Genomic DNA, 56,237 nt, shown 5'->3' with positions numbered 1-56,237 from the left:
ACCGGAAGTTTCTCTAGCGTGCCGGGGAAGCGGCGTTCGTAATCCAGCACGACTGCACGGCAGGTGAGCCAAAACTCGGTCTCAGCGAGCAATCCCTTCCGGTCGAAGAGCGCGGCGAGGTGGCGCAGCACGCCGTCGAGGACGTCGGTGTGGATAGATAGCGCGCGCTGGGCGCCGGTGAAGTCGCCGTGATCGACCTGCAGGCGCTCCAGTCCCGCAGGCACGTCCACGCGGGCGTCGACGACCGCGGCCTCTTCTCCTAGGTCCTTGAAGAACGCGCCGACGGGCGCGCCGTTGTCGAGCTCGAGGATGACGTTCTCGCTGTGCGGCATGAACACGATTCCGTACTGGGCGAGCGCGTGGAGGACTGGGACAAGGTACACGTCGAGCAGCCGGCGCAGCCATTCTTGCGGCGGCAGACCCGATTGTGCGATCCACTCGGCGGCGAGTGACTCGCCTGCCGGGTCGACGTAGAGGCAGCCCGCCAGAGTCACGGCCACGCTCGTGGCGGATAGCTGCGGCATGGGCGAGTCGCGCCACAGCGCGGAGAGCATTTTCTCACGCTCGCTTGTTGAGCCCGCGGGCAGCGGGTGGCGGTGGTAGGTGTCGCCGCGGTAGCCCACGGCGACGATTTCTTTGAGCAGACGCACGTTGCGGGCCCGGAATTCCGGATCGACATTGAGCTGTTGGGCTAACCAATCGTTGATGGCGGGCGTGGTTTCCATGTACGCCGGCGAGAGCCCGCGGACGAACCCCATGTTGCGAATGCCCACGGCCGTCTTGACATACGGCAGCGCCGGGCGCGAGTGGTTGAAGAACGTCCGCAGCGACTGCTGGGGACGGAATAGGTCGCTGCTGGTGCCGATGTACACCAGATTCCGGGAAATGAGCTGGTCAAAAAAGATCGTGGAGATGCAATTGTCCCACTGCCACGGGTGCAGCGGCAGCGGCACATAGTCATCCGGTGCGTAGCCCAATTCTGCGAGCGCCTGTTCATAGCGCGGACCGAGGTCCCCGAGCTGCTCGGCGAAGAACCCGGCTAGGTCCGCGACGTCTTCTGATGCCGCCACCACGCAGTGCTCCCGCTTGGCGGCGAGCCACACGATGTGTATGTCGGCTCCCGCCTCCGGCGCGTAGGCGCGCAGCTCGGTAAGGCTCATCCCGCCGCGCCCCGAATTCGCGAGGAACCCGGGGTGCCCCTCATACATTGCTGACTCAGCGGTCACGAGATAGTCCGCCTGGGCATTCGCACGCTCCTGGGCGCTGGCGTCGAGCTGCGGTGCGCGCAAGCTTTGCGCGGCGGGGCGCGTCGCGAGGGCGCGGGCACGGCCGACGAGGGTCGCCTGAATCTCCTCGATGTAGGTGTGCAGGAAATCCGGTTCTATGCCCAGCTGTTCTGCGGCCCCGGCGATGAGCTCGGCCAGGTGCAGCGGGGTGGCATCGGCAGCTTCGATGCTTTCGGGGACGACTTCGAGATGCGCCAGCCCATACTGGTGGGCCGAAAAGCTCAGCTCCCGCGGCCCAAAGTGGACCGACCATCGTTCGGAGTCCGGGTGAAAGCTTGGCGTCAGCAGTCTTTCATGGCTAAATTCGCGGATGGCCTTGGCGATGAGCTGGCGCTCAGCGGTCTCGGCCGCGCACAGCGCATTCGCCACCGGCGACAGCGAGGCGCGCGCGGCAGCCGCTGAGGAATAGAAGTCTGAGGCAGTACAACGCTGCACCCGTGCCGTCTTCGTGTGCCCGCCTTGGAGCAGGCGGATCTCATTAAGTCCCGGAACATCGAGGAAGCCGGCCTCGGCGTTCTTGCGGTGAATCGCGCCATTGGCTACGTCGGGCTCCACGAGGAGTTCGCGGAAACCCCGGCAATCGATGAGCCAGCGGATGACCGCGGCGAAAAGGCTACTGGTTAGCCCAGAAACGTGGGCACCGGCCGGCGGGGCGACGAGGAAGTGCAGTCCGCGTAGTGGCTCTTCCAGCGTTAACTCCCTGATACCAGCAGCCTCCGAGCTAGCAGCCTCGGCCAACACCGAGTCCAGCACCACGCGGCGCGGGTCGTAGTCCTCGACGATGCCCATCGGTCTGTGCGGGGCGGCAGGGTGCGGGTGCAGCTCGAGGATCCAGGCTTCTTCGTGTGGGGAGGCGCGGAGCCGGTCGTATTCGACGGCGACGTCGTTGACGCTGGCCTGTTGCATGCCCCAGAATGCGCAGTGAGGATCGGTGAGCCACCCGTGGACAAGCTCGGTGTCGGCGGGGGTGAGCGGGCGAAGGCGCACCGTGCCGTGGGGAGTGAAGATGTCGTCACGTTCGGTATTGAGCATTACTGACCCCCGAAGGTCTGGAAGGCGACGGAGCGCTCGATGGGATAGTACTCGCGGCCGGTGATGGCCTTGAGAATAATGGAGTTCCTCCACGGTCCCATCCCGAGGTCGGGCGCGATGAGCGAATGAAGGTGTTCCTCGGCGTTTTGGACGAAGAGCGACTGGGCGGCGTCGATGGCGAATCCGGGATCGATGGCCAGGCGCCCGGCCGTGTCGAACTGGACTTCTTCGCGTGCGGTCTCCAGGAAGCTGGGGAAGAGCGGGGCCTTGTAGCCGGTGGCGAGCACCAGCGCGTTTGTCGCGTGCGTGCGGGTTTCGCCGGTCTCGCCGTGGGTCAACGTCAGCTGGAACGGGGCGGACGCGTCTGTGTCGCACAGTGCCGCGCTCCAGCCGGCTAGGAGCGTCGAGGCGAATGGGCGCGGCAGGCCCTTCGTGATGGACAACCGGTAGTAGGTGTCGTAGATGTGATTGACGAGCTGGCCGGAGATTCCCTTGTAAAGATTGCGCTGTTCGCGGTTGAGCCGGTCGCGCGTCGCGGCGTCCAGGCCGCGGAAGAACTGCGCGTACTCAGGGCTAGTCATCTCGAGGGTGAGCTTGGTGTATTCCATGGGGAAGAAGCGCCCCGAGCGGGTGACCCAGTCCAGCCGCGTGCCCCGGTACGCGGCAGGTTCCATGAGATCGGCGTAAATCTCGGCCGCGGACTGCCCCGACCCGATGATGGTGACGGACTCCTGGGCGAGCAACTCCTTCTTGTGCTCAAGATAGTCCGCCGAGTGCACGGCGAGCCCGGCTTCCGGCGCAGCCCGCAGCTCGCCGGGGATAAACGGCGTGGTGCCCACTCCGACCACGACGTTGCGGCTGAGCACCGTGCAGGTGCCCCGCGGCCCGTTGACGGTGACCTCCCACAGATCGTCGACGCGGCGCACCGACGTCACCGTGGAGTTCCACTCGAGCGTGCTCAGCTGCTGGGAGACCCAGGCGCAGTAATCGGAGTATTCCTCGCGCAGCGGGTTGAAATCCTCCTTGATGTAGAACTGGTGGATGCGCCCTTGCTGCTTGCAGTAGTTGAGGAAACTGTACGGGCTCGTGGGATCGGCGAGGGTGACCAGATCGGCCATGAACGGAACCTGGATCGTCGTCCCAGGAATCATCATCCCGGGGTGCCAGCAAAATTCCGCGCGCGAATCGAAGAACGCCGCGCGCAGCGCGCCGCCGTCAACCAGCGGCTGGCTCAGCGCCGCCAAGCCCAGGTTGAACGGCCCGATCCCGATGCCCACCAGATCATAGGGCTTAATGCTAGATTCGGCATCAGCGACGGCGGCAGTGCGGGCGGTGGTGGAAGAAGACATGACAAACTCCTGTTTTAAGTTTCTGTGGGTCGTGGTCTAGCGCGCGGGTTGTACCGCGAGAACGCTGGGGCTCGGTTGAGCGTTGGCTTGGTCGACGGCGTTCATCTCGCGCTCGATGAGCCCGAGGATCGCGTCGATATCTGTGCCACGTAGCTGCGGATCGAGAATGGTGAACTTCCAGCACGGCGCGCCTTCGAAGGTGGTGGTCGCGATAATTACGTCGCCCCGCTCGAGCAAGCGCTGGCGGACGATGTGGACGAGGCTGGCGGGGGCATCGGCAGGCGTAAACAGCACCGTGGAAAGCTCCGGTGTGGCGCGCAGTGCAAAGCGTGGATGGGCGTCGACGCGCCGGGCGGCATCGCGGGCCGCGGCGCAGCAGGCGTCGAAGGCCTCCCCAAGGGCGTCGGCGCCGTGGGTGCGCAGCGTCATCCAGAGCTTGAGCGCGTCGAAGCGACGCGTGGTTTGGAGCGAGAAGTCCGCGAGATTGTGGTCGGTGGCGTCTTCGGGGTTGAGGTAGTCCGCGTGCCACGACACGAGGGCGCAGTCAGCGGGATCGCGCAAGAGAATCGCGCTGCAGGCCACCGGCTGGAAGTAGCCCTTGTGGAAGTCGACGGTGACGCTATCGGCCGCGTCGATGCCGCGCAGACGGTGTCGCTGCGTGGGCGAGAGCAGCAGGATACCCCCGTACGCGGCGTCGACATGCAAGTGCACCCCAGCGTGGAGGCAGACCTTGGCGATGGTCTCTAGCGGATCGATGGTGCCGCGGTCGGTTGCCCCAGCGGTGGCCACGACGGCCATCGGCGTGTAGCCGTCCGCCACGTCGGCCGCGATGCGCCGGGCGAGATCAGCCGGGTCGAGTCGGTGTGCGGCATCCGAGTCGATAGTGATGACGGCGGTATCCGCAAGCCCAAGGAGGTGGGCAGCGCGCAGCACGGAGTAGTGGGCGTGGCTGCTGGTGTAGAGGCGCAACTGGGAAAATCCCTGCACGCCCTGGGCGCCCAGCGCCTTTTCGCGCGCGATATAGAGCGCCTGCAGGTTGGATTGCGTACCACCGGAGGTAAAGACCCCGCGGGTGCGGGAATGCGGGTCTTGCGGCCAGCGCAGCTTGCGCGCGAAGAACTCGAGGAGGTGGCCTTCGATTGCGGCGGCACTCGAGGCCTGATCCCAGCTTTCGACCGCGGTGTTAACTGTGGTGGCGAGCAGGTCCGCGCCCACGGCGGTGGCGGTGATCGGACAGTTGAGGTGGGCGATGTAGCGCGGGTGGTGGTACCACACGGCGTGGTCGAGCCAGAGTTCGCGAAGCTCAGCCAACGCGGCGTCAAATGTACCAATTGGGTGCTCGAGGTCAACGCGTGTGACGGCCGCTGCTGTCTCATGGGCGTTGCGACCGGAGCTTGGCGCGTCGCCCTCGGCGAGATACTGCGTGAGGGTGTGCTGGCTGTGGTGGATGATTGTGTTTAATGCAGTCGGATCGGCTCCTACGAAGGAATCGACGAACGGGGCCGGTCTCTCCTGACGAATTTTGTGCATGTTAGGAGACGCTAACATAAGTTAGGCTACAGTAAAATTATCTAATGAAAAGTGGTGCTGCGCGCGGGCATGCTGCTGTTATCCGTGGCCACGGCGGGATGTATTTGCTGCACCGGCTCGGGGAAGGGTGTGAAAGCGCTGGTCTGATGCGCAGTGCGCGGGGTCGACAGCCGAGGTCTCGGGCGTAGCAGGAGTGGCACAGGGGTGAGTGGAAAGAATGGGCGTGCGGTGCATTTTCTACGGGTTAGTTGCGGGCGCAGGGCGGGGCGAGGTCGGGGTGTAAAAACGCGTCTTTCGCTCCGGGCAAGGCTGAGGCGGGATAAATTAATTCTTGTAGACCTTTTGTGTGGCGGTGGCCATACAGCAAACCGTGTGGCCGCGAGCCAAGAGGCTTAGGCTAGAAAACATGAAGACAGCATTGCTTGTAGTGGCGGCCTGATCGGTTTCTCGTTTGCCCAGCGCTTCGTCGACGCGGGGTGGCAGGTGCGCATGACGGACGTGCGCGCAGAACTCGCCGACGCGGCCACAGGCCCGTTCGAGTCCAACCGCTTGGGCGGCGGCCCCGAGGGCATCAAGTCGATTATCGAACATATCGCGGGAGCTTGGGACACCGAGCTTGTCGCCGGAGTGCCCGACATGTCGCATCTCGACGAGGTGTACGCGCAAGTCGATGCCGCCTACGGCAACGACGCCGAGACCTTCGAGTCCGGCACCCGCCGCCGCAATGCGCTGCTGCGCGGGTTCCTCGACGTGCGCGCTGCACACTAGCGCTTACTCGGCGCGCGGAGTTATTCGGGGCGCAGGATGCGCTGGGCGACCTCGACATCAGGGTTCGCCGCGCGCAGGGCGTCGAGGATGTCATCGGCCGCCAGGCGCAAATCGTCGTCCGTGAGCGGATCCAGAGCCTCGAGGATATAGAGCACGCTGGTGATCTCCGGCGTGGGCTGGACTCGGTGCTCGGGCCGGAAGCGCCGCGCGGCACTACCCGCGGCATCGCGCACGGTAGCGGTTCCTACCTCGATGCGCACTGGGCCCTCGAAGCCATCGAGGGCAAACGTCGTGATCGGCAGCTCGAAACGGCGGGCGACGGCGTTGCCGAGGGCAACCACGGGGGCATCGGAAGGCTGGGCGCCCAGCTCAAAAAGCGCGGGATCGAGCCCGGCGTTCTGCCACGCCGCGCGCCACGCGGCGACATGGGGCTGGAACGCTGACGGGGCGGCGGGGGTGTCGGCAGCCGGGGAAGTGACGTTGCGTGCGGTGATGAGCAGCGCGCGGTAGTCGGGGCGCGGAGTGTCCAGCTCGACGTTGACGAGGAAATCGATAAGGTTCATTTCAGGTCTCCCGAGTAAAGGTTGAAGCGGTCGCCGCGTGCGAAGCCGACGAGCGCCATGCCGGTTTTGCGGGCAGTGTCCACGGCGAGCGAGGAGGCTGCCGATACCGCCACGAGCTGGCCGAAGCCCGCCATCGCAGCCTTCTGCACGAGCTCGAAGCTGGCGCGCGAGCTCATCACGAGGATGAGATCGCTGGCCGGAAGCAAGCCCTCCATGAGCAGGTGGCCGATGACCTTGTCCGCGGCGTTGTGGCGGCCGACGTCTTCGCGGAAGACGATGGGCTCGCCACCCAGCGTGAAGGCGCCAGCGGCGTGGATGCCGCCGGTCTTGCGAAACTGCTTCTGGCCCTCGCGCAGCCTATCCGGCAGCTGGGCGATAACGAGCGGGTCGACCGGCACGTGGGGGATGGGGTAACGGGTCTTCTTGGCTAGCTCCTCGATGGACGAGGTACCGCACACGCCGCACGCGGAGTTGGTGAGTGTTAGGCGTAAGTCTTTGAGCGAGATGACGTTGTCGTCGCGCATCTCAATGTCAAGGAGGTTGTAGGTGTTGACACCGTCGCGGGTGGCGCCCTCGCAGTACTTGGCGGACTCGATGTCGCGGGCGGCCTGGATGTGGCCCTCGGAATGGAGGAATCCATGGGCGAGCTCAACGTCGTGGCCGGGGGTGCGCATGGTCGTGGTGAGTGTCTGGCCATCGACGCGGATTTCGAGCGGCTCCTCGCCAGCGACGGTATCGGCGCGGGTATCGACCCGGGTGACCTGCGTGCGCTCCTCGTTGAGGTGGACCTTGGTGACCGCGAACTTGGAGGTGGTGCGGCCCGCCACTACTGCACGGCTTCCTTCAGCTCGGCGATGTTGGCGCGGGCTTCCTCAACGTCTTTGCTGGCCAGACCGACCACGAAGGCGGTGAGCGGGGCGGCCGGGCGGAAGCGATTGTGCGCGACGTCCTTGGTGAGATCGAGCAGCTCGCGCACCAGCGCCGTGGCGTCGTGCGGATCGAGACCCAGCGTCGTTGCGGCCTCTTCAAGCCACTCGTGCGCGGTCTGGATGGGGTCTTTGTCTTCAGTCATGAACTCAACTGTAGTCGCGGCCGTGTCTACAACCGCGAAAGTCCCGCTCGCGGCGGGACTAACGGGGGTTGCGGCGACTTAGAAGTCGTTCGCGTTCTTGTCGGTCGGTTCCAGACGGACAATGAGGGACTTGGAAACGGGAGTCTCGGAGTCCTTAGCCATCTCTTCCACAGGAGCCATCTCTTCCACAGGCACGAGGATGTTGAGCTCAGGGAAGCAGCCGCCCACGCAATCCTTGGCGATGTCGTACTCGACCAGGCGGAAGTTCGGCGCGACGCGGCGGCCCGAGGCGGACTCGGAGACAACGTCGACGATGTCGCCGTCCATGAGCCTGCGCTCGGCCAGGTCCTCCTTGCAGATGAAGATGACACGGCGTCCACCGCGCACACCGCGGTAGCGGTCATCCAGGCCATAGGAGATGGTGTTGTACTGGTCGTGGCTGCGCACCGTGGTCAGCAGCAGCTGGTCGCCCTCAAGCTCGATGGTGTCGGTGGCATTGATGGTCAGCTGGGCCTTGCCGTCCGAGGTGTTGAAGATGCGTTCGCGGACCGCGTGCGGGAGCATGAAGCCGCCGGGGCGCTTGAGGCGCTCGTTGTAGTTCTCAAAACCAGGGATGACGTTCGCGATGTGATCACGGATGACGTCGTAGTTATCCATCATCGGGCGCCAGAAGGCGTCGCCGAATGCACGCTCGCCGATGTTGCAGATGATCTGCATCTCGGAGTAGAGATCCAGGTCGCGGTTGGAGCGGCGCTTCGGGAAGGACGCGGAAACCTTGGAGTCCGATGCCTCGACAGAGACCTTCTGCGGGCCCGAGGCCTGAATGTCGACATCGGTGCGGGAGCGCACCGGCAGGATAAGCGACTTCTCACCCGGCCACGCGCACGTGCCGTTGAGCTTGGTGAGCATGTGGGCCGACAGCTTGGTGGCAGACATGCCGTCATCGAGCGCCGTCGTGTCCGACATCGCGCGGATGTAGTTTCCGCCCAGCGACAGGAAGAAATCGACGTTCTTGTCGCGCAGCTGGATACCCGCGCCGGTGGAAGAAACTCCGTGCTCGCGCGGAACGTCGAAGCCAAATTCTTCTTCCATGTTGGCCAGGAACCACTCCGGTATCTTCTCCGAGATGCCCATCGTGCGGTCACCCTGGACATTGGAGTGGCCACGGAACGGGGCGGAGCCCGCGCCGGGCTTGCCGTAGTTGCCGGTGAGCAGCAGGAAGTTCATCATTTCCTGGATGGTGGCCACCGCGTTGCGGTGCTGGGTTACGCCCAGCGTCCACGCGAGAACAACCGTCTCGGACTTCTCCACGGAGTCGACGATCTTCTTGACCTCGGCCTGGGAGACTCCGGAGCCGCGGGAAAGGGCGGCATTGTCAAGGGAATTAAGGTGCGCGATGGTCTCGTCGACGTTGGAACAGAACTCCTCCAAGAACTTGCGGTCGAGCAAGTCGCGGCGAATGACCTCGCGGTTGAACTGCTGGAACAGCGCGCGGTCGCCGTCGAGGCGAACCTGGACGTACTCGTCGCTAATCTTGTCGGCCACGCCGAGGACGCCCTTGATGGACTGCGGCTCCTTGAACTTCATCAAACCCGTCTCCGGCATGGGATTGATAGTGATGAACTTGTCGCCGTTTTCCTTCTGCTTCTTGAACGCGGTGAGCGAACGCGGGTGGTTGGTGCCCGGGTTCTGGCCGACGGAGATGATGAGATCCGTGTTGTATATATCCGACATGACCACGGAGCCCTTGCCCACGCCCACGGTCTTGGCGAGTGCCACACCCGTCGAGTCGTGTCACAGGTTCGCACAGTCCGGCAGGTTGTTGGAACCGTGGCGGCGGCCCAGCACGCCGAAGATGAAGGCGGACTCGTTGACCGCAGTGCCGGAGGTGTAGAAGATGGCGCGCTCCGGGGCAGTGGCACCCAGCTGCTAGGCGATGAGATCGTAGGCCTCGTCCCAGGAAACAGGGGGGTACTTCTCATCACCGAGCGAGCGGTCGTAGAGCGTCGGCTCCGTGAGGCGGCCGAGCTGGTCAAGCTCGTAGTCGGTCATCTCGCGCATCTGCTGCACGGTGGTGTTTGCGAAGAACTCGCGGGTGACGCACTTGGGCGTGGTCTTCTGGGCAATGGTCTTTGCGCCGTTTTCACACAACTCGACGAAGTTGATGTCGCCCTGCGCCGGCTCCGGCCACGCGCAGCCCGGGCAGTCAACGCCGTCATGCTGGTTCATCTTCAGCAGCGGCACGAGGCCGTGGATCGGGATTGCCTTCTTCATCGCGTGGTACACGCCGCCCACGCCTGCAGCCGCGGTGACGCGGTGGCCGATGCGCGGGTTATCGAAGCGGTTAGCGACGGGATTGGCACGAGAGACTGTAACGCTTGGGGTAATGCCGGCAAGCTTACCGATAAGCAGGGAGAATTTTGGAAAATGCCAGGTCGACGTGTAATGTAGACGCTTGGAATCGTGCCCGCACGCTGTTTATGCAGCTCACATGGGGGATGAGTATCCGCAATTCAAGAATTTCATTTCAACTTTGTTGTAGGCCCACTGCCCCGTTGTGGCGGACCGTGTATGCATCAAAGGGCAGCGAGCGCCGGCGGTATTGACCGTGCGGGGCGATGAGTAGCCCGAAATCACACGGATAACGCACGCCCTTTTGCTGGGGCGCGGGGTGGCGTCGCGTCACCGCGATGCGAAACAACGCGGGAACCGCAACGAGAAAGGTACACGGTCACTCATATGACTATGACTGATCCTATTGCCGACATGCTGTCGCGCGTGCGCAACGCAAGTAATGCGCACCATGACACCGTGTCGATGCCTACCTCCAAGCTGAAGGCAAATATTGCTGACATCTTGAAGCAGGAAGGCTACATCGCTGACTATACCGTCGAGGGCCACACCCTGTCCCTCGAGCTGAAGTACAACAACCGCGAGCGCTCCCTGTCTGGCCTGCGTCGCGTGTCTAAGCCGGGTCTGCGTGTGTACGCAAAGTCCACCGAACTGCCAAAGGTCTTGGGCGGCCTGGGCGTGGCTATCATTTCCACGTCCCACGGTGTGCTGACTGACCGTCAGGCTGAGGAGAAGGGCGTAGGCGGAGAAGTTCTCGCCTACGTCTGGTAAAGGGAGGTTTGACACATGTCTCGAGTTGGTTTAGCACCGATCGCCGTACCAAATGGCGTCGAAATTAACATCAACGGCCAAGATGTTGAGGTCAAGGGCCCTAAGGGTGCCCAGAGCGTCAGCGTTCCGGATCCGATCGCCATCAACCTAGAAGACGGCATCTTGACCGTTTCCCGCCCTGATGATCACCGCAAGAACCGTGCACTGCACGGTCTGTCCCGTTCGCTGCTCAATAACGCCGTCATCGGCGTGACTGAGGGCTTCACCATCAAGATGGAAATCTTTGGTGTCGGTTACCGTGTGCAGCAGAAGGGCCAGGACCTGGAATTCAGCCTGGGTTACTCCCACCCGATCCTCATCAAGGCTCCGGAGGGAATCACCTTCGCAGTGGACGGCAACACTAAGCTGTCCATTACCGGTATTGACAAGCAACTAGTCGGACAGATCGCTGCTAATATCCGTCGCCTGCGTAAGGACGATCCTTACAAGGGCAAAGGTATTCGCTACGAAGGCGAGCAGATCCGTCGCAAGGTCGGAAAGACGGGTAAGTAAGCAATGGCAAACACTGAAAACACGAAGCGCACTCCAGTCGGCAAGGACATTTCTTCTCGACGTCGCGAAGCACGCGCACGCCGCCACTTCCGTATCCGTAAAACCCTCCGTGGCACCCCTGAGTCCCCGCGTTTGGTCCTTCACCGCTCCTCTCGCCACATGCACGTCCAGGTTATCGATGACCTTGCTGGCCATACCCTGGTCTCCGCATCTTCCATGGAAGCGGATGTCCGTGCACTCGAGGGCGATAAGAAGGCAAAGGCTGCCAAGGTAGGCGAACTCATTGCTGAGCGCGCCAAGGCCGCTGGCATTGAGCAGGTCGTCTTTGACCGCGCAGGCTACAAGTACCACGGCCGCGTCGCTGCGCTGGCAGACGCCGCACGTGAAGGTGGTCTGAAGTTCTAATGATCATCGTCAACGGAAACATCAACGGAAGGATCGCGTAATGTCGGACCGTGAACAGCGTGACGGCGGACGCTCCGCCGAGAACAACAAGAACAACCGAGGCGGCAACGGCCGTCGCAATGATCGTCGTAACCAGCAGGATAACGAGCGCGATAAGTACATTGAGCGCGTCGTGACCATCAACCGCGTCTCCAAGACCGTCAAGGGTGGCCGCAATATGTCCTTCACCGCTCTCGTCGTCGTTGGTGACGGCCAGGGCCAGGTAGGTGTCGGCTACGGCAAGGCTAAGGAAGTTCCGGCTGCAATCCAGAAGGGTGCAGAAGAGGCTCGCAAGAACTTCTTCCGTGTACCTATGGTTGCAGGCACCATCACCCACCCGGTAGAGGGACGTGACGCAGCGGGCATCGTCATGATGAAGCCCGCCGCTCCTGGTACTGGTGTCATCGCCGGCGGCGCTGCTCGTCCAGTGCTTGAATGCGCCGGCGTGCAGGACATTCTGTCGAAGTCCCTGGGCTCCGACAATGCACTCAACGTCGTCCGCGCTACCGTGGACGGCCTCAAGCAGCTGGTCCGCCCCGAAGAGGTTGCCGCACGCCGTGGCAAGTCCCTCGAAGAGGTCACCCCGGCCCGTATGCTGCGCAAGCGCGCAGGTCAGGAGGCATAAACAATGGCTCTGAAGATTACACAGGTAAAGGGCCTGGTGGGCACCAAACCGAATCACCGCAAGAATATTGAGGCTCTGGGTCTCAAGCGCATCGGTCAGTCCGTGATTAAGCAGGACACCCCGATTATCCGCGGCATGGTTCACAAGGTTCGCCACCTGGTCACCGTTGAAGAAGTGGCAGGGGAGTAAACCATGGCTGAAATCATCAAGCTACACGACCTGCGCCCAACCGCAGGAGCAAATAAGCCCAAGACCCGCGTTGGACGCGGTGAGGCATCCAAGGGTAAGACCGCTGGTCGCGGCACCAAGGGTACCGGCGCTCGTAAGCAGGTTTCCGCTGCTTTTGAGGGCGGACAGATGCCCATCCACATGCGTCTGCCTAAGTTGAAGGGATTCAAGAACCCGAACCACGTTGAGTACCAGGTTGTTAATGTGGCTGACCTGGCCAAGAAGTTTGCCGATGGCAGCGACGTTACCGCCGCTGACATCGCAGCTGCTGGTCTCGTTCGCGCTAAGAAGCCGGTTAAGGTTCTGGGCAGTGGCGAGATCAACGTTAAGTTGAATGTCACCGCAGACAAGTTCTCCAAGTCCGCTGTAGAAAAGATTGAGGCTGCTGGCGGTTCCGCCAACACCAAGTAATCCGACCTGGAGAGAAGTTACGCCCCCTGTTTCTTGCACCTAATGTGCGAAAAACAGGGGGCGTGGTGGATCTATGCGGCTGGTTGCATAGCAGTAGGTCTTGTCCACGGTCCTTTCATATCGGTTGGAAAGGCGGTGGTCTGGGTCCGTCACTGCTTTAAAGGTAGTTGGGAGCTTCTCACCGTAGCGTCCTTAGAATCTTTCGAGCGAGTTAAAGACCTCGAAGTACGGCGATTTCCTGCTGCCCAAGTCACCGGCAAAGCACGCAGCGTGCCTGCCCAACCAGTTAAGAGCGCTGCTCTCCCAGCTCCACATATGACGACAAAGGCTAGCACTCGATCTGCAGGCGTAGGTTTGCGGTAAAGAGACTATATTGGCGTTTTATACCCGCACGAGCAGGTGAGGATCTCGCCGGTGGGGGTGAGAGTATCCGTTTTGCGCCCGAATTGGAGCGACGGGTCGTCGCGGAAGCTGTGCATTAGGATGCCTCCGCTTTGCCTGTGGGTCGGCCAATCCTTGATGACCTCGATGCGTACGGCGTCGACGGGTAGCGGCTGCAAGGTGCACATACGCACGCGCGAATACTCTGAGGACCAGGGTGAGTGGATGGCTATAAAAGCAAGTCCGCCGAGCCTATTTATGGCGACCTTGTAATCGGCATCATCCGGGCCGGTGACCGAACCACCGACGGCTTCCTGGTGGCAGGGGTGGGGAGTAGGGTTACAGACTCTGGTTACCCCAATACTGGTCATCGGGGTGATTTTGTTCCTTAGATTTCATTTGCAAACTTGGTCTCACACCAATCACTACCTCGGTGTTTAGCGCGCGCAAGGCCGGAGCACTGCCGGCACAAACCTGCCAAGGGAAATAATTAACAAGGTGAACCCCAGTAGAACAACGGCGAAAGAATGGGCAATTATTGTCACATAAAGCGGGTTCGATGTGGCGCGCAGGTATAAGACTGGTAGGGTAATGGGGTCAAAAGTGTTCCACCGTTCCTTTGGGGTTCCTCATCTTTACTTCTTAACGCCAAGTAAGAAAGAATGTGGTGCCCTGTGGGAACCAAAGAGTGTCCACCTCCGTGTGGTGCTGCGATAAGAATCTTTAAGATTCGCGCGGGGCAGCGGTAGGCCAGGAGGATTTTGTAGTGTACGCCATTTTGCAGGCTTTTAAGGATGCCGACCTACGTAAGAAGATCGTCTTCACCATCGCGATGATCATTGCGTACCGCATCGGCGCACAAATCCCGTCGCCGGGTGTCGATTACGCGTCAATTGCAGGACGCCTGCGTGAGTTAACAGAGGAATCAGGAGATCTTTACTCCGTGATTAACCTGTTTTCTGGTGGCGCCCTGTTGCAACTGTCGATTTTTGCCATCGGCATCATGCCCTACATTACGGCTTCCATTATCGTGCAGCTGCTGACCGTGGTCATCCCACGCTTCGAACAGCTGAAGAAGGAAGGCCAGTCTGGGCAGGCGAAAATGACCCAGTACACCCGCTACCTCACGCTCGCCCTGGCGCTGCTACAAACCTCCGGCATCGTCGCGCTGGCGGACCGCGAGCAGCTGCTGGGCCAGGGCGTGCCGGTCTTGGCGGAAGACCGCAATTTCTTCACCCTCGTTCTGCTTGTGGTGACTATGACCGCTGGCGCCGTCCTCGTGATGTGGATGGGCGAGCTGATTACGGAAAAGGGCATTGGCAATGGCATGTCTCTGCTTATTTTCGCTGGTATCGCTACGCGCCTGCCTACCGATGGCGTGAATATCCTGCAGAATAACGGCGGGATGGTCTTCGCCATGGTACTGGCAGGTCTTATTGTCCTGGTCGTGGGTATTACCTTCATCGAGCAGGGGCAGCGCCGTATTCCGGTGCAGTACGCCAAGCGCATGGTGGGTCGGCGCCAGTACGGCGGTTCTTCTACCTACCTGCCGTTGAAGGTGAACCAGGCTGGCGTTATCCCGGTTATCTTCGCTTCCTCACTTATCTACATGCCGGTGCTGATTACACAGATCGTTAACTCTAGCTCCGTGAATACCCCGGATAATTGGTGGCAGCGCAATGTTATTGCCCATCTGCAGGCACCGTCGTCCTGGCAGTACATCGTTTTGTACTTCCTATTGACCATCTTCTTCGCATACTTTTACGTCTCGGTCCAGTATGACCCTGCTGAGCAAGCCGACAACATGAAGAAGTATGGCGGCTTCATCCCTGGTATTCGCCCGGGTCGCCCCACCGCCGAGTATCTCGGCTTCGTCATGAATCGCTTATTGAGCGTCGGCGCGCTGTACTTGGCGTTGATCGCCATCCTGCCGAATATCCTCCTGGACCTCGGCGTCGGCAACTCTTCTGCTAACGGTACCTCCGCCTTTGGTGGTACGGCCATCTTGATTATGGTCTCCGTCGCCTTGACCACGGTCAAGCAGATCGAATCTCAACTCCTCCAATCCAACTATGAAGGACTACTGAAATAATGCGTCTTGTACTTCTCGGCCCTCCTGGTGCTGGCAAAGGCACTCAAGCAGCGATCCTGAGTGAAAAACTGGATGTACCGCACATCTCCACCGGCGATCTCTTCCGCGCTAATATCGGCGAGGGAACGCCGCTGGGCGTAGAGGCAAAGTCCTATATTGACGCCGGTAAGCTCGTGCCTACCGATGTCACTGCGCGCATGGTGGAAGAACGACTTAGCCAAGACGATGCCAAGAACGGATTCCTCCTGGACGGTTTCCCACGTACCACCGAGCAGGCAGACATCTTGGAAGAGCTATTGTCCAAGAAGGGCGAAAAGCTCGATGGCGTATTGAACTTCGAGGTTTCTGAGGATGTCGTCGTCGAACGCATGATGGCCCGCGGCCGCGCCGATGATAACGAGGAAACCATCCGCACTCGCTTGGGTGTCTACCGCGATGAGACCTTTCCGCTCATTGAGCACTATGGCGAGTCCATTATCTCCATTAAGGCAGAAGGTTCCGTCGAAGAAATCAGCGCGCGCGCGATGGAAGCGCTGGGGAGGTAATGGCTTTCCGGCGCCGCGCCAAGCGCATTCCCGCCCGCACCGCAGGCGAGCTAGATGCTATGCAAGCGGCTGGCGAGATCGTCGGCAAGGCACTTCAAGCCGTCCGCGCCGCGGCAGCGCCCGGAGTCAACACGCTCGAGCTCGATGCGGTTGCTGAGCAGACCATCCGCGATGCCGGTGCTACCCCGACTTTTAAGGGGTACGAAGGCTTTCCGGGCTCCATCTGTTCCTCCGTCAATGACGTCATTGTGCATGGGGTCCCCGATGCCGACACCGTGCTTGCTGATGGCGACCTCGTCTCCATCGACTGCGGCGCCACCCTCGATGGGTGGGTAGGAGATAGCGCTTGGTCCTTTCCCATCGGTCAACTGGATTCAAACGTTGCTGCGTTGAACGCCGCGACCGAATGGGTGCTTATGAAAGGGCTGCAGGCGATGATACCGGGCAACCGGCTGACGGACGTGTCTCATGCCTTGGAGCAAGCAACCTATCGCGCCGAAGATAAGTTCGGTGTCTCCCTTTATATCGTCGATGGTTACGGAGGCCATGGTATTGGTCGTTCCATGCACGAAGAACCCTACTTGGAAAATGAGGGAAAGCCTGGCCGCGGGCCTCTCATTGAAGAGGGATCCGTCCTTGCTATCGAACCTATGCTGACTTTGGGCACTGTCGATAGTGCGGTGCTCGATGATGGCTGGACAGTAGTCTCACTCGATGGTTCCGTTGCCGCCCACTGGGAGCACACTGTAGCTGCGACAGCGGATGGTCCGCGCATCCTCACCAGGCGGTTTTAAAAAAATATTTCCAGAAAAATTACTGCCTAAATTAGGCGGTAATCTCTTGAAAGGTTTATACTCGGCGGTATGTCTAAATTCAGCCTCCGCAAATTAAGTGCCACGGTTGCTGCACCAGCAGTGGCTGGTGTCGTGGCTTTAAGCACTACTGTTGGCGCGCCAGCGGCCTCTGCTCAGCAACTTCCTAGTCTCCAGCAGCTTAGCGCTCATGCGCAGCAGCAGATTGACAACTTCTACGGACAGACCCGCGACCAAGCATGGCAGACCCGTAATGACATCCTGAGCCAGGCTGAGAGGTACACTCCGGAACTGGTGCCGAATGTGCAATCCACAGTCGATAGTGCCTTGGAATTTGTCTTCCCGGGACTAATTGCGCAGAAGAACGAGGAAGCTCGCCTGGCTCGCGAGGCAGCCGAGCGCGCACATGCACACCAGATTGCGGAAGAAAAGTCGAGAGCCGAAGAAGCAGCGCGCCGGGCGGAGGACCAGCGCCGCGCTAACCAATTCGACCGCGGCTCCTGCCCGGCAGACGCTAAGATCTGTGTCGACCTTGACGGACGCCGCACCTGGTTGCAGGAAAGTGGAGAGGTCTCCTATATCTCCCCATCTATGTCCGCTGGCATGGTGGGTGAAGAAACCCCGCGCGGTACCTTCCACGTCAACCGTAAGGTGAAAGACGAGGTTTCCCGCGAGTTCAATAACGCGCCGATGCCGTACTCTATCTACTTCACCAGGAACGGCCACGCCTTCCACCTGGACGACACCAATGTCGACTCTAACGGTTGTGTCCACTTGCCGTACAATGCAGCGGTTCGTTACTGGAACGATGTCCAGATTGGGGACAAGGTTTATATCTATTAATTCGGGGTAGCTTCCCGCGTTAACGCGCCTACCCTCGTACTTGGTTCCAGCTTCCGGAACTCAGGACGAGGGTATTCTTAGTTTTTCTCCAAGTCGTAGGAGATTCTAGGGAGGTCGGCCGGTTTGGAAATCGTGTCGCTGCAGCGTATGATGAGCTGGCGGTGTATAGCGCCAGTATCTGGTTGCCTTGCACTACCGCAGTAGACAACAAACATGCAGGTGACAGAGACTTGTCTGTCACCAGAAAAGTAGAGGTTATGGCTAAGGAAGGCGCAATTGAGGTAGAGGGTCGCATCGTCGAGCCTTTGCCAAACGCTATGTTCCGTGTCGAGCTCGACAATGGGCACAAGGTTCTTGCACACATTTCCGGTAAAATGCGTCAGCACTACATCCGCATCCTCCCGGAGGATCGCGTCGTCGTAGAGCTGTCTCCTTATGACCTGACCCGCGGACGCATCGTCTACCGCTACAAGTAAACATAGTCAGCCTCCTCACCCAAGGGCGAAGCACGGCTTTTGAAGCTCTGTTTTCCCTGTACACCTCAGGCTACGGTGGCCTGAGCCTGCACTGGTAAGCAACCCAAGGATCTCCGGTACGGTCCGGGCGAAGCGTTGTATGGAGCGGGACGGATGGGGAGAAAACCGCCGTAACAACCCGAAAGGACTCGCCTTATGGCACGTCTAGCTGGTGTTGACCTTCCTCGCAATAAGCGTATGGAGGTCGCTCTCACCTACATTTACGGCATCGGTCCAACCCGTGCCAAGGAATTGCTAGAAAAGACTGGCATTTCTCCCGACCTGCGCACCGATAACCTGGATGATGAACAGGTCTCGGCACTGCGTGACGCAATTGAAGGCTCCTGGAAGGTCGAGGGTGACCTCCGCCGCCAGGTGCAGGCTGATATTCGTCGCAAGATTGAAATCGGAAGCTACAAGGGTCTGCGCCACCGTCGCGGTCTGCCGGTACGCGGTCAGCGTACGAAGACCAACGCGCGTACTCGTAAGGGCCCGAAGAAGACGATCGCAGGAAAGAAGAAGTAGTCCATGCCTCCAAAGACTCGTTCCGGCGCACGCCGTTCCGGCCGTCGCGTCGTCAAAAAGAATGTGGCTCTGGGCCACGCTTACATCAAGTCAACCTTCAACAACACCATCGTTTCGATAACGGACCAGACTGGTGCTGTTATCTCCTGGGCATCCTCAGGCCACGTTGGTTTCAAGGGTTCCCGTAAGTCCACTCCGTTTGCTGCACAGATGGCCGCTGAAAGCGCCGCACGCAAGGCAATGGACCATGGAATGAAGAAGGTTGACGTATTCGTCAAGGGTCCAGGCTCCGGCCGCGAGACCGCCATCCGTTCCCTGCAGGCTGCAGGCCTCGAGGTTTCCTCAATTACGGATGCAACTCCACAGCCGCATAACGGTTGCCGTCCGACCAAGCGTCGCAAGGTTTAAGGGAAGGAAAGAGGTAAGAAAATGGCTCGTTACACTGGCCCCGCTACCCGCGTATCCCGCCGTCTTCGCGTCGACTTGGTCGGCGGAGACATGGCATTCGAGCGCCGCCCGTACCCTCCGGGACAGGCTGGCCGAAACCGAATCAAAGAATCTGAGTACCTGCTGCAGCTCCAGGAAAAGCAGAAAGCAAAGTACACCTATGGTGTGCTGGAGCGTCAGTTCCGCCGTTACTACACCGAGGCCACCCGCCTCGCCGGCAAGACCGGTGACAACCTGGTCATCTTGCTGGAGACCCGCCTGGATAACGTGGTATACCGCGCAGGTCTGGCACGCACCCGCCGCCAGGCTCGCCAGCTCGTTTCCCACGGTCACTTCACCGTGAACGGCAAAAAAGTCAACATCCCGTCTTTCCGGGTAACGCAGTACGACATCATCGATGTCCGCCCGCGTTCCCAGAAGATGGAATGGTTCGAAGACGCTCAGGACGCTCTTATTGATGCCAACGTACCGGCATGGTTGCAGGTCGTTCCTGATACGCTGCGCATCCTCGTGCACCAGTTGCCCGAGCGCGCTCAGATCGACATCCCGCTGCAAGAGCAGCTCATCGTCGAGCTTTACTCGAAGTAAACTGTTATACCGCACGGCCTGCAGGGGCACGGCGGTCCATCAGGAATCTTCAAACCCGAGATTTTTACCCCCTCTAGCGGCGTCATATAGCGGGCGCCGAAAAGGAGAATTGCAATGCTCATTTCCCAGCGTCCTCAGCTCACCGAGGAATTCATCGACTCGTCTCGTTCCAAGTTCGTCATCGAACCGCTCGAGCCGGGCTTTGGCTACACCCTCGGTAACTCGTTGCGTCGCACCTTGCTCTCGTCCATCCCGGGCGCAGCGGTAACTTCTATCAAGATAGATGGGGTGCTCCATGAGTTCACCACCATCAGCGGTGTGAAGGAAGACGTTTCTGAGATCATCTTGAATATCAAGAGCATGGTCCTATCTTCTGACTCCGACGAGCCGGTGGTTATGTACCTGAGCAAGGAAGGCCCTGGTGATGTCACCGCGGGCGATATCCAGCCACCGGCTGGTGTGGAAATCCACAACCCGGATTTGCACATCGCTTCGCTGAATGACACCGCTAAGTTGGACATTGAGCTCGTCGTCGAGCGCGGCCGTGGCTACGTCCCGGCTGCCGCCACCTCTGGGGAAATCGGCCGTATCCCAATCGATCAGATTTACTCCCCAGTGCTGAAGGTCTCTTACAAGGTCGAAGCTACTCGTGTTGAGCAGCGCACAGACTTTGACAAGCTGACCATCGACGTCGAAACCAAGAACTCGATTTCAGCCCGCGATGCGCTGGCTTCCGCTGGCGGCACCTTGGTCGAACTCTTCGGCCTGGCACGCGAGCTGAACAACGCAGCCGAAGGCATCGAGATTGGTCCTTCCCCGCAAGAGACCGAATACATTGCCGCCTACGGAATGCCTATCGAGGACTTGAACTTCTCCGTCCGCTCCTACAACTGCCTGAAGCGTCAGGAAATCCACACCGTCGGTGAGCTCGCAGAATGCACCGAATCCGACCTGCTAGATATCCGGAACTTCGGTCAGAAGTCGATTAATGAGGTAAAAATCAAGCTGGCTAATTTGGGCCTTGCTCTGAAGGACACCCCTGAGGACTTCGACCCTACCCAGCTCGAGGGCTACGACGCAGAAACCGGTGACTTTAAGGACCCGGCTGCGGACGATTCCGAGTAAAGAATCATCCTGAACTGCGGCACACGTTGCCGCGCGCTCAACTTTTACCGCACACGAGGAGTAAACAATGCCTACCCCGAAGAAGGGTGCCCGTCTCGGCGGCTCCGCCAAGCAACAGGCTCACTTGCTGAGCAACTTGGCAGCTAGCCTGATCGAGCACGGCGCTATTAAGACCACCGATGCTAAGGCGAAGGTTCTTCGCCCGTATGTCGAAAAGATTATTACCAAGGCTAAGTCTGGCACTATTGCTGACCGCCGCGCAGTGCTGAAGCTCATCCCGCGCAAGGATGTTGTTTCCCATCTGTTTGACGAGGTTGCACCTCATTTTGAGAACCGTGAGGGTGGTTACACTCGCACCATTAAGCTTGATAACCGCACTGGTGATAATGCCCCGATGTCTCAGATCTCCCTCGTTCTAGAGGAGACCGTGACCTCCGAGGCTAACCGCGCTACCCGCGCCGCCGCTTCCAAGGCTGCTGAAGCTGAAGAAGTTCAGGCTGCTGAGGCTGAAGAGGCTCAGGTAGACCAGGCTGCAGAGACCGAGGCACCTGCCGAGGACGCCGCAGATGAGAACACCGCAGATGAGAACACCGCCGCTGAGGAGTCCGAGGAGAAGTAATCTCCCTCGGCCACTGAATCCGCGCCAGCCCTAACGCCGGGCGAGGATTGCAGTTCCTACTGCCAGCAGTAGTAGCGCACAATAGCCGCCCTCCCATACTCTTTGCCAAGAGACTGGGGAGGCGGCTTTTGTCGTTTTGGAACTCGGATCCTTATGTGTCCGGTCCCACTCCGCCGTGTCGCTCCGTTGAGCGGCTTCGTCATTCAGTAGGCCACGCGCTTTTCGTTACACAGCGCCCTAGGGACAACCTCGCATGCGCAACCTCCTATGCGCATCCTCCTCCGCGATAACTGAGCAAACCAAGCCCTCAGATATTGCTTTTTCTGTTCAAAACGAACAGGGGAGGTGTAGCAGGGGAGGCTGCACATTTCGGGAACCTGCGGATGCCTCCGGTAGCATTAGGTCCACCATGACTGAAGCAGCACCGATCGCACATGAGGGACCGGCGGAAGGGTTCGTTCGGCTCCGGTTAGACCTAGCCTATGATGGCACCGATTTCCACGGCTGGGCCAAGCAAAAGGGCGGACTGCGCACGGTTCAGGGCGTGCTCGAGGAGCAACTGGCAATGATTGCTCGCACGGAGGTAGCGCTGACGGTGGCCGGCCGAACGGATGCGGGTGTCCATGCGCGCGGGCAGGTGGCGCATGTGGATGTTCCGGAGGAGATGCTGGAGCAACGGTCAGTAGCAGGCAAACCGGGGGCACTGGTGCGCCGTCTCGCAAAGCTGTTGCCGGAAGACGTCCGGGTGCACGGGTGCGAATTTGCCCCAGATGGCTTTGACGCCCGATTTTCTGCGTTGCGGCGGCATTATGTGTATCGGGTAACCACTAGCCCGCGAGGTGCGCTGCCGACGCGGGCGCGCGATACGGCGCAATGGTTTACACCGGTAGATCTCGATGCCATGCAGGATGCGGCCACCGCCCTGGTGGGCCTGCACGATTTCGCGGCCTTTTGCAAGGCCAAGCCGAACGCCACCACTATTCGTGAGTTACAGGGATTTAGCTGGCAGGATGTGTCGACGCCGGAAGAACCGCAGCTTTTTGAAGCCCGCGTAGTGGCGGATGCTTTTTGCTGGTCCATGGTGCGCTCTTTAGTGGGCTGTTGCCTAAGTGTGGGGGAAGGTCGCAGGGACGTCGACTTTGCCGCGGCATTGCTACAGGAGACAAAGCGTTCCTCCCGCATCCCGGTGGCACCGGCGAAGGGACTGTCCTTAGTGCAGGTGGATTACCCGGAACTCAGCGAAATGTCTGCGCGGGCTGACGTAACACGAGAAAAGCGCACCGTTTTGTGAGTACGCCCCGCCGAGTGGCAGGTCCCTGGCGTCTACGCTAGCCTGAGGTCTGGGTTTATTTAGACTTACGGGGAATTTTCGGGGGGAAATTCATGGCACGTCCATTGCCAACGACCAAGGCCCAAGTCTCGGGCCATAAATTCTTACGCCGCCGCGTGGAACATGGGCTCGTGTTGGGCGATACCCGCATGATCCATGATCCGCTAGCCCGCCGCCGCAAGGCCATGATGTTTGGCGGAGTCGGAGTGGCTTTCTTGGCTGTCGGTTCTGGCCTTTTGGCCTGGTTGCAACCGAGCCCGCAGCCAGGGGATGCGCCCATTGTCCGCTCTGAGCAGGGGCAGCTCTTCGTGGATGTTAACGATACCTACCACCCTGTTTACAACCTGGCTTCCGCGCGGATCATCGCTGGCAAAGCGGCTGATGCACGGACCATTGGGTCCGAACATTTGCGCAAGGCCTCGTTGGGCACACCCGTGGGAATTTCGGATGCGCCAGGATACTTGGCCGCCCCGGGTGAGACACCGCAGCGTTCGTGGGCAGCGTGCCTTGCCGGACGTGATGAGCAGCCCGCAGATAATCCCACCAGCATCGATGGCCAACAGGTAGCGAAAGAAGAGGTCATCGTGGTGGCGGATCCGCCGCAGAAGGGCTTTGGGGAGAAGCGCGCCGCGCTCGCAGAAACGGATGGCACGCAGTGGTTGCTGACCGCGGAGGGGCGGGTGCGTTTACCCGATGCGCAGAGCAGGGAAGGCCGGGTTATTCGGCGCGGGATTGGCATTGGCGGGAGCACACATGTCTGGCCCGTTCCGGCGGAGTTGCTCAATGCCTTTGCAGAGCAGCCGCCGCTGACGTTCCCGGATACGCTGCCGGACATCATGGATACCGGGCAGGTTCAGTGGGCTCGGACAGATGGTGGCGTGGCGGAGCTAACTGCCACTCAGGCAGATATGCTGGTTAGCTTTGGCGCGAGGCGTCTGGCGGCCGCACCGCACGAGGTTGGCGCGCTTGCCGATGCCCTCTTGAACTTCCACCTGCCCACTACTACCTTCGAATTCGTCGGCCCAGATAAGGGCTGGATGTGTGCCGATAGTGCTGGCGGGGGAGCAATGGTGAGCGAGAACCCAGGGACGGTAGCACTCGCCGGAGAGGGCATAGCGGATCGCTTCGGTGGGCTATCGGCAGGTGGCGTTGGCGTAGATACCGGACATGGCTATCACGTTGTCTCGGCTACAGGGCAGCGCCATGCGGTGGATAATAGGGAACTCTTGGAGGCCCTCGGCACCGGTATTGGGGCGGAAGTTCCGTGGGAAATCATCCGGCTCCTGCCAGAGGCCTCGCGTTTAAACCGGGACGAAGCGCTGCGGGTCGGGCCCTAGGCAGTGCCGCCAGTGCGTACTAATCAGTGTCAAGCGGAGCTAGTCCGTACCGCTTGGTGCTGGCGTTGGACAGTACGGGCACTGAGCCTATGCTGACTTAGATCGCCTGGGATCGGCCCAACCCGCGGGCGACCGCTAGGCCTGTGAGCAGCAGGACTAGCCCGCCGAGCACCCAACCGGTACGGCGTGCGGCCGGGGAGTGCTCGTCTGTAGCGGGATGGATAGTTAGGTTGCGCTGGGGTGCGGCATAGTTTCCATCGATATGTGTAACAGCAGCTAGCGGATCGATGAATCCGTTGCCGGGCTGGCCGGCGGAGAGGAGCCGTCGGCGTATATCGGCGGCGCTGGCTTCTGGGTAGCGCTCGGCTAGCAAGGCAGCGGTTCCGCTGACTACTGGGGCTGCGAACGAGGTGCCGTGGAACTGTGCTACGGAATCCTGCTCGTTTTTTCCGTCTGTCCAGCCCCCGGCGGGATTGAGCGCTAAAGGCACGAATCCGTGAGCGGATAATTGTGGACCATCAATAGGGGTGAGCGAGTATTCTGCGAGTGCGTGCGCATCCTCTTGAGCGCTAATTGATAATACGGTCGGTGAATTGGCGGGAAAGACGTAATCGCCCTCTTCGCAGCTGCCGGGGGAAATATTACCGGACGCGGCGATTACTACCGCACCGGCGTCTTCCGCGCGGGCAAGTGCCTCATCTAAGCGGGAGCGATCGACGCGTTCCGCGGTTTGCTGAGGAACGCAGGAGACGACGGAAATATTGATTATTCGGGCGTTATCCTCCACGGCATGGTGGATGGCGCGCGCCAATGTGTCGAGCGAACCGGTGGTGTTGCCTTCGTCCGTGTCTTCGGTGGTGCCATTGTATTGGCGGTAATGTGCGCTGGTTTGGCGGATGGCGCGCACCTCGGCGCGCGGGGCGATGCCGATATCCTGTCCGGCTATGATGCCGGCGACGACGGTGCCATGCAGGTCGCAGTCTCGGTGCGGGTCAGGTTCGTCTTGTGTGACCAGATCTGCGCCTGCGGTGAGATTCGGTAGCTGTTCGTGGCGGGCAACACCGGTATCGATGACGGCTACCCTCACGCCGTTGCCCGTGGCAAAGGAATGAAGTTGGGTGCGGTAGGAACGCTGATCCGCGGAAGGCTGCGGTGCCAGGGGAGAAGGATGCGCGGTGGCGCAATCCCGGTCCGGTTCCCGTGCGCTCGCGGTGGGAACTGCGATAATGGGGCCTCCGGTTGCGGCTACGACACATGCGGTAAGGGCGCCGGCGGCCCTTCGAGAAAACCCGGACCTGCCGCTAAACTTAGGTAGCGGAGAAGAATGGGGTGGGTAGCTGTGGTGCATTATCCTAGTCCTCGAATGAGCTCGAAGATGCCGGCGAGGTGCGCGGCAAGTGGCAGGCAGGCGGCTATGGTGAGGGACTCTACGCGCTCGAACCAGGCGATGGTCGTTGGCTCTACTTGGCTTATTTTATCCGTCCACAGCGGGGCACTTAGCATCGCGGCAAGCAGAAGAATGGCGACCGTCGTCAGGGCCCAGGCGTGGGCGAGCCCATCCGCGCCGATAGCGTGTACGGCGCACAAGCAAGCGGCGAGGCAGGCAACCATGGCGATGAGCATGAGCGCCCAGCCGGCTAGAGCACGCCCGTGACGCGCGGCGTGCATGACCACCGTCCCAGCAATAGAGACGCAGAGTGCTTGGACAAAGCCGAGCCCGGTTAATCCGGTGCCGAAGAGCACAGCGATGCGAGCACCTATGGTGGTGGCAGCTGCTTCTATATCTCCCCCGGCCCCGTCTGTGGTCACGGGGGAGCCTGTACCGGTAAAACTGAGGGCGATAATGGCCGGGATGAGGCAGAGCGCGATTCCCCAGCAGATTCCTTCGTAGGCTAACCCGGCGCGAGTGGACCGATCGGCCACGTCGGGCTGAAGATTATCTGAAACGGCGAGGTCTTGGCCGGCGGTGGGCAATTGCGGCACCTTGAGCCCCGCAGCGGCGATGGTCAACGAGGGTGCACTTGCTAACAGGATAACTCCCGCGATAATCGTGCCCGCGGCCGCTGCGGTTCCGTGACTTGTACCGATGCCGGAATTGCCACTGAGTCCGGGAAGCAGGTAGCTTATGGCCGCACTGCCCAATAACCCGGCGATGGTGAGCACACCAGAGGTGATCCGTACGGTGCTGAGCCGGGTGAGGTGGCAGGCCGATAAAGCTAAGAGCAGGGTGGAGCTGGCGGTGACGGCGGCATAGGGGGCATCGGCAAGCGCGGGCGAGATAAGCGCCCACCCGCTGGCCGCCCCTGCCGCCAAAGTGAGCATGACGAGGGATAGCGCCTGCGTCCACAGGGCGAGGACGAAGGCCGCGACGGCAAGTCCGGCACCGGCGACTGCCGGAGGAGAGAGCACCCAGGCTACAGCGAAGGCTGCGGCAAGTCCGGTCCATCCCCAGACGATGGGAATCGCCGACGTAGTGTCGTCCTGGCTCTGGGCAGCGAGGGATTCGGCGGCGTCGCGGATAACGGGCGCGGGTCGCTCCTCGCGCGGGGCGAGCAGCAGGATGGAGCCTTCCGTCAGTGGGGTGGCGGCAAGCGGTGCGGTGAGGTCGATAGCACGACCAGATGCCGTGCTGGCGCGCCACGGTGAGGCGATCGCGGGTGCATCGACAAGGTCGGTAAGTTCTGCCATGAGCTCGCCAAGGCTGGAGCTCAACGGCAATGCCACGTCTGCTTCCTTGTGGAAGCGGTCAGCGTGGATGCGGATGGTAAGGCGCAGGTGATGCGCCGTTGGAGCGGTCATAATTCCCCCGAATTGTCTCATGATTGTGGGCGTCCCCCTTGCCCATTGCCACATATTGTGGCTTACTGGTGGCGTCGTGTCCACCGCAGTGCGGGGAATCTTGGCAGGGGGCCAAGAGCGCTAAGTGCGTGGATCGGGGGAGGATTTTACTCATGCTTGGGATCGGGGAAACCCACATCGTGGAGCCGTTGACGATGCCGCTGAGGGACGCGCCACCGGCGCTTCCTACCGGTACGCTTGAGGCTGAGGAAGTTCCGGAAGCGGTGCGCCCACAGCCGGTGCCGCTGGTGCGTTTATTGTTGCCCATCGTGATGATAGCCGCAATGCTGGGCATGGTGGCTTTGATGGTGCTGGGCGCGGGTGACTCGCGGCAAATTAGCCCGGTATCGCTCATGTTCCCTCTTATGATGCTGGCTAGCATGGCCATGATGTTTGGGCCGCAAGATAGCGGGCAGGACCCGGATGAAACCCGGCGGACCTACTTGCGACACATCAAGGCACTGCGGGAAAAGGCCCTGGATAATGCGGGTGCGCAGCGCGCACACGAGCTGTATCGGCACCCGGATCCGGCGGGACTGGAACCACTAATTGGATCGCGGCGCATGTGGGAGCGCGGGCCCGATGATCCGGATGCTTTAGAGGTGCGCGTGGGAACCGGGCCTACCACGCTGTGCACACCCATCAATGTTCCGGATTCCGGTGCCACTGAGGACCTGGACCCGGTTTGTGCGGTGAGCATGCGCCAGGCGATCAAGGCGGTGGGAATCGTGCCCGATCTCCCGGTGGTTATCCAATTGCAGGCTTTTAGGTTTTTATCCTTTACCGGCGATAAAGCCCGCGATACGGTGCGGGCCTTGGTCATGCAGCTAGCGCTGGCGCATGGTCCCGAGACCATCGGGATGAAGGCCATCGGTGGTGAATGGGAGTGGCTGAAATGGCTGCCGCATACCCGGGAGCCGGATAAGGCGCGGTTTCACATTGTGCTGGTCGATTCGCTATTTACCACCGGCACCGAGGACTTCTTTCACGGCGATTCTTATACCACCGTCATTGAAGTAGGGGGTGCGCCGTCGTCCGCATTGAGCCTGCGCGCGGAACAAGAAGGCCTGTGTCTTGTCGCGGCGGATACCCTGCAAGCAGTGACGGCGGCGGGGGTGGAAGAACTGGGTACACCCGATATTTTGGGCGCCGCCGCGGCCACGATTATGGCGCGCCGGATGGCGGTATTCCGCCGGCCCGATAGCACCTCCGGGCGCCGGGGCAACGATTTGCTGGGGCTGCTCGGCTATAGCGACGTTGATGAATTGGCTGCCAGCGGTATGTGGCACGGGCGTAATGGCACCTCGCGGCTCATGGTGCCCATCGGCATTGATTCTATCGGGCAGCCGGTGACCCTGGATTTGAAAGAATCCGCACATGGGGGAATGGGGCCGCACGGCTTGTGCATCGGGGCTACTGGCAGTGGTAAATCTGAACTCCTGCGTACCTTGGTGACCGCACTTGCCGCTACGCATAGCCCGGATGAACTCAATCTGGTGCTGGTGGATTTTAAGGGCGGTGCGACCTTTTTGGGTTGTGACCGCCTGCCGCATACTTCTGCGGTCATTACCAACCTTGAAGAGGAATCCACGCTGGTAGAGCGCATGTATGATGCCATTTCCGGGGAGATGAACCGCCGTCAAGAGCTCTTGCGCACTGCCGGCAACTTTGCCAATGTGGGCGAGTACAATGCCTCTGCAGATGCCGTGCGCGATTATGGCCCCTTGCCGGCGCTGGTCATTGTCGTGGACGAATTTTCCGAGCTACTGGGCCAGCATCCTGACTTCGCCGAGCTCTTCGTCGCTGTGGGGCGCTTGGGGCGCAGCCTTCACGTGCACCTGCTTTTGGCCTCCCAAAGGCTTGAGGAAGGGCGCTTGCGGGGGCTGGACTCCCATCTGTCCTACAGAATTGGTCTCAAAACCTTTTCCTCCGCCGAATCCCGCCAAGTCCTTGGTGTGACAGATGCCTACCACCTACCCGGGCAACCTGGCGCAGGATACCTGAAATCCGATGCCGAAGATCTCACCCGGTTTCAGGCTTCCTACGTGTCAGGCCCGCTCGCGCGCCGGGCCGCAAGTGGCCCCGGCAGGCACGCGGCCACGGACCGCGACGGTAATCTCACAGGCCCGGCACGCCGGGTCGAGCTTTTTACCGGATGGGTGGAAGACGATGCCGCTACGCAGGATTCGTCCACGGTGGTGATGGATGAATCTACATCGGTCCTCGGCGAGGTGGTTCGCGCCGCCGGTGAGGAAGCCACGGCCCGTGGACAGGAGGCACACCGCATCTGGCTACCGCCGCTGCCGACGGTCATTGAGTTGTCGTCTCTTGATATGGAGGGCGCAGCGTCCAACCCGGCGGAACTCTCCGTACCGATTGGGGTCATAGATAGGCCGTATTACCAGCGGCAAGACCAACTGGTCATCAACTTTCACCAACACGGCGGCCACCTTGCCCTGTGTGGGGGACCGCAATCCGGCAAGTCGGGCGCGCTGCGCACGATAGTCTCGTCCCTGGCGCTGCACCGGCGGCCGGAAGATATCCGCTTTTATGTCATCGATTTGGGTGGCGGGCAGCTAGCCGCCCTGGACCGGCTGCCGCATGTTGCCGGCCTAGCTGGCCGCGAAGAAGGCGAAAAGGTCCGTCGCATCGTAGACGAGGTAGCCGGGTTTATTCGCCGGCCGGAATCGCGCGAGACCTTTTTAATTATCGACGGCTGGCACCACATCGGTCCGTCCAATGCAGAGTTTGAGGATATAGCTGAAGCCATCACGGATATCGTTACTGACGGCACCTCTGCCAATGTTCACGTCGTCATCGCGACTTCCCGGTGGACCACGATGCGTCCGGCGATTAGGGATCTCATTGCTCACCGCCTCGAGCTGCGCTTGGGAGAGGCGCTCGATTCCCTCATTGACCGCAAGCTGCAGCAAAAACTGCCCAGCGCCCCGGGCAGGGGGTTGACACAAGCCGGCGAAAATATGCTGCTCGCACATACCTCGAACCAAGACATTGCCCACATCTGCCGCGTGCATACTAATGCTATTCCGGCTCCGCGGTTGAAGATGCTGCCTGCGGTCCTGACCCCAGATGAGCTTGCCGCTCATGGCGAAGCACCCACTGGTGGTATTCCGTGGGGAATCGGCGGGCGCGACCTTTCCACCCTGGCGTGGAATCCAGAGCGCGAACCACACTTGGTTACCATCGGCGCACAAGGTTGCGGCAAGTCCAACTTCTTGGCACAGATCATGCGGGGGATTAGTGGCCTCGCGCGCGAGGCGGCGCGACTGGTAGTCATCGATCAGCGCCGCGCTCACCTGGGCACGCTGGACCAAGACATGGTGGCGGCCTATGCCGCGACGCAATCCAGTGTGCAGGAGACAATCGTCAATACCGTCCGCACGCTGGAACAACGCTTGCCGGGGCCGGATATCACCCCAGAGCAACTCGCTGCCCGTAATTGGTGGGAAGGTCCAGATATTTACGTGGTGATTGATGATGCAGACTTGGTCAGTGATATCGCCCTCGCTCCCTTGATAGATCTCTTGCCGCACGCCCGGGACATCGGCTTGCACATGGTCATCGCCCGAAAATCCGGTGGCATCGGCCGGGCACTTTTTGGACAATTCTTTTCCGCGGTGCGCGACCTGCAGCCCGCATTCCTGCTTTTCGATGCCGACCGCGATGAGGGAACCATCTTCGGGCTAAAGCCCAGCCATCAGCCGTCTGGGCGCGGACAGTGGGGCATCCGCGGCGAAAACCTGGGAATAGCCCAGGTGGTCTATGGGAGAGGAGAGGAATAAATGTCTGCACAAGCTCCCATCTCTACGCCCTCGGCAACGATTGCGGTAACCGTTATGGACGCGGCCACCATCTTTGAAGGCCCAGAAACCGTGTACCGCTACGATCTCTCCGGAACCGGCATCGTGGAAGGCAAGGCCCTTGGCCGTGTCATGGACCAAGTAGCGAAGATTGCTGGTTCCGCATGGCCGGATGTGGACGTAGCCGTCATCGCGGATCCCTCAGGCACCGACATTTCCCGCGAAGCCGTTACCATTTTGAAGCGTCAGCTCGATGTAGCAGGTGCCCGCGTACGCCAGCAGGAAGCAGTGGCTACACCGGAATCAGTATTGGCAGCGGCTGTGCCTGGGAAAGCTCCGGCATCTACGTCCACGGTCCAGGCGGATAGCCTCATTGAACACACGGAAGCGGGACCGGAGACAGGAACTGATACCGAAACTGGAACTGGCGCGCGAGCGGGTAAGGAGAAAACGAAGGGGACGGGCACGCGGTGGACCGATAAGCTGCGCGGTTGGATTGGGGCCATCGACATGTTTCACGTCGCCATCGTCGTAGTGATCTTCGCGGTCGTCGGTGCTTCGTGGTGGACCATGGGGGCTAGTGCGTCTCATGATGAGGACGAAGGCGAGCCCGGTATCACCACTAGAAGTACTACCGCTGCTAGCTCCACCGATTCCGTGCCGGGAGAGGATATCGGTGCCAGTGGCAGCAGTATCGATCAGGTTCCTGGTGGCGATGGCGGTCTTAGCCCGGGTGAAAAGCGCCTCGATATCGAAGGGTTATCTGTCGTCCTTCCCGTCGGATTTCACGCTACCGTAGAAGAGGGACTAGTTACCGTGACCGGAGAAGACCCTGATCTAAGAATCCTCTTAGCGGCGGATTCCCTTTTTAACGTACCGGCCAGGGCGCTCTTTGATGAAATCAAAGCCCAGGTAGACAGGGACCCGGAATTGCGCGATGTATCCGAGAACGCAGGGCGGTTGTTCTATACAGAGGACCCTGGTGATGGCTCCATAGTGGAATGGACCATATGGGAAGATACCGGCCACCACATGTCGGTGGGGTGCCATACCCGGCATAATGCGAATACCGTGCAAAAAGCCGCCTGCCGGATGGCCACCGAATCCATGAGCAAGAAATAAACAAAAAAGTTTTTAGCTTCCCGGGAACCAAATGGGGTCCTAGTGCAGTCCAATAACGATGAGAAAGCATAGAAGCTTTTTCGGGGGAAATCACACTCTACATCTCTTCCCGCCCTAAGGAGGGGCGCACTGTTATGTCTCAGACTTTTAAGACACAAGCCGATGTCATGGTCTCTACCGCCGGCCGCGTCGATAACACCAATGACGAAGTCCAAGGTGAGCTCACCCGCCTGCAGGGGGTAGTGGATTCTGTTCGCGGTAGCTGGGCCGGGCAGGCACAGGTTTCATTCGACAATTTGATGCAGCGCTACAACACCTCCGCGCAACAACTGCGCGAGGCATTGACGTCAATTTCTGAAAACATCCGCAGCAATGCCCACAATTTTGACAACGTCGAAGCCGAAAATGCGCAGGCCTTCTCCAACGTTGGCGGCGGCCTCGCCCTGTAATCCAGTCACCTCCACCACTAACTTCGAAAGGAACCATAATTAACATGTCCGAGATTAAATACCAATTCGGAGCGATCTCCGCTGCCGCCGCTGATATCAATGCCACCTCCGGCCGCATCAATAGCACCTTGGCCGACCTCAAATCCCGCCTCCAGCCTATGGTGAGCACATGGGAAGGCGAATCCGCAGTTGCCTATAATCAGGCGCAGGCTAAGTGGGATCAGGCAGCGCAGGAACTCAATACCGTGCTGGCCACTATCTCCAAGACCGTCTCTCAGGGCAATGACGCCATGAGCGATGTCAACCGTCGCGCTGCCGCTAGCTGGGGCTAGCGTACGGTTGGCAACAGCTATATAGCCTGCTTGTTTAAGCGCGTCAGGGAGATAGGCGGTGCCTGTGCCCGTATCCATACGGCAGGAGGCGAACGCAGCCGCCGTCTCCCCACCGCGCTAAATGCAGAAGCTAACCGCAGAAGCTGCTACATAGAACCGCATTTACCGGTACCTTTTCCTGAGAAGGTGCCGGTTTCGGCGTTTTGGTCTTTTCTGCCGACAGCGGCTAGAGTTGTTGCTCTATGCGTTCGCTCGTCAGCAAGCAGCTGGCGAAGCGCTTCTTGCAGGTCTCCACCGGCCGCTGTAGGGAAGCGAATGGATGCTTAGCGCTGGCCGGCAGTTCCGAGACAGACTTTCAAGGAGTCATTTTGTCTACTTTCCACCCCAAGAGCGGTGACATCACCCGCAAGTGGTACGTCATCGATGCTACTGACGTGGTGCTGGGCAAGCTTGCTTCCACCGTGGCAGACCTGTTGCGTGGCAAGCATAAGCCACAGTTCGCACCGAACGTTGATACCGGAGATCACGTTATCATCCTTAATGCTGACAAGATCCATGTTTCTTCTAACAAGCGCGACCGCGAAATGCGCTACCGCCACTCCGGTTACCCGGGCGGTCTGAAGTCCATGACCCTGGGGCAGTCTTTGGACGCCAACCCGGTCCGCGTTATCGAGGAATCTGTTGCCGGCATGATGCCGCACAACAAGCTTTCCCGCGCTTCCATCAAGAAGCTGCACGTCTTCGTAGGCGATGAGCACCCGTACGCCGGTCAGAAGCCGGAAACCTTCGAGTTTAAGCAGGTGGCACAGTAATGGCTGAGCAGAACATCGACAACAATGTAGCCGAGGCTGCTGACATCGCTGCAGCAACCGCAGCTACCGAAGAGTTCACCAACACCATTGGTGATTCGTTGGCTAGTGCCAATGCTGAGACCGAGACAGAGGTTGAGGCCGCTGCTCCGGTCCACGAGGGCCCAATTCAGACCGTCGGTCGCCGTAAGCGCGCCATTGCTCGCGTTCGCCTCGTGGCTGGCTCCGGCCAGATAGTGGTCAACGGCCGCGAGTTCGCTGAGTACTTCCCCAATAAGCTGCACCAGCAGGACATCCTCACCCCGCTGACCCTGCTGGACCGCGAGAACCAGTTTGACCTCAAGGTCACCGTGAGCGGTGGTGGCCCAACCGGTCAGTCCGGTGCCCTGCGCCTGGCTATTGCCCGTGCACTCAACATCTACAACCCGGCTGATCGCGCCACCTTGAAGAAGGCTGGTTTGCTTACCCGTGACGCTCGTGCGGTTGAGCGTAAGAAGGCTGGTTTGCACAAGGCACGTCGCGCACCGCAGTACTCCAAGCGTTAATCTCGCTTCAACTGCGCGCGCAAGCGCCATGCATTGCCGTCGCTTCCCATTCTGGGAGGCGGCGGTTTTGTCGTCTTATCGCTCTTGCCTATGCCCCCTCCAGTTGCGCCCGGGCTGCGTCCACTAGCGTGGTGTATATGGACCCCGTGGTCAGCTGCGTGCCAATGCCCAAACATGCAACCGGCAAGACTTACAGGGCATAATTGACGGCATGACTCGACTATTTGGAACCGATGGAGTTCGCGGCCTTGCGAACAAAAAGCTGACTCCCATTTTGGCGTTGAGGCTCGGACAAGCGGCTGCGGAAGTTTTTACTTCGCAGCGCGAATCTTATGAGCGCCGCCCCTTGGCAGTCATCGGCCGTGATCCCCGCGTATCAGGCGAAATGCTCGATGCTGCCATCGCCTCTGGTTTGGCATCCCGTGGCGTCGATGTGGTGCGAGTGGGGGTGCTCCCCACCCCGGCTATCGCCTTCTTGACGGATGATTACGGTGCAGATCTTGGTGTGATGATTTCTGCCTCCCATAATCCGATGCCCGATAATGGGATCAAGTTCTTTTCCGCCGGCGGCAGGAAGTTGCCGGATAGTGTGGAAGATAAGATTCAGGCGGCAATGGATAACCTTGTTGAAGAAGGCCCTACGGGCACGAAGCTGGGCCGCATTATCTCGGAAGCGCCCGATGGGCGCGAGCGCTATCTAGCGCACCTAAAAGAGGTGGTATCTACTGACTTAAGCGGCATTAAGGTGGTCGTTGATACAGCTAATGGTGCAGCGTCGAAAGTCGCTCCGAGCGCCTATGAAGCAGCAGGTGCTGAGGTTATCCCGATCTATCACCGGCCCAATGCTTTTAATATCAATGAAAACTGTGGCTCTACCCATATTGAAAAAGCCCAGGCGGCTGTGCTGGAACATGGTGCCGATTTGGGCCTTGCCCACGATGGCGATGCGGATCGTTGCCTCGCCGTGGATGCTGAAGGCAATGTGGTCGATGGCGATCAAATCATGGCCTTGCTTGCGGTAGGGATGAAGGAAGACAATGATCTGCGTTTTAACACGCTTGTGGCCACGGTTATGTCCAACTTGGGCCTGACCATTGCCATGCAGGAGCAAAACATTGAGGTCCGCCATGCGGCGGTGGGCGATCGCTATGTGTTAGAAGAGCTCCACCGCGGCGATTTCTCCCTGGGCGGGGAGCAATCCGGGCACGTAGTTCTTCCCGATGACTCCACCACCGGCGATGGCACCCTCACTGGCCTGTCCATTATGGCGCGCATGGCCAAATCTGGAAAGAGTCTAAAAGAGCTGGCGTCCGTGATGACCGTATTGCCGCAGGTACTCATTAACGTTCCGGTATCCAATAAAGCCGCGATCTTGGATTCCTCTGAGGTCAAGGAAGCCATTGTGGAGGCGGAGGAAGAGCTAGGGGAAACCGGCCGTGTTCTGCTGCGCCCTTCTGGGACCGAAGAGCTGTTCCGCGTCATGGTGGAAGCGGCCGAGGAAGAACATGCCCGCAAGGTGGCAGGCAGGCTTTCTGCCGTCGTCGCCTCAGTATAGATAGGCAAAAAATAACAAGTACCGGGGAACCATTTGGCATAAACCCCAGTCCAATGAAGGTGAGCACACTTACCGCATATGGATTTGGGGATTTATACCGATGTCTGAGGTTTTTCTTCGCCCCGCAGAGGCGATGTCAGCACTAAAACAAGCTATAAGTGCCAATGATGAACAGCGCCAAGCCCATCGCGCCGATGTTCCAGACTTTCCTATTGCTGCAGCTGGGCGAAATTTCTCCGGGCATGGGGAGCGCATACGCAGTATCCTCGCGCGCATTCATGACAATGGAACGCGGCGCTTAGACAATATTTCTGCTACAGGCCAGGCGGCGCATGACCAGATGCGCGCATTCGCCACGTACGATGCCGGCTTTAGCCGCTCCTTTGCAGGAGAAAGCGGAAAGGCTGCGGACTAGTGAGTACGCTGACCAAATCGCTTCTAGGAGATTATTCCGCCGCCATTTCGCAGTTCCAACTGGCCTGCCTGGGACAGTACTCCGGCCCCAGTATGCCATTGGGGCTTGTGGGTGAGCTCATCAGTGCGGTAGATGGAATTTCCCCGCAAAATATACTGCGCCATACCATCTCCGCGGTGGGAGGAAATCTTCCGCACGGCGGCGGGAAAGGGCTTGCGGATTTCCTGTGTACGGATGACTCCGATGTTGCACATGGCACCTTGCGCGAGCATTTGAAGGGCATTCAAAAAGATTTTGATATCCATCGCGAAGAAGGAAAGCACCTTACTAACTCTGCCAAGCAGTGCTCGAGCGCTATTTCCGACGTCGTCGATATCTCCGATACCGCACTGATTGAGTTGATTTCCGCGGTCATCCCGCTGCTCAATATTTTGTCCATGGTAGCGACTAGGCACCCGCTGGCTAGGTTTATTATTCCAATCGTCTCCACTATTGGTGCGAAAATTATCGATGACACCAATGACTCCATTGCCAGCACATGCCGGGACCGTGATGATGCCATTGAATCCTGTTACGAGGAGTTTGAGTCCCGCTGCGAATGTGTCTGTGAGCCTCCTTTGCCGAAGGAATGCCCCGAACCGGCAAGAGCTGAGGAAGATTCCTGCCCACCACCGGTGGAAAAGTGTCCAGATACGCCAGCCCCCACGCGCCCGATGCCCGATGGCGGGGGCGGCACCACCCCCAACCCGCCACAGCCAGCACAGCTAACGCAACCTGCATCGGCCCCGGAGTGCCCGTCCAAGCCAGAACCGATGCCAGGTCCGAAGCCGGCACCCCAGCCACAACCCGTACCCGAACCGAAATCGACACCGCAGTCACTTACCACACCCCAGCCTGAGCAGGCCCCAGTCCATGAGCTTATTCCGAAGAATTCAGAGTGCGAAGAGAAGCTAACATCGCCGGCTGCAGTGGAATACAAGATAGCCTGTGACATCAAGGCCTCCTGCAGCGGCAGCTTGGGAATCGTTGGGGCAGGAATTGCCCTAGTAGGTCTAGGCCTCATTATTGAAGGTGCCGCGGGATGCTTGGAAAACATCGTGGATACTGATTGTCCGGAACCGGAACCTGAGCCCTGCCAAAAACCCGGGCTCATACTGGAACCTGAACTAGAACCTTGCCCTGAACCAGAACCGAAACCTGAGCCTTGTGCTGCACCAGAACCGAAACCCGAGCCGTGTCCGAAACCCGCACCTGAACCGTGCCCGGAAGGGGGAACGATTGAGCCACCTCCGGAGCTTTCCCAGGTGCAAGAACCTGCTCCACCGCCAGAAAAGGTGCAGCACCTGCAAGCAGCGGAAGCGGTGGGTGCTAAGGCACCTGTCCCAGATCCACAGTCTCCACCCAGCCCTGCACCAGCACCATCGCCGGGACCTGGACAGTCACCGGTTTCTGCCCCAGTTCCCGGGGCTCATCCCCAGCCTGAGCCAACTCCGCACCCAGATGAACCGTCCGTGACTGCACGAAAGGCAGGGAAATGGTAATGAATAACGATTTTGCAGAATTTGCGCAGGGATTTCGCGAGCGCACCGCACGGCGCATGTTGGAATTCGAAAAAAGCTTGGCAAAAGCCCAGGATGAGCTAGAAAAATCCACGGCGAAGGCCGTGCAGCAGGCTAAAACTGAACAGTACGGGGGAAGGGAAGGTGATGCGGTGGGGCATCGACAAGCGGCTGCTGGAACGTGGCGTCGAAGTAGCAGAAGCGGCCCAAACGGTACTGCCCCAATGCGTATTAACAACGCATCGGGGCAGGTGAAATCTGTGCTGCGACGTGGATAGGGCTAGTTCCGCGGGTTAGCTATTAGTCATCGCGGGTGACCCCGGCGCGCTCAGCCAGGTCATCTCCGGTGAAGCTTTCTACTTTCTTCGCTTTCGCTTCGGGATCCGTAAAATCGTCATAGGTGGACTCTCCGGCAAGGGTGGAGAGCAAGAAACCGGTGACGAGGCCGCGGGCGATTTCGGTGGGGCCGGTTCGGAATGCACCGGAGCCGATGGCTAATTTGCGGAAGCGATCTTCGCTAAAGCTATTTTGCGTGCCTTTATCGATGGCCCGGAAGGCCACCGGGCCGCGCCAGTTATAGGCTAGCTTCGCAGGGTTTCCGGCATTGAAAATATCATCGCGCCCAGAACCGATGACCAGGCCCGGTGTGTCGAGGCTGCGCGCGGCCTCGACGGCGGAGGGGGCTGTCACGGCGGGATAGATGGCGGCGACGGCCTTGACTTTCGGGTTATCAACCGCGCCCAAAACTGCGGTGCCGCCACCCATGCCATGGCCGATCATGCCGAGCTTGCCTGGTGATACGGTGATATTGCCGGTTCCCAGCTTCACCCCAGCGGCGATTTGCAACGCAGATTCCATATCTGCTGACAGATTGCGGTGGTCAGGAAAGATGCCTGTTTCAGAATTAGGGGCGACCACGACGATGCCCCAGCTGGCGAGGTGGCGCAGCGTGGCGTGATAATCCTTGATTTTGTGCATCCAATCGTGGCCAAAGGCAACGGCGGGCAGGCCTTGGCCTTCCGCAGGGGTATAAACCTTGCCGGTAATACCTGCATAATCAAGGTCGCCAACCAACACTCGGTTGCGGCCACGCTTCGATAACGTTCCTAAATGTTTATTCAAATTCGCAGACACGCACTCTAGGATAGATGAAGATCACCCCGAGCCGGTGGCAAGGGGTGACGAGCGGAACATGCGCGGGTTCGCGGAGGCCAACAGGGGTGCGTACAGCCAGGGGCAATCGCGCACCAGGTCAATGCGTGTTTGGGGCCGCGCAACCGCAAGCTCGGCCCGGGCCCGGCGAGCGAGGCGGCCTGCACCACCGGCGGCGTGGTGGCGAATAATTTCACCCGCATGGATTGCGGCACGGTGCGCCACGGATTTCATGTGCTTAACTACCTGTTCGATGGGCATTGATCCCGGAAAACTCATTCAGAAGCTACACGGCGAACATACCGGAACCGTGAAAGAGAAGGTCTAGTTCACCGCCGCCAAGAGTTGGCAGGTCACCAGCCGCGGTGTGGCGATGGCGCTTACCGGAGCCCAAATGCCGCCGCTGCAGCTGGTTACAAAGTTCACCGACGTTATGCTCGCTTATCAGCCGCGGTACCGTACCGGGATATCAGCTGGAACTAGGCAAGGGGCGGCAGATCACTCAAGCGCTTGGATCATGGGGCAGTGCGTGCGTGAAAGCATCATGGAGGCTACGGAAAACGTCCGTCTTCCCGTAATCGTGGATGCTTCGAGCTGTACCGCCGATACACTGCTGCCGCGCCTCGAGACCACCCAGCCGGCCGATTCCATGACGATTCACCCGGCCTGTTCGGTGGTCCAACTCGGCATAGTGAGGGATGTTAAAAAGGTCGCCCGGGCCGCAGCCAAGGAGCTGCACATTCGCAGCGCCTGCATTGCTGTGGTTATGCCGGCGACCGCGGCATGCTCCATCCGGAGCTCCCATTCCGGCAACCGCGCCGAGGCCGCGCATATCAAGGAGCTGGGCGGGCAGTATCAAGCCTCTACCAACCTCATGTGTGAGATGGGCATGAGCCGTGCCACCGGCGAGGATTGCCACCATGTCCTGGAGATGCTGGACCACGCCACCTGCTAGCTGACCGGGCAGGAAAGGGGTGCGGCTAATTGCCGATGCCCATCTTCTCCTACGTCCCCGGTAAGCTGCAGCCAGGGAGTTTGGTTACCAACGTGTTCCTGCTGATTTAGCTAGAGGAATTACCTCGACTGAACCCGATGCCCTCATTAAAGTAGGCCGAATGAAATTATTTTAAATGCAAAATTAAACTTTCGCTTGCGAAGGGCTAAAATGACGAGGTTATTGATGAAATCAATAATCAAAAACGTTCCCACTGTGCGTGTGCTTAGTTCGCACGCACTCAGCTGCTAGTGAAGGATTGTGCGTATGGCTGAGACGAAACAACAAAAGGGCGGGGCTCGTGTCGCCGTTCAGAAGTTCGGAACATTCTTATCCTCGATGATTATGCCGAACATCGGCGCTTTCATCGCTTGGGGTATTCTCACCGCTCTATTCATCCCAGACGGGTTTTTCCCGAACGAAAAGATAAATACGATGGTCGGCCCCATGGTGACTTACTTGCTGCCGATTCTTATTGCATTTACCGGCGGTAAGTTGGTGTATGAGGTCCGTGGTGGTGTGGTAGGTGCCATCGTCACGATGGGTGTCATTATGGGTACCTCCGCACCAGAGTGGATTGGCGAGGACGGTCACTCTTCGCCTATGTTCTTAGGTGCCATGATTTGCGGCCCTCTGGCTGCCTGGCTATTCAAGAAGCTTGAGGTCTTGTGGGCCGGTAAAATTCGCCCTGGATTCGAAATGTTGGTGGACAACTTCTCACTCGGCATTTTCGGTTTCGCTGGTGCTATTGCATCGATGTATCTACTGACTCCAGTGATGAACTTCATCATGGACATTGCTGGGCGGGCTGTGGAGTTCCTTATCTCCAACAACCTCTTGTGGCTGACTTCCGCTTTGATCGAACCCGCAAAGGTATTTTTCCTCAACAACGCCATTAACCACGGAGTTCTTACCCCTTTGGCGACTGACCAATCAGCAGAGATTGGTAAGTCGGTCCTATACCTCTTAGAAGCTAACCCAGGACCTGGTTTGGGAATCCTGCTTGCTTTCATGGTCTTTGGCGCGGGGTCGGCGCGAGCAACGGCACCTGGAGCCGCTTTGATCCACTTCTTCGGTGGTATTCATGAGATTTATTTCCCTTACGTGCTAATGCGTCCGCAGCTCCTGCTTGCCGCAATTGGTGGCGGAATGACCGGTGTTGCCATCAATACGATAATGGACGTTGGACTTCGTTCACCTGCAGCTCCTGGCTCAATCATTGCAATTTACGGAACCGTCGCGTCCGATTCTTATCTCGGGGTAACCACCGCAGTTTTCGCTTCCACTGCAGTGTCCTTTGCTATTGCTGCGCCGATTCTGAAATTCACGAAGGGTACAGATGACTTGGATAAGGCCGCTGCGGATATGGAGGCTATGAAGGGGAGGAAATCCTCTGTCGCAGGGGTGCTTTCTTCTAAAACTGCAAAAGAGTCCCTTGAGATCCGCAATGTTGTCTTCGCCTGCGATGCAGGAATGGGCTCTTCCGCCATGGGCGCTTCCGTGCTTCGGAATAAAATTAAGGAAGCAGGATTCGGAGACGTAGTCACCGTCACCAATTCGGCAGTTAATAATCTAAAAGATATTTACGAGCTAGTCGTCGTTCACGAGGATTTGGCAGAGCGTGCAAAACCAGCAACGCCGTCTGCTATTCACGTAACAGTAGATAACTTCATGGCCTCACCGCGTTATGACGAAGTGATTGAGCTAATTCGCGAGCAACAATCGAGTGAATCTTCCGCCACAGCTCCAACCGCAGGCGAACACAATGCTCCAGAGGGCCCCGCAGTTTCGGACGCTCTATCCGATAATGAATCTGCCGGAACTGACGTACTTAGTGCGGAAACAATTGTCCTCGATGGGCATGCCACCTCCCGTGAGGAAGCAATCGACCAAGCAGGTGAATTGCTAGTTTTTGCGGGAGCGGTCGAGCAGGCTTACGTGGATTCAATGCATGAGCGCGAAAAATCCGTATCCACCTTTATGGGCAATGGTCTGGCAATCCCGCACGGTACAAATGAGGCCAAGGAATCTATCAAAGGTTCTGCCATCTCCTTCATTCGTTTGAACGAACCCGTAGACTGGGGAGGCAAGCCCGCCACGTTCATTGTCGGTATCGCTGGTGCAGATGGCTCTCACCTCAAGACATTGTCCAAGATTGCCAAAATCTTCGGCGAGGCAGACACCGTGGAGCAGCTTGAACAGGCCACAACGAAGGACGAGATCCTCGAAATTTTCGAAAAGGTGAATAAGTAATGGCTACTAAGAAGGCATTGCATTTCGGTGCGGGAAATATTGGTCGTGGATTTGTGGGAGCAATCCTGCATGAAGCCGATTACGAGCTAAAGTTTGCGGACGTTGCTGAACCATTGATCAACTCATTGAATGATCTTGATTCTTATACCGTGCACGAAGTGGGCGCTGATGCTCGGGACGTAACGGTAACCGGTTTTTCCGGCGTGAACTCGGCAGAGGACGAGGAAGGTCTATATGCGCAGATAGTTGATGCGGACATGATTACGACTGCAGTAGGTCCCACTGTGCTGAGGTTTATTGCTCCTTCAATTGCAGAGGGGCTAAGGCGTCGTGCAGCGGCTGGTAGTGCAAAGGTACCTGTCATCGCATGCGAAAATGCAATCAACGCCACTGATGGGCTCGCTGATGCCATCCGCAAGGTCTATCCAGAGGTTGATGAGGTAGCATTTTTCCCTAATGCCGCTGTCGATCGCATCGTTCCGAACCAAGAGCGTCGGACAGGTGCCGAAGCGCTGGACGTAACTGTTGAGACCTACCATGAATGGGTCGTGGAAGCTGAGCCGTTTGCGCAGGCTGGCGTGGACGTTCCCGATATATCCGGCATTACTTGGGTAGAAGATCTTGCGCCGTATATTACCAGGAAGCTATTTACCGTGAATACGGGTCACGCAGCTACTGCGTATTTTGGAAAGCAGCAAGGAATTTCCGCTATCTCCGATGCTTTGTCGCGCGAGGAAATCCGTGGAAAAGTGGCCGCTGTATTGGCGGAAACGAAGCAGCTCATCGTTGAGAAATTCGGCTTCGATCCTGAGGTGCAGCAGGCGTACGTTGATAAGATTCTAAAGCGATTCCAAAATCCAGAACTTCCTGACACTACGGACCGAGTAGGTCGTGCGCCATTGCGAAAGATTTCTCGTAACGAACGGTTCATCGGGCCTGCCGCTGAACTGGCGGCACGTGGGTTTGAAGCTACTTCTTTGGTTGAAGCTGTGGGAGCAGCCTTAGACTTTGATGTTCCTGAGGATGCGGAATCTGTCGAGCTTCAAAAGCGTTTGCAAGCTGCTGCGGGGGACCGTGCGGCGACGGATTCCCTAGCAACCGAACTGACCGGAATAACTCCGGAACACACACTATTTCCCAAGCTATCTGAAGCATTCGCCCGTTAGTCGATGATGTAGAATCAACTCTTATGTGTGGAATTGTTGGATATGTTGGTCTAGCTAATGGTGACCGCGACTACTTCGCTCTGGATGTAGTTCTGGAAGGTCTACGTCGATTAGAATACCGCGGCTACGACTCCGCTGGTGTGGCGATGTACGCCGAGGGGGAAATCGGTTGGCGGAAAAAGGCAGGCAAAGTCGCTGCCTTGGACGACGAGATTGCAGCGCGTCCCCTGAAGGATTCTGTTTTAGGAATTGGGCATACCCGTTGGGCCACGCACGGTGGTCCGACCGATCTCAATGCACACCCACACGTCGTCGACAGCGGCAAGCTGGCCGTGGTTCACAACGGTATCATTGAAAACTTTGCGGAGCTGCGGACCGAGCTTTTGAACAAAGGCTTTAACTTCGTTTCTGAAACCGATACTGAAGTTGCCGCCGCGTTGCTCGGAGATGTTTTCCACAACGACGCCGCAGGTGACCTCACCAAGGCAATGCAGCTGACCGCCCAGCGCCTCGACGGCGCGTTTACCCTTCTGGCCATTCACGCTGACCAGCCAGACCGCATCGTTGCCGCCCGCCGCGATTCGCCTCTGGTCATCGGTTTGGGTGAGGGTGAAAACTTCTTGGGCTCTGACGTATCGGGCTTTATCGATTACACCAAGTCCGCAGTGGAAATGGACAATGACCAGGTTGTCACCATTACTGCGGACGATATCGCCATCACTGACTACGACGGCAACCCCGCCGAGGGCAAGTACTTTGAGATCAAGTGGGACGCGGCTGCCGCTGAAAAAGGTGGTTTCGATTCCTTCATGGAAAAAGAAATCCACGATCAGCCCGCCGCGGTGCGCGATACCTTGTTGGGCCGCTTTGACGATCAGGGCCAGCTGACCCTGGATGACTTGCGCATCGATGAATCGATCCTGAAGTCCATCGACAAAATCATCGTCATTGCTTGCGGTACTGCGGCTTATGCCGGTCACGTGGCGCGGTACGCCATCGAGCACTGGTGCCGCATCCCCACTGAGGTTGAGCTCGCCCACGAGTTCCGCTACCGCGATCCGATCGTTAATGAAAAGACCTTGGTCGTGGCCCTATCTCAGTCCGGCGAGACCATGGACACCCTGATGGCCGTGCGCCATGCCCGCCAGCAAGGTGCGAAGGTTATCGCTATCTGCAATACGCAGGGCTCGTCAATTCCGCGCGAATCCGATGCGGCGCTCTACACCCATGCGGGTCCCGAAATCGCGGTAGCCTCCACCAAGGCATTTTTGGCGCAGATTACCGCGACCTACCTGCTGGGTCTGTACCTAGCACAGCTGCGCGGCAATATGTTCTCTGATGAAATTCAAGGCGTTCTGGCTGAGCTGCGCAATATGCCGGATAAGGTACAGAGTGTCATCGATCAAGAACAGCAGGTAGCTGAGCTGGCTAGCACCATGAAGAATGCGGAATCCGTGCTCTTCTTGGGCCGCCACGTGGGCTTCCCAGTTGCCTTGGAGGGTGCGCTGAAGCTCAAGGAGATCGCTTACCTGCACGCGGAAGGCTTTGCCGCTGGCGAACTCAAACACGGGCCGATTGCGCTGATTGAAGAAGGCCAGCCGGTCTTTGTTATCGTGCCATCGCCGCGCGGGCGCGATTCGCTGCACTCCAAGGTTGTGTCTAATATCCAGGAAATCCGCGCCCGCGGTGCCATCACCATCGTGATCGCAGAAGAAGGCGATACTGCGGTAGAGGATTACGCTAACCACGTCATCCGTGTGCCCAAGGCACCGACGTTGATGCAGCCTCTCCTAGCTACGGTGCCGCTGCAGATTTTTGCCGCACACGTGGCAAAGTCCAAGGGATACGATGTTGATCAGCCGCGGAACCTAGCCAAGTCCGTGACCGTGGAATAACACATCCCACGGTCTGTGGCCCCTCGCCCTCTTCCATATCGTCCACACTGCCGGGAGAGGGGCCTGCGCCTAGCTGCAGTAAATTCAGCGCGCGGGGGGAAAGTGGCACAATAGGGGCATGCTGAAAACCACAATTGATCTTGCTGCCATCGCGCGTAACGTGCAGCTGATTAAGGAGAAGATCGGCCCAGACGTCAAACTGATGTGCGTGGTGAAGGCGGATGCTTATGGGCACGGCATGGAAAAAGTCGTGCCCGTGATGCTAAGGGCAGGAGCGGATTCTTTTGGAGTTGCCACGCTGACAGAAGCCGTGCAGCTGCGGCGCATGGGGGTGGATTTACCTATTGCGGCATGGATCTGGCAGACGGATCAGGTGCTGGAAGAGGCTTTGGCATGCGGAGTCCAGATTGCGGTCAATTCCCCGGCGCAGGTGCACAAGCTGGTCGAGGCAGAAATTCCCGCCGAGGTTTATATCAAGGTGGAAACCGGAATGCACCGCGCCGGGGTGGATAAAGCGGATTGGGAAGAGGTCTTTGTGCTGCTTCGGGATGCCCCGCATATCGCCGTCCAAGGTCTCATGTCTCACTTCGCCTGCGCGGATGATCCAGATAACGCGCATAATGATGCCCAGGAAAAGGAGTTCCGGCGTGCCCTCGACGCGGCGCGCGCGGCTGGTCTGGAATGTCCGGTTAATCATTTAGCTAATTCATCGGCCACGCTCTCGCGCCCCTCGGCGCACTTTGAACAGGTACGGGTCGGCCTTGCGTGTTACGGACTCGAGCCCATCGCGGGGCGCGACCACGGCCTGATCCCGGCAATGACCTGGTCCGGAAATGTCTGTGGGCTCAAACCGATCGATAGGGGTGAAGCCACCAGCTATGGGTGTACCTGGAGCGCGGATAAGCCAGGTTTCCTGGCTACGGTGGATTGCGGTTATGCCGATGGCCTGCCACGCGCGTATCAAGGTCACCTCCAGGTTGGCATCGGTGGGCGGCTCTATCCCCAGGTTGGCCGTGTTTGTATGGACCAAATAATGGTGGATCTAGGAGATAATCCCCATGGCATCGTCCTCGGTGATGAGGCCACCATCTTCGGTCAGGGTGGCATGTCCGCCACCGAGCTTGCTGGTGCCGTGGGAACCATTAACTATGAGGTGGTGTGCCGGCCTACCGGCCGCACCCAACGCGAGTATGTAGGAGAGAGCGATGCGCCGTAATTTTCCGGACTCTGGAACTCGCGATTTGGTAACAGTGGAACAGACACACGCCTGCGGCAGGGAGCTGGGCGCCGCGCTGGAAGCCGGCGATGTCGTCATCCTAGATGGTCCATTGGGTGCGGGGAAGACCACTTTCACCCAAGGTATAGCCCAAGGTATGCACGTCAAAGGACGCATTACCTCGCCCACGTTCGTGATCGCGCGCGTGCACCGCTCCCGGGTTGGGGGACCGGACCTGGTGCACGTGGATGCATACCGCCTGCTGGATGAGGGCGGGGCTAATTCCGGCGATCCCCTGGGGGAACTGGATGCCTTGGATTTGGATACTGAGCTTGCTGATGCCGTCGTCGTTGCCGAATGGGGCGGCGGCCTCGTCGAGCAGATCGCGGACTCCTACCTCTTTGTCCGCATCGACCGCGAACCGGCGGAGTTTGCAGACGCCGATAAGGACGTACGGCGTGTCAGCTGGTCGTGGCGCCAGAATGATTAGGTAGTTCTCATTAGTCTCACGCTATAAGTGATGGATATCTTAGGGCGTTAAGTTGCTTTGGGCATTCAAAGTGCGGGATCCTTAAGGGGTGTTAGATCTCCTAGCCTCCAGTCCTCTACTCGCCCTTTTTGCCATCATGGCCATAGGTTTGGCCATGGGTAAAATCAAGTTTTTTGGTATTTCTCTCGGCGCCGCGGCCGCGATGTTCGTGGCGCTCGGGCTTTCTACCGCGAATCCCGATATCCAGATCCCGCCGCTGGTGTATCAATTCGGCTTAGCTATTTTCGTCTATGCCATTGGCCTTAACTTCGGGCCGTCGTTCGTCCGCGAATTTGCTACCCGCGGCTGGAAGCTGACCGTCTTTATGATCGGCATGTTGGTTGTACTCGTTGGAGTGGGCTTTGCACTCATCCGCGTTTTCGACCTTGAAGCCGATGTGGCCGCAGGTATGTTCGCCGGTTCACTATCGTCCACCCCAGGTATGGCAGCGGTAGTGGATATGCTGGGCAATTCCACCCCGGTCGTCGGCTATTCGCTGGCTTATCCGGGCGCAGTCATTGGTGCGATTCTAGTCGCTGCCTTCGGCGCAAAGATATTGAAGGTAGATCATGAGAAGGATGCCAAGAAAGAGGGGATGATTCCCGCTCCGCTGGTAGCTAAAGGTGTGCGGCTTAACAAAGATTTCCCGGATACGGCCGGGCATCTCTACCGTGTAACCGGAAATACGGTGGTGGCTACCCGCGAGATTTCCGATATGGAAAATCACCAACTGGCGGAGCCGGATATGCCCCTGCGTAAGGGCGAAGCATTCCTTATTAATGGCTCCGAAAAAGACGTCGACGGCGCTATCGAGATACTTGGTGAGGAGTATCCTGTCGAGCTCACCCCAGAGGCAGGCTTGCAGTATAAGCGTATGACCGTGTCCAACCCGAAGGTCGCCGGCAAGCCGATCCGCGATATTGAAGCGCTTGAACATGGCTTTATCATCGCTCGCGTGCGCAAGGGCGATAGCGACATGGTTCCGCATCCGGATATGGTGCTCAATTACTCCGACCGCGTGCGTGTGGTGTGCAGCACGCACCGGGTGCGGGATGTGCGCAAGTACTTGGGCGATTCCGAATCGGCTCTCGGCAATGCTGATCTATTATCCATGTCTATCGGTTTGACCCTGGGAATGCTGTTGGGCCTTATCCCCATTCCCATGCCGGGCGGATCGACCCTGCAGCTGGGTTTTGGCGGCGGTCCTGTCGTGGTAGGGCTCATTCTCGGCTACCTGAATCGTACTGGCCCCATTAATTGGCAGATGCCCTTCCATACCCGGGAATCCCTCTCGAACCTGGGATTAACGCTCTTTTTGGCGGGCGTAGGTACATCCGCAGGTGCGTCATTCCGCGACGCCCTCACGGATCCATCCTCGCTGACCATCATCGGCGTCGGCTTCATCGTTACTTTGGTATCGGCCATCCTCATCGGGGTTATCGGCATGCTGGTGCTGCGTTTGAAGTGGGACGAGGCCATGGGCTGTGCGGCCGGCATGACCACAAACCCGGCGGTATTTGCCTATATCCGCGGCCAAACTGGAACGGAGCTTGCCGGGCGCGGCTGGGCAACGGTGTATCCAACCACCATCATCGGCAAGATTATCGCCGCTCAGGTGTTGCTATTGCTCTTGCTTTAGCCCCATATGTCCCGCGCTAATTATTCACCCACGTGGTAAGCCGCCTACACTGGCAGGCACTACCCCGTGGGTGAATGCTTGTGAGCTGCCGAGTAGCCTCGGTAACAGAACTGACATTAACTTCACCAAATGTACATATAGAACCCCTTGACCCGAGGAGCGTTACTCACCCCATGACTCAATTTTCTCGTAACCTGACCACGGCTATTATCGCGCTGTTTATCGTTGTGATGATGGTGCTCGTTGCCGGAGCTACCTTGCGTGAAGAGGATCCCTTAGAGGGGAACCTCACCACTACCTTGCAGCACGCCCCGCGGAACCTTGAGGTAATGCCACTCATTCCTTCCGATGTCTACGGCGCCGACTACAGCGCTATCGGTTTCATCTGCTCGGGCATGGCAGAAGACAAGGTCAAGGAAGCCGCCCCGAATCCGGATGACATTACGTTCGAGGACGGTGTCGTTCCGGAGGGCAAAAGCTATGTCATGGCTCTGGGCCACAACGTCGATCCTTATGTAGAGGAATTGGATTCCTCCGAGGTGGAGGTCTGCGAGATGATCAACGCCCAGGTTAAGACCATGGAACAGCAGGGGCACGACCTCGACGGCGGAGTACCGCTGCTCCAGGGTTCTCAGCCGCTGACCTTTCAGAGCGAAGACGGCGTGTGGAAGCTGGTCGGCTAATGCGCGTCTTGGCCATTGATACGGCGACGACCGCTCTGGTCACCGGGGTAGTCGACACCGAATCAGGGCGGACCACGCAGCGCATTGTAGCTGATACGCGCGCCCACAATGAACGGCTCATGCCCACCATCCTCGAGGTGATGGGCGAGGCGGGGCTGGAATTCGGGAATCTCGACGCTATTGTGGCGGGCGTGGGCCCTGGTCCTTTTACCGGACTGCGCGTCGGTATGGCCACGGCGCAGGCGCTTGCTGATGCCCTTTGTATCCCTCTTCACGGCGTGTGCACCCATGATGCCATCGCGCACGCTGCGCTAGCAGAGGCTGGTAACGAGGATGCGACCTTAGTTGCCACCGACGCCCGCCGCAAGGAAATTTATTGGGCCACCTACCGCGCAGGACAACGCGTTGCGGGTCCGAACGTATCGAAGCCGGGGAAGCTAACCGTGCCGGATGTCGCACGAGTGGTCATCCCTGAGAAGCTGGCTGAGCAGTTGCCGGAGGAACTTGCTGCGCTGCCACGCAGTGAAGCCGCGCCCACTGCCGGGGCTTTGGTAGCCGTCGCGCTGCTCGCTGCGGATCCGGAGCCATTCGTGCCGATGTACCTGCGCCGCCCCGATGCGGTTCCACCTAAAAAGCAGCGACTTTCGGCCGCGATTCCAGAGGTGCGCCTGTGAACCTGCGCGAGCTTACTCCCGCCGATGCACCACGCTGCGCTGAGCTGGAGAAGGTACTATTTCCTGGTGAAACCCCGTGGACGGAAGCGATATTTAAGCAAGAAATGGCCCAGCCCTTCACCTTCTACCTCGGAGTGGAAGGCGCTTTGGACCCCGCGGTGCCGGAGGATGGTGAAAAACCCGTCCTTTGGGGCTATGCCGGCATTGGCATGATGGGCCCAGTCGCAGACCCAGAGTTCGAGATCCACACCATAGGCGTTGATCCTAAGGCCCAGCGACGCGGCATAGCACGCATGATGATGGAGAATATTTGCCATATCGCGGACGTCAAAAGCGCGCCCATCTTTTTAGAGGTGCGCGTGGGAAACGATCCCGCCATCGAGCTATACCGGCGCTATGGCTTTAACATCGAGGGGATCCGCCGCAATTACTATCAGCCCTCCGGGGCGGATGCGCACGTCATGATGCGCCCTAGCCAAACCCCCAGCCATACCCCGCAGCTAAGCCAGCGTGAAGCAAAGGAGCAGTAATGAAGGTCATGGGCATCGAGTCCTCCTGCGATGAGACCGGCGTGGGCATCGTCGAGCTGGAGCAGGACGGCCACATGGAGATCATCGCCAATGCCGTTGCTTCGTCGATGCAGCAGCATGCGCGCTTTGGCGGCGTGGTGCCCGAGATCGCCTCCCGGGCCCATCTAGAGGCCATGCCGCAGGTGATGCGGGCGGCATTGGAAGAGGCGAGCATCGATAAGCCCGATGCCATTGCCGCTACCGTGGGCCCTGGTCTGGCTGGCGCCCTGCTCGTGGGTGCTTCCGCCGCCAAGGCTTATGCTGCCGCGTGGGGCGTGCCCTTTTATGGCGTTAACCACCTCGGCGGACACGTGGCCGTGGCCAACCTCGAGGGCGAGAGCCTGCCGCACTCGGTCGCGCTGTTGGTCTCCGGCGGGCACACGCAGTTGCTCGAAGTTGAGGCCGTGGGAAAGCCCATGCGCGAGTTAGGCTCCACGCTTGATGATGCCGCCGGTGAGGCCTACGACAAAGTCTCCCGACTCCTAGGATTGGGGTACCCGGGTGGGCCAGTCATCGATAAGCTGGCTTCCCGCGGAAAGCCCACCATCGATTTCCCGCGCGGCATGTCGCGCGCCGAGGATCTACGTGGTGAGCACCGGCATGATTTTTCTTTCTCGGGGCTAAAGACATCCGTTGCGCGCTATGTGGAGCGCGCCGAAAAGGCCGGCGAGACCATCTCCGTGGAGGATGTATGCGCCTCGTTCCAAGAGGCCGTGGCAGATGTGCTCACCGCTAAAGCCATTCGTGCTTGTGAGGATACCGGGGCGAAGGTGTTGTTGCTTGGTGGTGGCGTTGTGGCTAATTCCCGGCTCCGGGAGCTGGCCGCCGAGCGTTGCAACGCCGCCGGGGTGGAGCTGCGCGTGCCGCGGTTTAACCTGTGTACCGATAACGGCGTGATGATCGCTGCCCTCGGTGCCCAGCTCATTCATGAGGGGGCTGCGCCGTCGAGCCTTGATATTGGCACTGACACGCAACTGGATGTGGAAGAGCCACAGTTAACCTAAAATTCTTCTTCCTCGCACTGCGGGGTAGCGGAGTCAGCGGTAATCTTTAACGCGTTCACGCCCTCTCGGCTTTAAAGGAGCTTTCTCTTATGACCGTTGGTTTCCTCGTCAATCCCGATCTCACGTGCCGAAAAATCGAGTTCGAATTAGAACACGCCAATCAGTTCTTGGGCGGCACCATCGAGGGTCGCGTCTCTGTCGTATTTCAGGATGATGGCACAACTTACGCCGCGCTCTACAACCCAGAGGCCAAGCAGGAAGGTGCCGATCCCAATCCGGTGGCTTCCTTAGCGCGCAATGCCGCAGACACGGGAAACTCCGCCTTTTTGCAAGATCCCATCCGCGCTATCAGCGGCCCGGTCATCTTCGTAGATGCAGAGGGTGTGGAGGACTCCATCGACGAGGTCATCGCTTCCGTCGAGCGCGGCATCCGCGCGGTGAAAAACTACCGCGAGGATTTCCCCGACGAGTACACGCTCTGGCGCGCTGCGGTCATCAACTCCACGAAGAGCGCATAAGCACGCCTTTAACGCTCGGTGTGGCGCAGCCACATCAGCACGGCCTTGACGCGGCGGTTGGCATCCTCGGGCCGAAATCCGAGTTTGAGAAAAATATTGGACACATGTTTGCTTACCGCCCCTGCGGTTAATACCAGCGCGTCTTCAATTTCTTGATTGCTCAAACCTTGTGCCATGAGCCCCAAAACCTCGCGTTCACGGGCGGTTAATTGGCTCAGCCCCGTGCGCCGCGCGGATAGCAGGGCGGTGACCACTTCTGGGTCGACGACGGTACCGCCGCCCGCCACTTCCTCGAGGGTGTGCACGAATTCGTCCACATCAGATACGCGCTCTTTGAGCAGGTAGCCGAATCCGCCGTGCTCTAAGAGTCGGTCTAAGTAGCTCGCCGCCACGTACTGGCTGAGCACGACCACCGGCTGCGACGGGTCTGCCGCCCGCACATCGTGCACGGCACACAGCCCATCATCATTCATGGTAGGCGGCATGCGGACATCGCTAATGATCAGATCGAAGTCATCACTGCCCGCGCAGGCGCGCAATTCCTCGGCATCGTTGACGGCGGTTACGCTATGGCCCAGTACCGTCAGAAGCTGTTCTAGCCCGGCGCGCAAGAGGGCAGAATCCTCTGCCAATAAGAGTTTCATCGGGCCTCCTTTAGCGGTAGTGACATGGTTAAGGTTGCTCCTTGTCCCTCTGTGTGAGCAGGGAAGAAGTCGACGCTGCCTCCTAGTGCCGCTGCCCGCTCGTGCAGCCCGGCCAACCCAGTGCCCGCAGTCGCCCCCGTGGTCTTTGCGCTAGTCGCTTCGCCACCCGTATCGGCGCGGGTACCAGTGCCGACACGGGAATGCGCGGGGCCGGACGCACTAGGGACTCCTCCTTCGGAGAGGTCGCCGGTGCCGTTATCGTGGACACTCAGGCGAAGATCGTCGCCAAAAGAGATGGACACGGTGGCGGCGGTGGCCCCGCCGTGGGTGGATGCGTTGGTTAGTGCCTCTGCTACCGTGTGGTAGGCCAGTAGCGCTGTCGTTTCCTCAATGGAGCGTTCCGCGCCATCGACGTGCAATTCCGCGTCGAGCCCGCTGTGGGCTAAGAGCTCATCGAGTGCGGGGATGAGGCCGTCATCGAAAAGCACCTGTGGTGCAATGCCACGCACGGTAGCACGCAGGGCGGATAGGGCATGGGTGGCGTTGTGTTCGGCATCGGCAAGCACCTGCTGAGCCTCGGGCGGGGCCTGCAGCTTGGCCGCCGCCAGGTTGAGCTTGAGCGCGGTCAGGTACTGCTGCGGACCGTCGTGGAGCTCGCGCTCGATGCGGCGGCGCTCGCCCGAAAAGGCATCAATAAGAGTGGCGCGCGAGGCCGCCAACTCCTGCGCAGAAGGGCTCAGCGCGAGCCAGGTCAAAGAAATGGAGGCCTTGACCAGCAGGCGGTTGAGCACCACCAGTAGGACGAAGAGCACGGTGGCCGCGAGCCAGCACACGACAAAAATCAATGGGCGATTATCGGTGGTCCACTCGCCGACGTTGAACTCGGCCTGCGGAATAAACGGCGCGGTAACCAGTACGCCCGCGACAAAACCGACAAAGACCCAGTTGGCAAAGCAGGCCACGCAAATAAGAAGTTGCAGTAGGAGGTGGTAAAACTGCTGCCAATCAAACCAACGGTTGGCCCGTCGCGGGGGAATATCAACGCCCATCCACCTCGCACCACAGCGGCCGATAAACTCCGCGGCGCGGGCTACCAGCGGAATCCACGGCAGCATGAGTACGGAGACCACCAGTCCCGGAAGCGCGAGCACACCGAGGACGAGGCTCCACGCATTGGCCTTGACAGTTCGCATATCTGTTCAGCCTAGCCGCCGCGCCGGGGTGGTGGCAGTAGAGTTAGCTCCACTATTTTCTGGGCAGCCTTCCCCATCGCGCGTGTGGGACGTGACCGGTGGAATGGGAGGCATGTTAAAAGCACAGAATCTGAGCAAGCGCTACGGCACCCATCCTGCACTTGCCGAGGTGAACTTAAGCATCGAGCCGGGGGAATTTGTCGCGATTATGGGGCCATCCGGTAGCGGCAAGACCACGCTGTTGAACCTGCTTTCCGGGCTGGATAAGCCCAGTTCTGGCACAGTTAACGCGCCAGGCCGCACGGAGCGCGCCTTCGTATTCCAGGACTATAACCTGCTGGAATCGCTCAACGCCCGCAAAAATGCCACGTTGACCGCGCACTTTTCCGGCCGGCGCTGCACCCGCGAGGAGGTGCAGAAAACCTTTGCGTCTCTGGGACTTGACGGGCTGGAGCGCCGCCTGCCCGCGCAGCTTTCCGGCGGCCAGCAGCAGCGCGTTGCCGTTGCGCGCGCCTTGCTGGCCGGTGCGCCGTATATCTTTGCTGATGAGCCTACGGGCGCGCTTGACGATGCCACCGCCCAGCTCGTCCTCACCCATCTCCGCACCGCCGCACGGGGCGGGGCCGCGGTGGTCATGGTGACCCACTCGCGCCTTGCCGCGGAGGCCGCCGACCGCATCATTGAGCTCCAGGAGGCCAACCATGCTGGTGTGGCTCAAGGATTTACAAAGCAATTGGCTATCCTGGCTTGCCGTTGCGCTGACCATGGTGGTCTCATCGGCCGCGTGCGCGCTGGCGGTATCGATGCTGGTAGCCACCTCGGACGCGGACGATGATCCCACGGGGCCTCTCGGTGGTACCGTGCTGGGCATGGCGGTCTGTGCCGTCGTGTTGATTACGTTGTCGCAGATGCGGCTGATCATTGAGGAACGCGAACCCGTCTACCGCTCGTGGCGCATGATTGGCATGCCCGGGTGGATGATCAATAGCTTCATCGTGGGGCAGGTCAGTGCGGTAAGCGCTATCGCGGCGCTCATCGGGACTTTCCCGGCGCGCCTGTTTGTCGAGCCCATGGCCGCGGCCTTTCGCAGCGACAAGATTCCCATGCCGGAATTGGCCATTACCCCGCTGGTCATCCGCATCGCCGTGGACGTGTGCGTGGCATCGGCGGTCTGCGGTGCCCTCATACCGCTGCGCCGGGTCTTTCGCCCGCGAGTGGAACCGCGCCCGGTGTGGGTAGTGCTGCGCTGCCTTGTGGCCGCAGGTTTGGTAGGCGGTACCGTGTACGGCTGCCTGCAGATAGAGGATCCGGGCGATAGCCTCGCCGCTTCCATGGGGCTAGTCATCCTGGTGGCACTCATGACGCCGTGGCTGATGCCCGCCCTGGACCAATGGACGCGCCTGTGCGGCATCGCCGGGGCCAATGTGCGGGTGCGCCGCCGCTTTTCCGTTCCCCATATCGTGCCGTGGGTGCTGCTCGGTGGCCTGATCGTCGCGGTGGGCTCTGGGGTGATGATGTTCAAGGGTACGGAAAGCCTCGACACCTTGTCATCGGGGCGAGTCTTCGCGGCATTTCTCGGCCCTGTCGTTGCCCCGAGCATCGTTGGTGCGGTGCTGACCTCACTCATCATGCGCTCGCGCATCGCCAACGATGTACGCGGCCTGCGGTTGGCGGGCGCCTCACCGGCGGCGTGGGCACGGGTGCAGGTGGGAGAAGCCTTTTGCCTGACCGTTACCGCTGCGGCGATAGTCATTGCCTTGAGCGCAACGGTAGTGATGCTGCTCAACCAGCTGCTGCAGGCCGATTCTCATTCCGGGATGGGCGCGCTGTGGGAGGGCCTCGCCGGGGTGTGGTGGGCGCCATTCGGCCTAATTTTTGGCGCAATGTTTCTTGCGCTGTGCGCCGTCAAGCTCATTCTTGCGGGATTCCTGCGCTCAACCGCCCAGATCCGCACAAACTGATGGATGAATCGCCGATATTCTGATGGGTAGAACGCGCTTAAACTGATGGATGAAACTCTGATATTCTGATGGGTAGAACGCGCTCAAACTGATGGATAGGTTTAAAATGACTGGGCAAGAAGGCTATGTGTATCTTCCGCGAGTAGAAGATTCGCGGCTTCATGGAGCCCTGCAGCGGTCCGGTGGAGTGTTGATAGAAGGCCCAAAGGGCTGTGGGAAATCCGCGACCGCTCGGCAAATTGCGGGCAGTCTTGTCCAGGTGGATACGGATTTAAACCTCGACATGCAGCTCAGCACCGTCCCAGATTTGGCGTTGGAGGGGGATACGCCGCGAGTTTTTGATGAGTGGCAAGAAAAACCGCAGTTGTGGAACTTGGTGCGGCATGAAATTGACCGCCGGCAAGCACCCGGGCAGTTCATTCTTACTGGGTCGACTGCGCCAATGGAGGAACAATCTAGGCACTCGGGCGCGGGGCGCATAGCTAGGCTGCGAATGAAGACCTTCAGTTTTTATGAGTCCGGGCATTCTAATGGCGCAGTATCATTAGCCGAATTGGTAG

56 protein-coding genes and 2 pseudogenes (2 of these 58 cut by a window edge) are annotated in these 56,237 nt (G+C 59.4%); 45 read left to right on the top strand and 13 right to left on the bottom strand.

Annotated elements, in window-relative coordinates:
- The 3 genes in view from D9V82_RS01455 to D9V82_RS01445 are tightly spaced (at most 36 nt apart) and all read right to left on the bottom strand, a layout consistent with a single transcriptional unit that may run on beyond the window.
- A protein-coding gene (locus D9V82_RS01455; RefSeq protein WP_147446186.1) for a GNAT family N-acetyltransferase crosses the window boundary here: on the bottom strand, nt 1–2,411 show its 5' portion. It extends 151 nt beyond the left edge of the window; 2,411 of the gene's 2,562 nt are visible here — the first part of the coding sequence; its start codon is at nt 2,409–2,411; the stop codon falls past the left edge of the window.
- Nucleotides 2,318–3,667, bottom strand: coding sequence for a lysine N(6)-hydroxylase/L-ornithine N(5)-oxygenase family protein (locus D9V82_RS01450; RefSeq protein WP_121910619.1), 1,350 nt, complete (start codon nt 3,665–3,667; stop codon nt 2,318–2,320). The genes D9V82_RS01455 and D9V82_RS01450 overlap by 94 nt, the downstream gene beginning before the upstream one ends.
- A 36-nt stretch (nt 3,668–3,703) precedes the next feature.
- Nucleotides 3,704–5,197 (bottom strand): pyridoxal phosphate-dependent decarboxylase family protein, encoded by a 1,494-nt coding sequence (locus tag D9V82_RS01445; RefSeq protein WP_167449705.1) that lies wholly within the window; start codon nt 5,195–5,197, stop codon nt 3,704–3,706.
- A gap of 489 nt (nt 5,198–5,686) precedes the next feature.
- Here D9V82_RS01445 and D9V82_RS01440 point away from each other — a divergent pair, with 489 nt between their 5' ends.
- A complete protein-coding gene (locus D9V82_RS01440; RefSeq protein WP_121910617.1) occupies nt 5,687–5,965 on the top strand; it encodes a hypothetical protein in 279 nt (92 codons plus the stop codon).
- A gap of 20 nt (nt 5,966–5,985) precedes the next feature.
- Here D9V82_RS01440 and D9V82_RS01435 read toward each other — a convergent pair whose 3' ends face one another.
- The 4 genes and pseudogenes from D9V82_RS01435 to D9V82_RS01420 form a co-directional block, all read right to left on the bottom strand.
- On the bottom strand, nt 5,986–6,528 hold the full coding sequence (locus D9V82_RS01435; RefSeq protein ID WP_121910616.1) for a hypothetical protein: 543 nt from the start codon (nt 6,526–6,528) through the stop codon (nt 5,986–5,988).
- A complete protein-coding gene (gene fdhD, locus D9V82_RS01430; RefSeq protein WP_121910615.1) occupies nt 6,525–7,355 on the bottom strand; it encodes a formate dehydrogenase accessory sulfurtransferase FdhD in 831 nt (276 codons plus the stop codon). The genes D9V82_RS01435 and fdhD overlap by 4 nt, the downstream gene beginning before the upstream one ends.
- The gene (locus D9V82_RS01425; protein ID WP_121910614.1) at nt 7,355–7,600 is read right to left on the bottom strand and encodes a DUF6457 domain-containing protein; all 246 of its coding nucleotides are present in this window, start codon (nt 7,598–7,600) and stop codon (nt 7,355–7,357) included. Before D9V82_RS01425 ends, fdhD begins: the two co-directional genes overlap by 1 nt.
- A 78-nt stretch (nt 7,601–7,678) precedes the next feature.
- Nucleotides 7,679–9,988 (bottom strand): annotated as a pseudogene (locus tag D9V82_RS01420) (FdhF/YdeP family oxidoreductase).
- A 351-nt stretch (nt 9,989–10,339) separates the two neighbouring features.
- Here D9V82_RS01420 and rpsH point away from each other — a divergent pair.
- From rpsH to rplO, 6 genes are read left to right on the top strand one after another with little or no spacing between them, the layout of a single operon-like run.
- Nucleotides 10,340–10,723 (top strand): 30S ribosomal protein S8, encoded by a 384-nt coding sequence (gene rpsH / locus D9V82_RS01415; RefSeq protein ID WP_121910613.1) that lies wholly within the window; start codon nt 10,340–10,342, stop codon nt 10,721–10,723.
- A 15-nt stretch (nt 10,724–10,738) separates the two neighbouring features.
- Complete coding sequence (gene rplF / locus D9V82_RS01410; protein ID WP_121910612.1) at nt 10,739–11,275, top strand: 50S ribosomal protein L6; 537 nt, start codon at nt 10,739–10,741, stop codon at nt 11,273–11,275.
- Nucleotides 11,276–11,278: 3 nt separating this feature from the next.
- Entirely contained in the window at nt 11,279–11,680 is a 402-nt protein-coding gene (rplR, locus tag D9V82_RS01405) for a 50S ribosomal protein L18 (protein WP_121910611.1), read from the top strand.
- 40 nt (nt 11,681–11,720) lie between these two features.
- The gene (gene rpsE, locus D9V82_RS01400) at nt 11,721–12,344 is read left to right on the top strand and encodes a 30S ribosomal protein S5 (RefSeq protein WP_023025205.1); all 624 of its coding nucleotides are present in this window, start codon (nt 11,721–11,723) and stop codon (nt 12,342–12,344) included.
- 3 nt (nt 12,345–12,347) lie between these two features.
- Nucleotides 12,348–12,533 carry a 50S ribosomal protein L30 gene (gene rpmD, locus D9V82_RS01395; RefSeq protein ID WP_121910610.1) on the top strand — a complete coding sequence of 62 codons (186 nt, stop codon included), beginning with the start codon at nt 12,348–12,350 and terminating at the stop codon, nt 12,531–12,533.
- A gap of 3 nt (nt 12,534–12,536) precedes the next feature.
- Nucleotides 12,537–12,983 carry a 50S ribosomal protein L15 gene (gene rplO / locus D9V82_RS01390; protein WP_121910609.1) on the top strand — a complete coding sequence of 149 codons (447 nt, stop codon included), beginning with the start codon at nt 12,537–12,539 and terminating at the stop codon, nt 12,981–12,983.
- A 368-nt stretch (nt 12,984–13,351) separates the two neighbouring features.
- Here the strand turns inward: rplO and D9V82_RS01385 are convergent, their stop codons facing one another.
- A complete protein-coding gene (locus D9V82_RS01385) occupies nt 13,352–13,735 on the bottom strand; it encodes a hypothetical protein (RefSeq protein ID WP_121910608.1) in 384 nt (127 codons plus the stop codon).
- Between the two features lie 395 nt (nt 13,736–14,130).
- On the opposite strand from D9V82_RS01385, the gene secY reads away from it, so the two are divergent.
- From secY to eccB, 12 genes are all read left to right on the top strand, one after another.
- Nucleotides 14,131–15,456 carry a preprotein translocase subunit SecY gene (gene secY, locus D9V82_RS01380; protein WP_121910607.1) on the top strand — a complete coding sequence of 442 codons (1,326 nt, stop codon included), beginning with the start codon at nt 14,131–14,133 and terminating at the stop codon, nt 15,454–15,456.
- Nucleotides 15,456–16,001, top strand: coding sequence for an adenylate kinase (locus D9V82_RS01375; protein ID WP_121910606.1), 546 nt, complete (start codon nt 15,456–15,458; stop codon nt 15,999–16,001). Before secY ends, D9V82_RS01375 begins: the two co-directional genes overlap by 1 nt.
- Complete coding sequence (map, locus tag D9V82_RS01370; protein ID WP_121910605.1) at nt 16,001–16,795, top strand: type I methionyl aminopeptidase; 795 nt, start codon at nt 16,001–16,003, stop codon at nt 16,793–16,795. The genes D9V82_RS01375 and map overlap by 1 nt, the downstream gene beginning before the upstream one ends.
- Before the next feature lie 69 nt (nt 16,796–16,864).
- Nucleotides 16,865–17,656, top strand: coding sequence for a L,D-transpeptidase (locus D9V82_RS01365; RefSeq protein WP_121910604.1), 792 nt, complete (start codon nt 16,865–16,867; stop codon nt 17,654–17,656).
- 257 nt (nt 17,657–17,913) lie between these two features.
- Nucleotides 17,914–18,132, top strand: coding sequence for a translation initiation factor IF-1 (gene infA / locus D9V82_RS01360; protein ID WP_003854422.1), 219 nt, complete (start codon nt 17,914–17,916; stop codon nt 18,130–18,132).
- A gap of 195 nt (nt 18,133–18,327) precedes the next feature.
- Nucleotides 18,328–18,696 (top strand): 30S ribosomal protein S13, encoded by a 369-nt coding sequence (rpsM, locus tag D9V82_RS01355; protein ID WP_023025213.1) that lies wholly within the window; start codon nt 18,328–18,330, stop codon nt 18,694–18,696.
- Between the two features lie 3 nt (nt 18,697–18,699).
- Nucleotides 18,700–19,104: a 30S ribosomal protein S11 gene (gene rpsK, locus D9V82_RS01350; RefSeq protein WP_005277076.1), complete on the top strand. Its 405-nt coding sequence runs from the start codon at nt 18,700–18,702 to the stop codon at nt 19,102–19,104.
- 21 nt (nt 19,105–19,125) lie between these two features.
- Complete coding sequence (gene rpsD / locus D9V82_RS01345) at nt 19,126–19,731, top strand: 30S ribosomal protein S4 (RefSeq protein WP_121910603.1); 606 nt, start codon at nt 19,126–19,128, stop codon at nt 19,729–19,731.
- A 114-nt stretch (nt 19,732–19,845) separates the two neighbouring features.
- Entirely contained in the window at nt 19,846–20,856 is a 1,011-nt protein-coding gene (locus D9V82_RS01340) for a DNA-directed RNA polymerase subunit alpha (protein ID WP_121910602.1), read from the top strand.
- A 67-nt stretch (nt 20,857–20,923) separates the two neighbouring features.
- On the top strand, nt 20,924–21,475 hold the full coding sequence (rplQ, locus tag D9V82_RS01335; protein WP_121910601.1) for a 50S ribosomal protein L17: 552 nt from the start codon (nt 20,924–20,926) through the stop codon (nt 21,473–21,475).
- 409 nt (nt 21,476–21,884) lie between these two features.
- Nucleotides 21,885–22,766: a tRNA pseudouridine(38-40) synthase TruA gene (truA, locus tag D9V82_RS01330; protein WP_121910600.1), complete on the top strand. Its 882-nt coding sequence runs from the start codon at nt 21,885–21,887 to the stop codon at nt 22,764–22,766.
- A 92-nt stretch (nt 22,767–22,858) separates the two neighbouring features.
- Nucleotides 22,859–24,142 carry a type VII secretion protein EccB gene (gene eccB / locus D9V82_RS01325; RefSeq protein ID WP_121910599.1) on the top strand — a complete coding sequence of 428 codons (1,284 nt, stop codon included), beginning with the start codon at nt 22,859–22,861 and terminating at the stop codon, nt 24,140–24,142.
- Between the two features lie 97 nt (nt 24,143–24,239).
- On the opposite strand, the gene D9V82_RS01320 is transcribed toward eccB, so the two are convergent.
- Together D9V82_RS01320 and eccD are read right to left on the bottom strand one after the other, a co-directional pair.
- Nucleotides 24,240–25,490: a S8 family serine peptidase gene (locus tag D9V82_RS01320; protein ID WP_121910598.1), complete on the bottom strand. Its 1,251-nt coding sequence runs from the start codon at nt 25,488–25,490 to the stop codon at nt 24,240–24,242.
- On the bottom strand, nt 25,490–26,941 hold the full coding sequence (gene eccD, locus D9V82_RS01315; protein ID WP_121910684.1) for a type VII secretion integral membrane protein EccD: 1,452 nt from the start codon (nt 26,939–26,941) through the stop codon (nt 25,490–25,492). Before eccD ends, D9V82_RS01320 begins: the two co-directional genes overlap by 1 nt.
- Before the next feature lie 152 nt (nt 26,942–27,093).
- Here eccD and eccCa point away from each other — a divergent pair, with 152 nt between their 5' ends.
- The 10 genes from eccCa to D9V82_RS01265 all read left to right on the top strand — a co-directional run bounded on the left by eccCa (nt 27,094) and on the right by D9V82_RS01265 (nt 37,865).
- Nucleotides 27,094–30,783, top strand: coding sequence for a type VII secretion protein EccCa (gene eccCa / locus D9V82_RS01310; RefSeq protein ID WP_121910597.1), 3,690 nt, complete (start codon nt 27,094–27,096; stop codon nt 30,781–30,783).
- The gene (locus tag D9V82_RS01305; RefSeq protein ID WP_121910596.1) at nt 30,784–31,923 is read left to right on the top strand and encodes a type VII secretion-associated protein; all 1,140 of its coding nucleotides are present in this window, start codon (nt 30,784–30,786) and stop codon (nt 31,921–31,923) included.
- 134 nt (nt 31,924–32,057) lie between these two features.
- Nucleotides 32,058–32,372 (top strand): WXG100 family type VII secretion target, encoded by a 315-nt coding sequence (locus tag D9V82_RS01300; protein ID WP_121910595.1) that lies wholly within the window; start codon nt 32,058–32,060, stop codon nt 32,370–32,372.
- 44 nt (nt 32,373–32,416) lie between these two features.
- Nucleotides 32,417–32,704: a WXG100 family type VII secretion target gene (locus tag D9V82_RS01295; RefSeq protein WP_121910594.1), complete on the top strand. Its 288-nt coding sequence runs from the start codon at nt 32,417–32,419 to the stop codon at nt 32,702–32,704.
- A 368-nt stretch (nt 32,705–33,072) separates the two neighbouring features.
- Nucleotides 33,073–33,516, top strand: coding sequence for a 50S ribosomal protein L13 (gene rplM / locus D9V82_RS01290; protein WP_121910683.1), 444 nt, complete (start codon nt 33,073–33,075; stop codon nt 33,514–33,516).
- Nucleotides 33,516–34,058, top strand: coding sequence for a 30S ribosomal protein S9 (rpsI, locus tag D9V82_RS01285; RefSeq protein ID WP_121910593.1), 543 nt, complete (start codon nt 33,516–33,518; stop codon nt 34,056–34,058). The genes rplM and rpsI overlap by 1 nt, the downstream gene beginning before the upstream one ends.
- 211 nt (nt 34,059–34,269) lie before the next feature.
- Nucleotides 34,270–35,613 (top strand): phosphoglucosamine mutase, encoded by a 1,344-nt coding sequence (glmM, locus tag D9V82_RS01280; protein WP_121910592.1) that lies wholly within the window; start codon nt 34,270–34,272, stop codon nt 35,611–35,613.
- Nucleotides 35,614–35,713: 100 nt separating this feature from the next.
- A complete protein-coding gene (locus tag D9V82_RS01275; protein WP_121910591.1) occupies nt 35,714–36,028 on the top strand; it encodes a hypothetical protein in 315 nt (104 codons plus the stop codon).
- The gene (locus D9V82_RS01270; RefSeq protein ID WP_121910590.1) at nt 36,028–37,569 is read left to right on the top strand and encodes a hypothetical protein; all 1,542 of its coding nucleotides are present in this window, start codon (nt 36,028–36,030) and stop codon (nt 37,567–37,569) included. The genes D9V82_RS01275 and D9V82_RS01270 overlap by 1 nt, the downstream gene beginning before the upstream one ends.
- The gene (locus D9V82_RS01265; RefSeq protein WP_121910682.1) at nt 37,569–37,865 is read left to right on the top strand and encodes a hypothetical protein; all 297 of its coding nucleotides are present in this window, start codon (nt 37,569–37,571) and stop codon (nt 37,863–37,865) included. The genes D9V82_RS01270 and D9V82_RS01265 overlap by 1 nt, the downstream gene beginning before the upstream one ends.
- Before the next feature lie 22 nt (nt 37,866–37,887).
- On the opposite strand, the gene D9V82_RS01260 is transcribed toward D9V82_RS01265, so the two are convergent.
- The gene (locus tag D9V82_RS01260) at nt 37,888–38,721 is read right to left on the bottom strand and encodes a dienelactone hydrolase family protein (RefSeq protein ID WP_121910589.1); all 834 of its coding nucleotides are present in this window, start codon (nt 38,719–38,721) and stop codon (nt 37,888–37,890) included.
- A 129-nt stretch (nt 38,722–38,850) separates the two neighbouring features.
- Here D9V82_RS01260 and D9V82_RS12955 point away from each other — a divergent pair, with 129 nt between their 5' ends.
- From D9V82_RS12955 to D9V82_RS01195, 13 genes are all read left to right on the top strand, one after another.
- Entirely contained in the window at nt 38,851–39,003 is a 153-nt protein-coding gene (locus D9V82_RS12955; protein WP_338079638.1) for a hypothetical protein, read from the top strand.
- Between the two features lie 265 nt (nt 39,004–39,268).
- A complete protein-coding gene (locus D9V82_RS01250) occupies nt 39,269–39,694 on the top strand; it encodes an oxidoreductase (RefSeq protein ID WP_234457393.1) in 426 nt (141 codons plus the stop codon).
- Nucleotides 39,695–40,000: 306 nt separating this feature from the next.
- Nucleotides 40,001–41,986 (top strand): PTS mannitol transporter subunit IICBA, encoded by a 1,986-nt coding sequence (locus D9V82_RS01245; RefSeq protein ID WP_121910587.1) that lies wholly within the window; start codon nt 40,001–40,003, stop codon nt 41,984–41,986.
- Nucleotides 41,986–43,152, top strand: coding sequence for a mannitol-1-phosphate 5-dehydrogenase (locus D9V82_RS01240; RefSeq protein ID WP_121910586.1), 1,167 nt, complete (start codon nt 41,986–41,988; stop codon nt 43,150–43,152). Before D9V82_RS01245 ends, D9V82_RS01240 begins: the two co-directional genes overlap by 1 nt.
- 23 nt (nt 43,153–43,175) lie before the next feature.
- A complete protein-coding gene (gene glmS, locus D9V82_RS01235; protein ID WP_121910585.1) occupies nt 43,176–45,047 on the top strand; it encodes a glutamine--fructose-6-phosphate transaminase (isomerizing) in 1,872 nt (623 codons plus the stop codon).
- 118 nt (nt 45,048–45,165) lie between these two features.
- Complete coding sequence (gene alr, locus D9V82_RS01230; RefSeq protein ID WP_121910584.1) at nt 45,166–46,263, top strand: alanine racemase; 1,098 nt, start codon at nt 45,166–45,168, stop codon at nt 46,261–46,263.
- Entirely contained in the window at nt 46,253–46,753 is a 501-nt protein-coding gene (gene tsaE / locus D9V82_RS01225) for a tRNA (adenosine(37)-N6)-threonylcarbamoyltransferase complex ATPase subunit type 1 TsaE (protein ID WP_121910583.1), read from the top strand. The genes alr and tsaE overlap by 11 nt, the downstream gene beginning before the upstream one ends.
- A gap of 88 nt (nt 46,754–46,841) precedes the next feature.
- Nucleotides 46,842–48,431 carry an aspartate:alanine exchanger family transporter gene (locus D9V82_RS01220; RefSeq protein ID WP_121910582.1) on the top strand — a complete coding sequence of 530 codons (1,590 nt, stop codon included), beginning with the start codon at nt 46,842–46,844 and terminating at the stop codon, nt 48,429–48,431.
- A 173-nt stretch (nt 48,432–48,604) separates the two neighbouring features.
- On the top strand, nt 48,605–49,114 hold the full coding sequence (locus D9V82_RS01215; protein WP_121910581.1) for a hypothetical protein: 510 nt from the start codon (nt 48,605–48,607) through the stop codon (nt 49,112–49,114).
- A complete protein-coding gene (tsaB, locus tag D9V82_RS01210; RefSeq protein WP_121910580.1) occupies nt 49,114–49,788 on the top strand; it encodes a tRNA (adenosine(37)-N6)-threonylcarbamoyltransferase complex dimerization subunit type 1 TsaB in 675 nt (224 codons plus the stop codon). Before D9V82_RS01215 ends, tsaB begins: the two co-directional genes overlap by 1 nt.
- Entirely contained in the window at nt 49,785–50,318 is a 534-nt protein-coding gene (gene rimI, locus D9V82_RS01205; RefSeq protein ID WP_121910579.1) for a ribosomal protein S18-alanine N-acetyltransferase, read from the top strand. The genes tsaB and rimI overlap by 4 nt, the downstream gene beginning before the upstream one ends.
- Nucleotides 50,318–51,361, top strand: coding sequence for a tRNA (adenosine(37)-N6)-threonylcarbamoyltransferase complex transferase subunit TsaD (tsaD, locus tag D9V82_RS01200; RefSeq protein WP_121910578.1), 1,044 nt, complete (start codon nt 50,318–50,320; stop codon nt 51,359–51,361). The genes rimI and tsaD overlap by 1 nt, the downstream gene beginning before the upstream one ends.
- Before the next feature lie 89 nt (nt 51,362–51,450).
- Entirely contained in the window at nt 51,451–51,879 is a 429-nt protein-coding gene (locus D9V82_RS01195) for a hypothetical protein (RefSeq protein ID WP_121910577.1), read from the top strand.
- Between the two features lie 8 nt (nt 51,880–51,887).
- Here D9V82_RS01195 and D9V82_RS01190 read toward each other — a convergent pair whose 3' ends face one another.
- On the bottom strand, nt 51,888–52,523 hold the full coding sequence (locus D9V82_RS01190) for a response regulator (RefSeq protein ID WP_121910576.1): 636 nt from the start codon (nt 52,521–52,523) through the stop codon (nt 51,888–51,890).
- Complete coding sequence (locus tag D9V82_RS01185; RefSeq protein ID WP_121910575.1) at nt 52,520–53,716, bottom strand: sensor histidine kinase; 1,197 nt, start codon at nt 53,714–53,716, stop codon at nt 52,520–52,522. The genes D9V82_RS01190 and D9V82_RS01185 overlap by 4 nt, the downstream gene beginning before the upstream one ends.
- A gap of 112 nt (nt 53,717–53,828) precedes the next feature.
- On the opposite strand from D9V82_RS01185, the pseudogene D9V82_RS01180 reads away from it, so the two are divergent.
- From D9V82_RS01180 to D9V82_RS01170, 3 genes and pseudogenes are all read left to right on the top strand, one after another.
- Nucleotides 53,829–54,431: pseudogene (locus D9V82_RS01180) on the top strand (ABC transporter ATP-binding protein); the annotation flags it as partial.
- A complete protein-coding gene (locus D9V82_RS01175; RefSeq protein WP_121910574.1) occupies nt 54,418–55,677 on the top strand; it encodes an FtsX-like permease family protein in 1,260 nt (419 codons plus the stop codon). The pseudogene D9V82_RS01180 and the gene D9V82_RS01175, both read left to right, overlap by 14 nt.
- 106 nt (nt 55,678–55,783) lie before the next feature.
- Nucleotides 55,784–56,237: the beginning of an ATP-binding protein gene (locus D9V82_RS01170; RefSeq protein ID WP_234456932.1), read on the top strand. 788 nt of this gene lie beyond the right edge of the window; the window shows 454 of its 1,242 coding nt (coding positions 1–454); it begins with the start codon at nt 55,784–55,786; its stop codon lies beyond the right edge, outside the window.

This window comes from Corynebacterium macginleyi, assembly GCF_003688935.1.
GTDB lineage: Bacteria > Actinomycetota > Actinomycetes > Mycobacteriales > Mycobacteriaceae > Corynebacterium > Corynebacterium macginleyi.
The sequence above is the reverse complement of the archived record's forward strand: the minus strand, read 5'-3'. Positions and strand labels throughout refer to the sequence as shown.

What these genes read in the sequence shown, in the direction of transcription:
- D9V82_RS01215 (WP_121910581.1), top strand. Translation starts at nt 48,605, where the DNA reads ATGACTCAATTTTCTCGTAACCTGACCACGGCTATTATCGCGCTGTTT.
- rpsD (WP_121910603.1), top strand. Translation starts at nt 19,126, where the DNA reads ATGGCTCGTTACACTGGCCCCGCTACCCGCGTATCCCGCCGTCTTCGC.
- D9V82_RS01240 (WP_121910586.1), top strand. Translation starts at nt 41,986, where the DNA reads ATGGCTACTAAGAAGGCATTGCATTTCGGTGCGGGAAATATTGGTCGT.
- D9V82_RS01365 (WP_121910604.1), top strand. Translation starts at nt 16,865, where the DNA reads ATGTCTAAATTCAGCCTCCGCAAATTAAGTGCCACGGTTGCTGCACCA.
- rpsM (WP_023025213.1), top strand. Translation starts at nt 18,328, where the DNA reads ATGGCACGTCTAGCTGGTGTTGACCTTCCTCGCAATAAGCGTATGGAG.
- D9V82_RS01185 (WP_121910575.1), bottom strand. Translation starts at nt 53,716, where the DNA reads ATGCGAACTGTCAAGGCCAATGCGTGGAGCCTCGTCCTCGGTGTGCTC.
- alr (WP_121910584.1), top strand. Translation starts at nt 45,166, where the DNA reads ATGCTGAAAACCACAATTGATCTTGCTGCCATCGCGCGTAACGTGCAG.
- rpsI (WP_121910593.1), top strand. Translation starts at nt 33,516, where the DNA reads ATGGCTGAGCAGAACATCGACAACAATGTAGCCGAGGCTGCTGACATC.
- tsaE (WP_121910583.1), top strand. Translation starts at nt 46,253, where the DNA reads ATGCGCCGTAATTTTCCGGACTCTGGAACTCGCGATTTGGTAACAGTG.
- D9V82_RS01445 (WP_167449705.1), bottom strand. Translation starts at nt 5,197, where the DNA reads ATGCACAAAATTCGTCAGGAGAGACCGGCCCCGTTCGTCGATTCCTTC.
- rplF (WP_121910612.1), top strand. Translation starts at nt 10,739, where the DNA reads ATGTCTCGAGTTGGTTTAGCACCGATCGCCGTACCAAATGGCGTCGAA.
- D9V82_RS01385 (WP_121910608.1), bottom strand. Translation starts at nt 13,735, where the DNA reads ATGACCAGTATTGGGGTAACCAGAGTCTGTAACCCTACTCCCCACCCC.
- D9V82_RS01190 (WP_121910576.1), bottom strand. Translation starts at nt 52,523, where the DNA reads ATGAAACTCTTATTGGCAGAGGATTCTGCCCTCTTGCGCGCCGGGCTA.
- rpmD (WP_121910610.1), top strand. Translation starts at nt 12,348, where the DNA reads ATGGCTCTGAAGATTACACAGGTAAAGGGCCTGGTGGGCACCAAACCG.
- truA (WP_121910600.1), top strand. Translation starts at nt 21,885, where the DNA reads ATGACTGAAGCAGCACCGATCGCACATGAGGGACCGGCGGAAGGGTTC.
- rplQ (WP_121910601.1), top strand. Translation starts at nt 20,924, where the DNA reads ATGCCTACCCCGAAGAAGGGTGCCCGTCTCGGCGGCTCCGCCAAGCAA.
- glmM (WP_121910592.1), top strand. Translation starts at nt 34,270, where the DNA reads ATGACTCGACTATTTGGAACCGATGGAGTTCGCGGCCTTGCGAACAAA.
- eccCa (WP_121910597.1), top strand. Translation starts at nt 27,094, where the DNA reads ATGCTTGGGATCGGGGAAACCCACATCGTGGAGCCGTTGACGATGCCG.
- D9V82_RS01300 (WP_121910595.1), top strand. Translation starts at nt 32,058, where the DNA reads ATGTCTCAGACTTTTAAGACACAAGCCGATGTCATGGTCTCTACCGCC.
- glmS (WP_121910585.1), top strand. Translation starts at nt 43,176, where the DNA reads ATGTGTGGAATTGTTGGATATGTTGGTCTAGCTAATGGTGACCGCGAC.
- eccD (WP_121910684.1), bottom strand. Translation starts at nt 26,941, where the DNA reads ATGACCGCTCCAACGGCGCATCACCTGCGCCTTACCATCCGCATCCAC.
- infA (WP_003854422.1), top strand. Translation starts at nt 17,914, where the DNA reads ATGGCTAAGGAAGGCGCAATTGAGGTAGAGGGTCGCATCGTCGAGCCT.
- D9V82_RS01320 (WP_121910598.1), bottom strand. Translation starts at nt 25,490, where the DNA reads ATGCACCACAGCTACCCACCCCATTCTTCTCCGCTACCTAAGTTTAGC.
- D9V82_RS01275 (WP_121910591.1), top strand. Translation starts at nt 35,714, where the DNA reads ATGTCTGAGGTTTTTCTTCGCCCCGCAGAGGCGATGTCAGCACTAAAA.
- tsaD (WP_121910578.1), top strand. Translation starts at nt 50,318, where the DNA reads ATGAAGGTCATGGGCATCGAGTCCTCCTGCGATGAGACCGGCGTGGGC.
- rpsK (WP_005277076.1), top strand. Translation starts at nt 18,700, where the DNA reads ATGCCTCCAAAGACTCGTTCCGGCGCACGCCGTTCCGGCCGTCGCGTC.
- rpsE (WP_023025205.1), top strand. Translation starts at nt 11,721, where the DNA reads ATGTCGGACCGTGAACAGCGTGACGGCGGACGCTCCGCCGAGAACAAC.
- D9V82_RS01435 (WP_121910616.1), bottom strand. Translation starts at nt 6,528, where the DNA reads ATGAACCTTATCGATTTCCTCGTCAACGTCGAGCTGGACACTCCGCGC.
- eccB (WP_121910599.1), top strand. Translation starts at nt 22,859, where the DNA reads ATGGCACGTCCATTGCCAACGACCAAGGCCCAAGTCTCGGGCCATAAA.
- D9V82_RS01245 (WP_121910587.1), top strand. Translation starts at nt 40,001, where the DNA reads ATGGCTGAGACGAAACAACAAAAGGGCGGGGCTCGTGTCGCCGTTCAG.
- D9V82_RS01425 (WP_121910614.1), bottom strand. Translation starts at nt 7,600, where the DNA reads ATGACTGAAGACAAAGACCCCATCCAGACCGCGCACGAGTGGCTTGAA.
- rplR (WP_121910611.1), top strand. Translation starts at nt 11,279, where the DNA reads ATGGCAAACACTGAAAACACGAAGCGCACTCCAGTCGGCAAGGACATT.
- D9V82_RS01175 (WP_121910574.1), top strand. Translation starts at nt 54,418, where the DNA reads ATGCTGGTGTGGCTCAAGGATTTACAAAGCAATTGGCTATCCTGGCTT.
- D9V82_RS01295 (WP_121910594.1), top strand. Translation starts at nt 32,417, where the DNA reads ATGTCCGAGATTAAATACCAATTCGGAGCGATCTCCGCTGCCGCCGCT.
- tsaB (WP_121910580.1), top strand. Translation starts at nt 49,114, where the DNA reads ATGCGCGTCTTGGCCATTGATACGGCGACGACCGCTCTGGTCACCGGG.
- rpsH (WP_121910613.1), top strand. Translation starts at nt 10,340, where the DNA reads ATGACTATGACTGATCCTATTGCCGACATGCTGTCGCGCGTGCGCAAC.
- D9V82_RS01440 (WP_121910617.1), top strand. Translation starts at nt 5,687, where the DNA reads ATGACGGACGTGCGCGCAGAACTCGCCGACGCGGCCACAGGCCCGTTC.
- rplO (WP_121910609.1), top strand. Translation starts at nt 12,537, where the DNA reads ATGGCTGAAATCATCAAGCTACACGACCTGCGCCCAACCGCAGGAGCA.
- map (WP_121910605.1), top strand. Translation starts at nt 16,001, where the DNA reads ATGGCTTTCCGGCGCCGCGCCAAGCGCATTCCCGCCCGCACCGCAGGC.
- D9V82_RS01340 (WP_121910602.1), top strand. Translation starts at nt 19,846, where the DNA reads ATGCTCATTTCCCAGCGTCCTCAGCTCACCGAGGAATTCATCGACTCG.
- D9V82_RS01450 (WP_121910619.1), bottom strand. Translation starts at nt 3,667, where the DNA reads ATGTCTTCTTCCACCACCGCCCGCACTGCCGCCGTCGCTGATGCCGAA.
- D9V82_RS01375 (WP_121910606.1), top strand. Translation starts at nt 15,456, where the DNA reads ATGCGTCTTGTACTTCTCGGCCCTCCTGGTGCTGGCAAAGGCACTCAA.
- D9V82_RS01305 (WP_121910596.1), top strand. Translation starts at nt 30,784, where the DNA reads ATGTCTGCACAAGCTCCCATCTCTACGCCCTCGGCAACGATTGCGGTA.
- D9V82_RS01195 (WP_121910577.1), top strand. Translation starts at nt 51,451, where the DNA reads ATGACCGTTGGTTTCCTCGTCAATCCCGATCTCACGTGCCGAAAAATC.
- D9V82_RS01265 (WP_121910682.1), top strand. Translation starts at nt 37,569, where the DNA reads ATGAATAACGATTTTGCAGAATTTGCGCAGGGATTTCGCGAGCGCACC.